This is a genomic window from Candidatus Methanomethylophilus sp. 1R26 (assembly GCF_001481295.1).
Taxonomy (GTDB): domain Archaea; phylum Thermoplasmatota; class Thermoplasmata; order Methanomassiliicoccales; family Methanomethylophilaceae; genus Methanomethylophilus.
Map to the genome: position 1 here is coordinate 53,768 of NZ_LOPS01000017.1, position 54,171 is coordinate 107,938.

Genomic DNA, 54,171 nt, shown 5'->3' on the forward strand with positions numbered 1-54,171 from the left:
ACCCCTGATGACGAGGGCAAGCCCGTCAAGAGGCCTCAGATCAACATGGGCCGCTGCTCGTTCTGCGCCTACTGCGCCGAGTACTGCCCGGTCGATGCCATGACCGTCAGCCCCATCGTCGAGCTCGCCGAGTTCACCAGGTCCGACCTCATCTACGGACCCAGGAGGCTCGCCTACGACAAGACGACCGAGGGAATGAAGGTCAAGCTCGAGGAGACGCTCATCTCCGACTTCAAGAACGGGAACGGCGAGAGGAGGATCGACCCCCTCAGGACCGACCGCCCCGAGCTGGAGTCCTCCAAGTGCATCAGCTGCAGGAAATGCTCCAAGGTCTGCCCCGTCGGCGCCATCACCATGGTGGAGCACGGGAAGAACGCCAAGGGGCGCCCCATCCTATGGCCTGAGGTGGACGACGCCAAGTGCGTCTGCTGCCGCAACTGTGTGGACGACTGTCCTAAGGACGCTCTGCACATCAAGGAGGTGCTGTGATGGGAATATTAACTGAGATTTGGGACTGGCTCGTCGATTTCGGCGTGTTCATCTGGGGGAACGCGGACCTTGTGGCCTTCGTCTGCCTGGCTGCCATCGCCATCGCCGCGGCCGTCGCCGTTGTCACCAGCAGGATACCGGTGCACAGCGCGTTCTATCTCGCGCTCGTGTTCTTCTGCGTCGGTGTGGCCTACTTCTTCCTGGAAGCGGAGTTCATCGGCGTGATCCAGATACTGGTCTACGTAGGCGCAATCACTGTCCTGTTCGCGTTCAGCATCATGCTGACCCGCAGGTACATCATGGAGGATGATTCCGATGAATAAGCGGACCGCTGCAGCCGTAGGGCTGGCCGCCGCCCTTCTGATCGTCCTCGGGCTCGCCATCGTCGTCAACGAGTGGGACGACAGCCCCCTCGGGTTCGATGATGAGCCTCAGTCCATCCCGTACGACGACGTCGTCATCGACAATGGCGGAACCGACACTGTCGACGACAGCTCGCTCAACTACGGTGTGCTCGAGACCTACGGGCCTCTGCTGCTCGTGCTCGGCGCGCTCATGTTCGCCGCTATGATCGGCGGCATATGCATCGCAAGGGAGGAGGTGGAGAAAGATGATTCCAATTGAGTTCTTCCTCTTCTTCGGAGCGATCCTCTTCGTCATCGGAGCCTACGGCATCATGACCAAGAGCAGCACCATCGTCGTCCTGATGTGCATCGAGCTCATGCTCAACGCCGCCAACATCAACTTCGTCGCGTTCTCCGCATACTCCGGAGATGCGCTCGGACAGGTCTTCGTGATCTTCTCGATCTCGGTGGCCGCCGCCGAAGTCGCTGTCGGCATCGCCATTATGCTCAATGCCTACAAGATGAGAAAGACCGTCAGCACCGACGATCTCAACCAGCTGAGGTGGTAAGATGGAGTTCATAGACTTTGTTTGGCTTGTTCCCCTTGTCCCGATGCTGTGCTTCCTGATCGTCGGGTTCTTCGGCAGGTACATGGGCCCTAAGCAGCACTACGGAGGATACCTCACCATCTTCGGTGCGGCCTTCGCCTTCGTCTACGCGGCCCTCGTCTCTGCGGAATACTGGCTGGGAGACAGCTATCCCCACGCTGTGGAGAGCAGCATGCACTGGTTCTCCATCGGGAGCCTGGACATCAACCTCGGTTACTACATCGACTCGCTGTCCTGCCTGATGATGCTCTTCGCATCGTTCATCTCGATGCTGATCTTCATCTACTCGCTCGGATACATGGGCGACCAGGGCGAGAGGAAGAGGAGGTACTTCGCTGAAGTCTCCCTGTTCCTCACCGGAATGCTCGGCCTCGCCGTCTCCGGCAGCCTGCTCACCATGTTCATCTTCTGGGAGGTCATGGGACTCTGCTCCTACCTGCTCATCGGCTTCTGGGGATTCAACCACCCCGAAGCGCCCCAGAAGGCATCCGCCGCTAAGAAGGCGTTCCTCGTCACCAGGGCCGGAGATGTCTGCCTCATGGGAGGCCTGTTCGTCCTCGCCTACGCTATGGGAAGCCTCGACTACTCGGTCGTCTTCAACATGGACAACCTCGAGGCCGCGGACCAGAGCCTGCTCACCCTCGCTTCCTTCCTCATCTTCGGAGGTGCGATCGGCAAGTCCGCTCAGTTCCCGCTGCTCGACTGGCTGCCCGATGCGATGGCCGGCCCCACCACTGTCTCCGCCCTTATCCATGCCGCAACCATGGTCAAGGCCGGTGTCTACCTCGTGGCCCGCTGCTTCCCGCTGTTCGCAATGAACAGCGAGGTCATGCTCTTCGTGGCCATCATCGGAGGCGTCACCGCCTTCTTCACCGCCACCATGGCGATGAACAACATGAACATCAAGAAGGTCCTGGCCTACTCGACCCTGTCCCAGCTCGGATACATGTTCCTCTCGCTCGGTGCGGGAGGCTACCTCTTCGCGCTCGGGATCGAGTCCGGGGACACGGCCATGATGGCCGCAGGCGCCCTCGGATACACCGCGGGAACGCTCCACATGGCCAACCACGCCTTCTTCAAGGCCCTGCTCTTCCTCTGCTCCGGTGCCGTCATCCACGAGACCGGGACCGAGGACATGCGCCTCATGGGAGGCCTGCAGCAGAAGATGCCCTACACCTCCACCACCATGCTCATCGGTGCCCTGTCCATCGCCGGATTCCCGTTCTTCGCGGGATTCTGGTCCAAGGACCTCGTGCTCGATGTCGCCTTCGACGCGTTCAACGACACTGCAGACATCACCAGCTGGTGCTTCCTGCTCCTCTGGTTCCTCGGAGTCGTCACCGCGTTCATGACCGCCTTCTACATGTTCAGGCTCTGGTTCATGACCTTCAGGGGCGAGCCCAGGGAGAACGCTAAGGCCGTCGAGCACGACGCGCCCCGCTGCATGACCATGCCTCTGCTGGTCCTGTCCCTCTTCGCATTCGCCTTCGGTTACACCCTCCTGTTCGGATGGGACGGCGTGTTCACCATCTCCCTCGGATCCTCCGGCTGGAAGGTCGGCGGCGGGGAGGCCGACATGGGATTCCACTGGGTCGAAGAGCTCTTCACCAACTGGAAGACCTACCTGACCATCATCCTGGTCCTCTGCGCCATCGCGCTCGCTTACTGCATGTACGACAAGCGCAGCATCGACCCCGGGAAGTTCAGCAAGAACGGCACCTCCAGGCTCTACAGGGTCCTGCAGAACAGGTGGTACCTGCCCGAGATCTACGACCAGGTCGCCTGGAAGCTCGGATACGATGTCGCTCTGGGAGTCGACTACTTCGACAGGAACGTCATCGACGGCACCGTCAACGGGCTCTCCAACGCTGTCATCAGCGGAGGAGACCTCATGTCTAAGGCCCAGAACGGGAACGTCCACACCTACACCGGTGTGGTCATCGGCGGAGTGGTCGCGCTTGCGCTGTTCACTCTTGCATGATCTACGTCTTCGGAGGCATGTGAGATGGACGGTTCCTTCATACTACCCGCAATGATACTGATCCCCCTCGTGGGCGCGATAATAGTGCTCGCCATGGGCGGGGAGAAGCTCCAGAAGAAGGCGGGATACGCCGCCTTCGTTGTCGCCCTGATCGACCTCGTCCTGGCCCTGTACCTGATGACCGAGGCTGACGATCTCGGGCAGTTCGATTTCAGCGCCAACTGGATCGACTCCGCCGGCCTGACGATGAACCTCATGTTCACCGTCGACGGGCTGAGCATCCTCATGGTCTTCCTCACGGCGTTCCTCGTAGCTGTGGTGATCCCCTTCTCCCACAAGGAGGAGGACAGGCCTCACTACTTCTACGCGCTGTTGCTGATGATGGAGGTCGGCCTGATGGGCGTCTACACCGCAGAGGATTACTTCCTCTTCTACATCATGTGGGAGATCACCCTGCTCCCGATGTACTTCCTCATCTCCTGGTACGGAGGCGCGAGGAGGCACTACGCGGCCATCAAGTTCCTGATCTACACCCACGTGGCATCCCTTGTGATGCTCATCGGTATCTTCGCGCTCGCCTTCGAGGCCGCGGCGATCAACGGTGGCGGGATCAACTTCTCGTTCGAGTACATCTCTCAGGCGTGCGGCCGCTTCGGCGAGACCTTCCAGACTCTGGTCTTCGGACTCCTGTTCTTCGGGTTCGCCGTCAAGATGCCTACCGTTCCGTTCCATACCTGGCTGCCTGATGCGCATACCGAGGCGCCCACCGCAGGCTCCGTGCTCCTGGCCGGAGTCATGCTGAAGATGGGTTCCTACGGTATCATCAGGGTCTGCATCGAGAACCTTCAGCTCGGAGCCGAGAACTGGCAGGAGGTCATGATCTTCATGGGTCTCCTCTCCATGGTCTACGGCGCCTACGCATGCATCGCTCAGAGGGACCTCAAGAAGATGGTCGCATACTCCTCCATCTCCCACATGGGTCTTGTCATGGTCTCCATGGCCTGCCTCTCCAAGGGAGGTATCGACTTCGCCGTGTTCCAGATGTTCGCCCACGGTCTCATCTCCGCTATGCTCTTCATGGTCTGCGGAATGGCCGGGCACAACTTCGGAACCAGGCAGATCGCGCTGCTCGGCGGAATGGCCCAGAAGGTGCCTGTCTACGCGACGTTCATGATGTTCGCGTTCATGGCATCCCTCGGCCTCCCCGGCCTCATGGGCTTCTGGGGAGAGTTCGGCATCATCTACTCGTTCTACGAGTACCTCGAGGCTAACGACCTGATCTGGGTCCTCGTGTTCTGCCTCCTGAACCTCCTGCTGACCGCAGGTTACTACCTGTTCGCCATGCAGAGGGTCCTCTTCGGGCACCTCACCACCCGCATAGACACTGAGAAGTGCCATGATGTCGACAAGATCGAGGGCATCGCGATGGGGGCTGTGGCCCTCCTCGTGGTGCTCTACGGTATCTGGCCCGACCTCGCGCTCGATATGATCGGATACTTCGCGTATCCTGCATGGATGTGATCAAATGGATGCTACAGTAATCACTGACATATTCGGGGAGTACTCCCCGATCATCCCGATGGTCACACTGATCATCGGTGCCCTGATCATGCCGGCGCTCTACTTCGGATTCAAGAAGAAAGCGCCCGTCTCCGCGATCGCCCTGATCGTAATGATCATCAGCATCGCGATCAACCTGATCATGCTCCTCGGGGACAACTACCCCTCGGAGTACGCGACCTACGCCAATCTGTTCACGTACAATGACTTCAGCGGCCTGATGATCCTGCTGTTCCAGATCGTCGCGCTCATCGTGCTGTTCGTGTCCGTATCCAGCAAAGAGACCACTACCCTCCACTTCGGAGCGTACAACGCCCTCCTGCTGATCGCCACCAGCGGCATGATGTTCGTCGCCTGCGCGGATGACCTGGTGGCGATCTTCGTCGGTGTCGAGACCGTCTCGATCCCCTCCTACGCGCTTGTCGCCATGAAGAGGAACGACGCCCGCGCCGCCGAGGCCGCCGTCAAGTACGTCATCATCGGAGGAATGTCCACTGCGCTGACCGTCTACGGTATCTCGATGATCTACGGCGCCCTCGGAACGCTCACCCTCAGCGAGCTGGGCACCGAGCTCGCCGCCACCGGGTACTCCTGGGCCTTCGTCATCGGCTTCATCTGCATGCTTGCCGGTTACGGGTTCAAGATCGCCGCCGTTCCGTTCCACATGTGGGCGCCCGACGTGTACGAGGGAGCATCGACCCCTGTCTCCATCTTCCTGGCCACCGGCTCGAAGAAGATGGGACTGGTCGTGTTCTTCAAGATCTTCCTGGTGATGTTCGTCGCCGCCCACGTGGCCTCCGGACTCGGCATCGAGGAGATCCAGTACATCTTCGCGATCATCGCCGCCTTCAGCATGACCGTCGGCAACGTCGTCGCTATCTCCCAGAGCAACATCAAGAGGATGCTCGCCTACTCGTCCATCGCGCAGGCCGGATACATCCTGATCGCCATGGCCGTCATGAGCGAGTACGCCCTGACCGGCGGTCTGTTCCACATGTTCACCCACGTGTTCATGAAGGGCGGTGCCTTCCTGGTCGTCGGCGCGCTCATCTGCGCCGGCATCGGCGAGAAGATCTCGGACTACAACGGACTGGCCAAGAGGGCTCCTCTGACCGCGTTCGCCATGCTCCTCTTCCTGTTCTCGCTCGCGGGAATACCTCCCCTGGCAGGATTCACCTCCAAGTTCGTCCTGTTCTCCGGAGCCATCTACGCGGAAGACGGGAGCGGTGTCATAACCCAGTGGATCTGGCTGGCATTCGTCGCCATCATCAACTCCGCGATCTCCCTGTACTATTACGTCAGGGTCGTGAAGGCCATGTATGTCGAGAAGCCCGCTGCCGGGTCCGAGGGCAAGATCAAGATCCCCAGGACCTTCCAGTTCGCGATCCTCTGCTGCGCCGTCGCGGTCGTCGTGCTCGGTGTCTACCCCGACATCATCCTCGACCTCTGCAGCGATGCGGCATCTGCGCTGCTCGGCTGATCGGACAGCGAAACCTTTTCCCGGCCTCCGGGCCGGCCTTTTCCTCAGGATCGTCTGTTTCGGATCCGGTTCGGTTCCGATTCCAAAGGGGGCACGGGCATGCATTGTAACGGATGTCCCAGTTCATCTTCCCGAACAATCGGCTTTAATACGATGCATAAGGATGCATGCATATGTCCGTCAAGGATGATGTTCTGAAGGCCATGAAAGAAGCAGGAAAGCCGCTCTCCGCAGGCGAGGTCGCCAAGATCCTCGGTGCTGACAGGAAGGAGGTCGACGCCGCCTTCAAGGAGCTCAAGGCCGAGAAGGCGATAACCTCGCCTGTCCGCTGCAAGTGGGAGCCTGCCTGAAACCGGAACCGGTCTCCGCTCCGACGGTGTCCAGCGGGAGCAGAGCCGGGCATTTTTCATGTCTATTTTTCGACCCAGTTACTGCGTTCTGCAATTTCGAGATCACATGACTGGGAGATTTTCGAGGTACGATGATGAATCTATGAGTTTTACAGGAAGACGAAATGCCAGGAAATACTGCCATTACAGTATTTTGAGTTTAAAAGAATACAGGGCGTCACAGTACAATCTGTCGGATGACGTTTTATAATGCAGACTATTAGAAATTCGTCGCTATTTGTTCTATTATAATCGAATCTTCATCACATCTGGTAACTATTTTGCAAGTGCTTTACTGTGGTCGAATCTCTAACTCGAGTGATGAAGACGATACTTTTGATGCCAGTGTTTTCGACCGTAAATTTAACTTGTTGCTTCCAGTGGCAGTCTTGTCGATTTTGATGCACTCGCACTCAATATATGCATATGGTTCAGATGCTCTTTGTCGCATACTCACAATCCTGACTGAGACCTACAATTACGCGAGCATAGTCTTGGCCATGAGCGTGACTGGTTTTGCGACTGTCGAATTACTCTGGTTCCTCTTCAGATGTTTATATGTGCGTCGAATACTGCACCCAAAAACCACCTCGGCGAGCGCCTGGTCCCATGATATGATTGCATTCATGTTGGGCGTCACATCTCAGCCATGGCCTGTCTTCTTCTGCCTTTCAGGAACAGTTCTACTTCTGCCGAACGCACAGGTCGAAGATCGCAATCTCAATGGCTTGAATTTTCAATCGGAAAATCGATACTTCGACCTGTTTATATTTAGCAATTGACGAATGAGAGCCTCATAATTCTATTGTTGGCATCCTCTTCAGCAATCTCGATTCTGCCCCACATGTCAAACTCGGGGGTCAATCATTCTGCACCCAGGTGATATTGTTCGTCTGTCCTTTGTTCGCAGTACTGTCATAATTCGCGCCTGTGAAAGGTGAATAGGGAGGCGCGTAGATGTCTAGCGATTTTATCACAGTTCCATCGAACATATTATTCATGTTGATGTTTCCCAAACCGACAATCTCGCCAATAAGGCCCTTTGCCTTAGGGATATAAGGACAAGCATATCCTAATCCGCCCCTGTCTCCATCTCCACTGTCGTGTAGGCTGAAAGCACATAGCACATTTGCTGAACAGTTATTGTTTTTTACTGTGCCAGAACTGTATCCGGCAATCCCGCCGGCAAAGATCAAAGCGTTGTTATCATCATCGCTGTTGTAGTTGAAATTGATAATCTTTCCCTCAATTGAACTGTCGGCATCCACTGTGCATCCTCTGATGACTCCTGAATTGGTGCCGGCTATTGTTCCGATGCAGATTTTAGCTGCTTTATTCGCTTCCCATTCGTTGCAGTACTTACCTGTGAATGACAATGTTGCGTATTTTACCCATCTAGATCCAGAGGACTGCGCTGGAACGTCCCCTTCTGAATCGATCCACGATTTTTCAATGTTCGTGGAATGTGCTGAGATGTGAGAATTCGTTATTTTGCAGTTGACGATTGTCCCATTATTTAATCCCGATATAAATCCCACGTTTTCCGTAACGGATGCACCCCAATTGTTGGGATAAATGCCTATGGTCATGGAATTCACAGTGAGATCGTGTATAGTACCGCTGTTTTTCGAGAACAACCCAGAACTTATTGTAGTTTTTGCAGAAGTCACCTTTACCTTCAAGTTATATATAGTGTGATTGGCTCCATCCAACGTTCCTGAGAAATCAAAGGGGATCCATGTTCCGGTCATCTTGATGTCGGAAATCAAAAGAAATGATTTCGAAGGCATGCTGGAAATAGTCCTGAGGTCTCTCTCTGTGGCGATTCTGTATGGGTTGTCGTCTGTTCCGAAGGTGCCATCCACTGGTAAATCACCTCTGTGTTCAGATACAATTTTAAATGTCTCAGGAAGAGAGTAATTTTCTGTGTTTGATTTTTGAAGAGCGATACGATTTTCTCCATCATACGATACAGCATATTCGTACGTTTTTGTGTCGTCAACAATGTCTTTTACAATGTATTCGTATACATGGACCTCACTGCAAACATACGCTGCGCGATATGTGCAATCCGGGGCAGGGTTTGCTATAATGTATTTTGCACCCCATTCTTTGGATTTAGAAAGCGAATCAGATATTGTTTTTGAATATGAATTAGTGTCTGTGGTTGATTCCGTCCACGAAAACTCTCCTTCGATCGTCGTCTTCGTTTTACTACCGAATTCTACTCCAATCTTTACAGATTTTGAAGAACCATTCGTAATCGAAAACGCTTCGCTTACTGATTTTTCAATGGTCTCGGATGATACCTCACTGGCACCTATAGATAATTCGAACTGATCACCGTTCGTTGCATTACTGAACGTAGGTGTCAATGGTGTGATTGTGAAATTATTAATTGTGGCGATTTTGTATATATAGACATAGGTGTCAGGAGTTCCATATGAGCAAATTAACTCGTCATTCGGTTCTACTGTTGTTCCTGTATAGTATAACGGAATGTCTTTTCCATCGATTGTGCTCACGTTTTCAGAGTTATGGGTGTCATTGAGAACTGTATAGCCAACAATCCCGCATGTTGCTACAACGATAACCAACAGCACTGCCAATTTATTCATTCGATACCTCTTTAAGAAAATGGTAGGACCGAAAAATTAAGGTGTAGGCTAACCTACACCAATGTTTTGTTCAACTCTGGGTTGCTTTGATAGCGTTTCCGTAGGGATCGCTATTTACCAGAGAATCATTGAATTCGATATCCAAATCCGTACCGCTGACTGTCATGGATTTGATACCTACGCCGTTGGGCAATTCAAACATAATTTCAGTGAACTTATCCTGATCGCCGGGCTTAACATTAATGCTTGATGTGTGCGCGTACCTATACTTCAATTCATAGGTATTGTCGTCAGTACCTATGACTTTGAACCAGTCATCACTGAATGAGGTGCCCCGATGCAAGAGATCATCCTCGTCATAGTCATCATGAAGGTTCTTCACAACAATGTTTGTTCTTATAAGTTGCATTCCTTCTGCGCTGTGTGAGTGATCCTGTCACTATCAGTCCAAGATTCATCGACATCTATGAACTGATAGTCACATTCTGCATCCGCTGATGATGATGAGTCAGAGCCCATCATCACAAATGCTGTTGCACCGATGGCAATAATCGCAACAACAGCAACGATTCCGATAATGATCTTTTTATCGACCATAATTCCGACAGGGGGGGGTTAAGTATTTTTTGGCATTAATATATATAGTATATATAACACATCGATTTCTTTTCTGCTATATCATAATCTTTCAAATCTTGTAATCATCCATATGGACACTTGGAATATTGATCTATAACAAGAAGTATTGAAATATTAATTTATGAACATATAATATAATCATACATATTATAATAGGAAATATAATCAATTAGTTCAATAATGGACTGGCTGTTACGAGACATACACCAATATGGCACATTTCCGGATACTAGTCAGATTTCCTTGATCATAGGTGGCGTGTACAGGTTTACAGCTCGCTTCTGGATGAACACCAGGCTGATTGACAACAGATGCAGCGCAAGGGGCGAGGTGGACAGGCTTCGACGTGGAATCTCGCACAATAAAGAAGTTCAGTTTATCGAATGTTATTCTGGTAGAAGATTGAGATGGATTTCAGAGATTCTAGTAGATGTTTACAGAGACTGTCTCGGCGGTCACAGACACAGCCTCGGCAGACGAGATTAATGGCAGGTCTATATATTCAATCGGTTTAAGCGCGAGATGTGCGATAATAAATATCGCCACTCAGGAATTATCGATAATGGTACGACCCAGCATCATGTTTAAGTAGGGTCCTAGTATTGGTCAATGAATGGCAGGGAACTGGCACGATTGCATTTCCTCGGACCTCGACCGTGTCGACTCCGTTATCCGGGAGGTCACACTTTCTGAGAACCCCGAACTCACGGAGATGTGCGATTATGTTCTCTCCAACCATGGTAAGAGGATCAGGCCCGCTATCTGCGTCCTGTCCTACCATGCCTGCGGCGGGGATGACGGGAACCTCCACAGGTCCATCGATGTCGCGGCCGCCATCGAGATCATCCACAACGCTACCCTGATCCACGACGATATCAACGACCAGGGAGAGCTCCGCCGGGGCGCCAAAGCGCTCTACAGGGAGTACACCATCGGGAAGTCCATCGTCGTCGGCGATTACCTTTTCGCTCTCGGGTTCAGGCTCCTCGGCTCCACTTCGAACGAGGTCGTGGACTACGTCATCGATGCCGCCTCCGGCCTGGCCGCCGGCGAGTTCGACCAGAAGCAGTACGAGCGCAACGAATCGGTCGGCGAGAGCGAGTACATGAAGATCATCGGCGGGAAGACCGCCCGCCTCATAGAGTGCGCCGCGAAATGCGGCGCCTTCATCGCTTCCGCCGATGCTGAGACCATCGACTGCGTCGGGGATTTCGCCTACAAGGCAGGCATGGCGTTCCAGATCATCGACGATGTCCTGGATGTCGCCGGGGATGTCGGAAGCACCGGCAAGAAGGTCGGGAACGACATCGTCGAGGGCAAGCCCACCCTGCCGATCATCATGGGCATGCAGGACCCGGAGGCGGGTCCCCGCATAGCCGAGATCTTCGAGGACCCGTCCTCCGATTACGCCGAGGCCGCCGAGGCCATCGCCCTGATCAAGAGCACAGATTCCATCAGCAGGTGCCGCGCTGTCGCCGAGAGCATCGCCGATGAGGCCAAGCACCATCTCGACCCCCTGCCGGACTCCGAGTACAAGACGGCGATGTGCCAGCTGGTCGATTTCTTCGTTTCCCGCGATAGGTGATCTCCGTGGATTCCGTCGATGTTCTGGTGATCGGCTCCGGTCCTGCCGGGGCCCAGGCCGCCCGCGCCGCCGCCGAGCAGGGGCTCTCCGCCCTCGTCCTGGAGAGGCGCTCCGCGGTCGGAGTGCCCGTCCGCTGCGGCGAGATGATGCCCTCTGTCAGCGAGATCAAGGATATGTTCCCCGCCTATTCCGGCTCTGACGAGCTCTTCTCCGTCCCGGACGGCCTCGTGGTCAGGAAAGTGAACTCGATCAGGCTCGTCGACCCGAAGCAGAAGGTCAGGGAGTTCCCGTTCACCGGCTACACCACCGACAGGGACCGCTTCGACAGGTACCACATGGACATGGCCGTCGAGGCCGGCGCCGAACTGAAGCTGGGCACTGCTTTCGAAGGCTACATCGGGCGCACGGCGCGGACCTCGGCGGGTGAGATCGGCTTCAAGGTGCTGATCGGAGCGGACGGCCCCGGTTCTGCCGTGGCCAAGGCCGCCGGGCTTCCCGCGAATGCCAATCCTTACCCTGCGGTCTCTGCGCAGGCCAAAGGCGATTTCGGCGACGCCATCCAGATGTTCTTCGGGCGCATCGCGCCCGGGGCGTACGGCTGGATCATGCCCAAGAACGGCACGGCGAACGTCGGCGTCGGGTTCTCGCCCGCATTCTCGCACGGTCCCTGAAAGAGTACATGGACAGGTTCTGCGAGATGCACGGGCTCGAGCTGCTGACCCCGATGAAAGGAAAATATGTTCCTTCTGAGGGCCCGATATCGAAGACCGTCGCCGACGGCGTGCTCCTCGCAGGGGATGCGGCGGGCATGGTCATGCCGGTCAACGGCGGAGGCATCCCCGAGGCCATGATGACCGGGCGCATGGCCGGCCTGGCCGCCGCCCGCAATGTGAAGGAAGGGAAGGCCCTGGAGCTTTACGAGGAGGAGTGGAGGTCGGTGCTCTGGAAGCCCCTCCATATCGCGGCCAACAACAAGAAGCTCGCCGATACCTTCGCTTTCCGCAGCGACAGGAGCACTGCCCTCTGCATGAGCATACTCGGGACCCGCAGGATGGGCAAGCTCATCCGCTGCAAGCATCTCCTGCCTTGATCGCCTTTTGCGGTATGCGCGCATCTGGGACCCGCAGATGGGGCACTCGTCCATCTTTTCCTTGTACCATTTGCCGCAGCCGATGCACCGGTAGTTCCATTTCTCCTTCCGGACGATGCCGGCCTGGCCGACGCCCCTGTAGGGGATGCCCATGGCGCGGGCCGTATTCTGGATAGAATAGTCGTCCGACCATACCGTCCCGCCCACATCCGCCGCCAGTGCCAGCACGTCGATGTCCACGGGAGAGAGCCTGCCGATGTCCCCGGTCTTTGTTGCGGCCTCCCTGACGCGTCTGAGCGAATCCTCGCTGGGGTCCTGGACGCGGAGGAGTCCCTCCCAGAGGTCGGGCCTGTCGTCCCCGTACTTCCTCAGCTCCCTGATGACCCCCGGCGGGCAGCAGGACTCCCCTTCGGGGAGCTGGGACATGGAAAAGAGCGCAGAACTGTCGAGGACCTGCATGCCCTCATGATGAGCGGGGCACGTTATCAATCTATCCCGCCGATGATGTGTGCCAGCATCCCCTTCTCGCGGAGCGCCTGGATCTCCGAGATCACCGATGTGGTGCCCAGGATCACAACCGGATGTCCGTCGGCGGCGGCAGATGCGAGCGCCGCGGCCGACCCCGGGATGCGTTCGGATTCTATGCCGGCGGCCGCCAGTGCGGAGGTCTGCATATCGGTGAAACGGTAGTGCGGATTATCGGATGATGTCAGCACTATCCTCCGGCATACCGGCGCCATCTCCTGAGCCACGCCCAGGAAGTCCTTGTCGTCCGGTATGCCGATGACCGCCGTTGCCCCGGAGATGCCGAGCTCGCGGAGGACCGACCTGACCTCTGAGCAGCTGGCACGGTTGATGCAGTTGTCCATGATGATGGCCGGGTCCCGGGAGATCAGGTCCATGCGGCCCGGCCACGATACGGACGATAGGATGCTTTCGATCCTGTCCCTGTCGAAATGCCTGAGTATGTCGTGCGCGGCCGCCAGTGCCAGAGCGCAGTTCCTGGCCTGGAAGGCCCCCAGGAGCGGGACCCTGAAGCGGCCGAGGCCCTCGCCTCCCACGGTCACGGAGAACTCGGTGCCGGACTCCGACACCTTGGCATCCTCTGAGGAGAAGTCCTCCCCCCAGATCTTGAGCTCCGCGCCCATCCTGTCCGCTCTTTCCGCCAGGATCCCGAGGACCTTCTCCGTCTGGGGCGCCGTCCAGGCCGTGCGAGTGTCCGCGGTTATCACGTGGCACTTGTCCATGGCGATCTCCTCCGCGTCGGCCCCGAGCTCGCGGGTATGCTCGGCGAACACGGTGTTGATGACCGCGCGGGTGTGAATTGCGTTGTTGACGTCGTCGTATTGGGCGCCTTTGCCGCATTCCAGGACGTTGAAATCCGTCCCGCGTTCGCGGAACCACATGAGCGCGGCGGCCGTCTGAATCCCCATGGGGCTGATGTAGCGGCCTCCGTCCAGCCCTGCCTGGATCCTATCGAACGCCGGTTTCAGGGTTTCGACGCAGTGTGCCAGATCGTCTCCGGGGATCTCGGCGCCGTCCGCCCTGATCCTCTCCGTGAAGCGGACCAGGTGCGGGCTGGTCATCAGCCCGACGGACATCTCCGAGCGCAGCGCTTCGCTGATCATCACGGACACCGATCCCTTCCCCTTGCTGCCGGTCACGCAGAGGGCGGGGGTCCCGGAGAGGCTGCGTATGATACCTTCCGTGAGCTCGGGATGCCTCTTCGAGGAATCCCTCCCGCTGTACTTCAGGCCGGCCGCGGCCTCGGCGTACGATGAATAGATGTAATCCTCTGCTTCACGCGCGTCCATGCCGCATATCCTCCGAAGCCATCAGCAGGCAGGCGCGGGCGATGTTGATGCCCGTGCACGATTCTATGCCTTTGATCCCCGGCATGACGTTGACCTCGCAGAAGACATGCCCATCCTTCCCGTCGAGGAGGTCGATGCCGGCTATGTCGAGGCCGGTGGAGCGCCAGACGTCCTCGGCTATGTCCTTCATCTCCGGGGTGACCGGCACCGCCGATACGGATGCTCCCTGCGCGTAATTTGCTCTGAAATCATACGGATTGGTCCTGCGCATGCAGGCGACGGCCTCTCCCCTCAGGGAGAACAGCCGGAGGTCGGTCCCGCGGCTTCCCGGGTAGTACTCCTCGAAGAGCCATTCCTTCTCGGGCCCGAACCTTCCGGAGAGCTTCATGAAATCGTCCTCGGACTCGATCAGGAATATCTCATCCCCGCGGGAACCTTCCAGGCCCTTGGCGACCAGCGGCAGTCCCAGCTTTTCTGCGGCGCGGCGGAAGCACTCCTCCCCGCTCCCGACCGTGTAGCGGGGGACCTCCATATTGGACGTCTTCAGGTCGGCCAGCTGGGCGGCCTTGCTGATGTACCTGTCGAACCTGTCGCGGCTGTTGTATATCCTTCCGGCCAGGGCGCACACCGTGTCGCGCACGGCCCCGCGCCGGCGCCTCAGGAAGGCGATGTCGGCGCGGCCGAGCTCCGCCCCTCCGGAGATGAGCGTTCCGTCCTCTACCAGGCAGTCGAGCGTGCCGACGATGTGCATGTCCATCCCCAGCTTCCGGCCCTCCTCGGCCAGGCGCCTGCAGGCATATCCCCCGGACATATCGGAATAGCGCTCGATGATGTAGCCGACCGTCATTGGACCCCGCCGCGTTCGTTTTTGACGGAAGCGCGATTCCCAGAGCGCATTAATATAATTGCGCGCGCAGGGGCGTTCCGTGCGCGGGATACCGCGCGGGATTGCCCGATATACGGAGGCGTTCCGAAAGCCTTTAAGGGGAAATGGGGATGCGTTCCGCATGGACGCCGTAGAGTTCCTGAAGATCATCTTCGTAGGCCTGTGGGTTTTCCTGCCGGCGATGCTCCCCAACTCGGCGGCGGTCGTCTTCGGCAAGCACGGCAAGACGAAGATGGACTTCGGGAAGACCTGGCGCGGGAAGCGCATCTTCGGCGACGGCAAATCCTGGGCCGGCTTCTTCGGCGGGGCCTTCTCCGGCATCGTCCTCGGCCTGATCCAGATCGGCATCGCCTCCATTTTCGACGATTCCGGGGATTACTGGGGGTTCGGGGACTTCTGGGGCAACGTCGGGGTTCTGGCGACCCTGTCCTTCGGGGCCGTCCTGGGCGATCTGTGCGGCGCCTTCATCAAGAGGCGCCTCGGGCTCGAGAGGGGAGCGAAGGCGCCCGGCCTCGACCAGTACGATTTCGTGGTCGGCGCGCTGTGCGTGACCGCCCTGTTCTTCCCGGGATGGGTATACGACACGTACATCGAAGGCTGGCACATCTGCGCCCTGCTCTTCCTGCTCCTGATAATGTTCGGTATCCACCGCATGGTGAACATCATCGGGTACAGGATGGGGCTGAAGAAAGAACCGTGGTGATCAATTATGGCAGACATTAAGAAAGCGCTCGAGGAATGCGGAGCGCTGCAGTTCGGAGATTTCACCCTCGCATCGGGGGCCAAGAGCAACTACTACATCGACATCAAGAAGGCCAGCACCAAGCCGGCCGTCCTGGCCCTGATCGCCGACGAGATGGCCGCCAGGATGAAGGAGCTGGGCATCGAGCCGGACGAGGTCGCAGGCGTCGTCCTGGGATCGATACCCCTGGCCACTGCGCTCTCCCTCAAGACCGGCATCAACCTGCTGATGGTCCGCAAGGAGAGGAAGGACCACGGGACCGGGAAGCTCGTCGAGGGCGACCTGAAGGAAGGCGATCGCGTCCTCGTCATCGAGGATGTCATCACCACCGCCGCTCGTCCATGAAGGCCATCGCCGCCCTCCGCTCGGAGGGGGTGAAGGTCGACAAGGTCTTCTCCGTCATCGACCGCGAGGGCGGCGGCAGGGAGAACCTCGCCAGCATCGGAGTCACCCTTTACTCCCTCGTGAAGGGCTCCGAGCTCCTCAGGGACGCCGAGAGATGATAATCCCTCCCGGGAAGGACTGCCAGAGGTGCGACCTCTGCAGGCACCGCACGAAGATCGTCGTGCCGTGCGGGGACCCGGCATCCCCCGTGGCGTTCGTCGGGGAAGGCCCCGGCGAGAACGAGGACCTGCAGGGCGTCCCCTTCGTCGGCCGTGCCGGCAAGATCCTCGACGGGATACTGGAGGAGATGGGGCTTCCCAGGGAGAAGGTCTTCATCACCAACACGGTCAAATGCAGGCCTCCGGAGAACCGCGAGCCTACGCCCGAGGAGATGCAGGCCTGCCGCCCGTACCTGGTGAGCGAGCTTCAGGGGAGGAAGGCCATCGTCGGCCTGGGGAAATCCTCGATAAGGGACCTGCTCGGGTACGAGGGGTCCATGAAGGACATCGTCAACACGCGCCAGTACATCGACGTCGGCGGGGAGAAGATACTGTTCATCCCCACCTACCACCCGATGGCATGCATCTACCAGCCGGCGGCCCGCGAACAGCTCAGGCTCACCATAGCCATGGTCAGGGAGGAGTTCTTCTGATCGCCTTCGCCCTCGATATGGACGGCACCCTCTACCACGGGGAGCGCCCCATACCGGGAGCGGCGGAGTTCGTATCGGAACTGAGGGCCAGAGGCATCCCGTTCCGTTTCCTCACCAACAATTCCTCGCATCCGCGCGCGTCTACCGCGACCGCCTGGTCCGCATAGGGTTCAGGGCCGAGACCGAGGAGGTCCTCACCAGCACGCTCGCGACCGTGCGCTACATGAAGCGCGCTCACAATGGGGAGAATGCGTTCGTCATCGCCACTCCCGAGGTGAAAGAGGAGATAAGGGAAGCGGGGATCCAGACGGACTTCCACGGAACTCCTGACAACGTTCTTTTGACATTCGATACGACCATCGATTATCAGAAGATCAACAGAGGGTACCATTATATCCTCGAGGGTGCCGGCCTCATCGCCACCCATCCGGACGATGTCTGCCCGACGGAGAGCTCGTACGATGTGGATATCGGGCCGTTCATCAGCTCTTCGAATCGCTTACCGGGAAGAAGGCCGAGGTGGTCGGGAAGCCCAACCGGCTGATGCTGGAGATGGCCGCCGACGAGATGGGGGTGTCCCCCTCGGACGTGGTCATGGTCGGCGACCGCCTCTCCACGGATATCCGCATGGGAGCGGATGCGGGCACCAGGACGGTGCTGGTCCTTTCGGGGGAGACCGATGCCGATATGATGGCGCGTTCTCCCGTGAAGCCCACTTTCGCGGTCGGTTCCGTGGCCGATATAGCATCCGAGCTCCTGGACACCGGCAGGCTGAGGCGATCTCCATGAAACTGCTAGACATCAAATGGATCAATTGGCTCATAATCATCGGGATAGTAGCTTCCCTCGTGGTAGCTTTCTGCGGGATCAACGGCGGTTCCCCGAACCCGATCGGCCGCGAGATGAGGTACATAGTGTCGGGGTCCATGGAAGGGAACCCCCAGGACCAGTACGATATCCCCGAGATCCCCGTGTATTCCGTGGTCGTGATAAACACCGGCGAGGACTCCCTCGATGATTTCGAGGTCGGCGACATCGTGGCGTTCGAATATCTCGGGTCCACCGTGGTGCACCGCGTGATAAGCATCCAGTACGACGATTCAGGGAACGCTGTGTCGCTGACGGCCCACGGAGATTCCCGTCCGTCGGGTGACACGCAGACCGTCACCTCGGGGATGATCGACGGCAAGGTCGTAGGGGTCTCGGAGACGCTGGGCGCGATAACCCATTTCGCCAAATCCTCGTCGGTCCTCATCCTGGTGCTTATCCTGGTCCTCATTGTCGCAGCGTACTCCCTGCGCGATATCCTGGCCATCCTCAGGGAAGGCAAGTGAGCCTTCCCGGGCCCGGCGGCGCTGTCCCCGCATGACCCAGAGGGGACTTGTATCCGGCCAATCGCACCCTTTTTTAAATACAGAAAGAACGTACGGTGGGACGAGGTTGGAGCGCCTGCGCCGCTGACGGACGGACGCCCTGCCGCATCAGGGATGCACTGCGGCTATGCCGTACGTTCCGAAAGGATGGTTCGGGATGTATCTAAAACAGATAGAACTGGAGAACTTCAAGTCGTTCGGCGGTAAGGTGACCGTTCCGCTGATGGATGGCTACATGGCGGTCACGGGCCCGAACGGGTCCGGAAAGTCGAACATCGGGGATGCGATCCTCTTCGTCCTGGGCCCCAGGTCTCCCAAGGCGGTCCGCGCGGGCAGGATCACGGACCTCATATTCAACGGAGGGTCCAGCAGGTCCAGGGCCAGCTACATGAAGGTGTCGCTGGTCTTCGACAACAAGGACCGCATCATGCCCTGGGACGACGATACCGTCACCCTGACGAGGTACGTCAAGCTGAACGACAACGGCGTCGATTACTCGTCCTATTTCTTCATCAACGACCAGAAATCCACGCTGACCGAGTTCGACCGCCTGCTCACGAAGGCGAGGATCAGCGCGGACGGCTACAACATCGTCCAGCAGGGCGATGTCACCAGCATCGTCGAGATAGGGGCCGTCGAGCGCAGGAAGATCCTCGACGGGATATCCGGCATAGCCAGTTTCGATGCCGACCTCCAGGCCGCCGGCGCCGAGAGGGTCGAGGTCAACTCGAATCTCGAGAGGGTGGAGTTCATCCGCTCAGAGAAGGAGAAGACGGTCAGGCAGCTGGAGAAGGACCGCGCCGAGGCCATGAAGTACAAGGAGGTCAAGGACAGGCTCGACACCGCCACGGCCCAGCTGACCGTGAGGCAGAGGGACAACCAGAAGGCGACCTACGAGAGCATCGTGTCCTCCCTGGACGGGACCGAGAAGGAGCTCGAGGAGCTCTCCCGGAAGAAGGCCGAGGCGATCGAGCAGCGCGACAGCAACGAGAAGGCCGTCAGCGAGAAGGACGCCGAGATCGAGGCCAGGCTCGGCTCGGAGTATACCAAGGTCAAGCAGGACGTGGAGGAGGCCAAGATCAAGGTCGCTTCCGAGAAGAGCAGGGCGGATGCCGCGTCCGAGGACATCGAGAAGCAGAAAGCGTTCCGCGAGGGGTTCGTGCAGGACAACGAGGAGAACCGCAGCCAGCGCCAGACGCTCACCGACAACCTGTCGGACCTGGAGATAAAGAAGAAGGACGCCGACACCGAGCTCTCGACCGCCCTCGCCGAGGAGAAGTCCATCCGCGAGGAGACCGCCAGCCACGGGGGCGAGATGACCGATCTCCAGAAGAAGCTGGAGGCCGTCGAGAAGCAGATCGACGCCGCCGCCCGCAGCGAGCAGGAGGCGAGCTCCAGGCAGGCGGCCGTCGGGTCCGTCCTGGAGAACGCTAAGAACGCCAAGGACCAGGCAGAGCAGGCGGTGGAGTCGGCCAGGTTCGAGGTCAAGGATGCCGACTGGAACCTCCAGGAGATCAAGAGGCAGGCCGGCCCGCAGAACGAGGCCGAGGAGCTCGGGAACAAGATCCTCGCCCTGAAGAAGCAGGAGAGCGAGCTCGAGAAGCAGGAAGATGAGCTCAGGTCGATCGCGGACAAGAAGACCGCCGAGTACAACCGCCTGTCGACGGAGAAGAGGGTCACCGAATCGCTCAACAGCGGCAGCGAGGCTCTCTCCCGCATCCTCACCCTGAAGGAGAGCGGCGAGATCAAGGGGATCCGCGGGACCGTGGCCCAGCTGGCCACCGTCGATCCCGGCTACGAGACCGCCGCGGCCGTCGCCGCCGGCGGCAAGATGACGCGGTCGTCGTCGACAATAGACGTCGGCGCCGAATGCATCAACTACCTCAAGAGGAACGGGCTCGGGAGGCTGACCTTCCTGCCCATGGACGAGATGATGCCCGGGAAGCCCCGCGCGAAGGCCATCATGGTCCTCAAGAGGACGGACGGCTACATCTCCGGGTTCGTGGAGTACAAGCCGGAGTACGAGAACGTCTTCTGGTACGTCTTCGGCGACACCCTCGTGGTCGGCGATCTCGACAAGGCCAAGGACGTCATGGGCGGGGTCAGGGTCGTCACCCGCGCCGGCGAGCTGATCGAGGCGTCCGGAGCCATGACCGGAGGGAACCTCGACAAGCGCAGGATCGGCAAGTTCGGGCCCTCCGGGCAGTCCGCGCTGGAAGCGGCCGCCGCCGAGATGAAGAAGGCCCAGGACCAGTTGGACGAGATCCGCTCCGACCTGAGGGCGCTCCGCGACAAGATAAGGGAGACCGACTCCCAGATGACCCAGGCGGGCTCCCGCGGCATAGGGATGAAAGGGAAGATCGCGGCGGCCGACGCCACCCTGCTCAGGCGAAGAAGGGATTGGCCGCCGCCGAGGCGGACCTCGCTAAGAAGGCCCAGGCCGTCTCGGACGCGGAGGCCCAGCTGTCCTCGGCGGATGCCGCCCTGGAGGAAGCGAGGGCAGGGCTGCAGTCCCTGAGGGACTCCCAGGCGAAGATGCGCGAGCGCCTCAGCGTCATAGCGCCCGCAGGCCTGCAGGAGAGGATCCAGAAGGCCGGCGACAGGGTGTTCGCGGCCAGGAACGCCGTGTCCGACCTTGAGTCCCAGATCAACTCCGTGAAGGCCGAGGCCGCAGGGCTGGACAGGCAGAAGGAGGCCACGGACGAGCAGATATCCCATGTCGACGGCATCATCGCCCAGGACGAGGAGGCGGTGCGCGTGCATACTGCCAACTCCGAGAAGCTCAAGGTCGACCTGGAGGCCGTCAAATCGATCATGGAGAAGATGGAGTCCGCCATCGAGGGGCTGAAGGCCGAGCGCGATGCGCTCATCGAGAAGGGCTACTCCCTCAGGAACAGGGCCGAGGCCGCCCAGAAGGACATCGAGGTCAAGGAAGGGTTCCTGACCAGCCAGAGGGCCCAGGCCGAGATATGCAGGAAGGAGCTGGAGCAGCTTGAGGAGGCCGTGCGCGCCATAACGGTGGAGGTCGCCGAGCCGGTCCCCTCGGAGGCCGCGCTCAAGGCCGAGATCAAGCAGTGCAACGAGGCCATATCCGCTCTAGGCAACGTCAACCTCCGCGCCATCGAGGATTACGATGCCGCCGTGGCGGAATACGGGCAGCTGGTGGAGCAGACCAAGGTGCTCACCGGGAGGATAACCGAGCTCGACAGGCTCGCTGAGGAGCTGTCGCAGAAGAAGAAAGGGCTCTTCATGGAGGCGTACGACGCCGTGGACGCCAACTTCAAGGAGATCTACGCCAAGCTCTCCGGCGGAGGCGAGGCCTACATGGCCCTGGACGACCCGGAGGACCCCTTCGCGGGAGGCCTGCAGATAAACGCCAAGCCGAGGAACGGGAAGATGACCCGCCTGGCGGCCCTGTCCGGAGGGGAGAAGTCGCTCACTGCGCTGTCGTTCATCTTCGCCATCCAGGAGTATCAGCCCTCGCCGTTCTACGTGCTCGACGAGGTCGACATGTTCCTGGATTCGGTCAACGCGGAGACGGTGGCCGCCAGGGTGAAGGAGTCCTCCGCCACGGCGCAGTTCATACAGGTCTCCCTGAGGCAGGTCGCCCTGCGGCATGCGGACCACCTCATAGGGGTCACGAGGCCGCCCAACGGCATCAGCAGGATCATCATGCAGCCCGATATCGCGGAAGTATCAAAATATGAGGAAGAAGCATTAAGGAATATGAAGAAGGAGGAGGAAGGCTCCTCCGGAACTCAATGAGGGATGAGAAATGGATGGGAAGGATGGGAACGCGGCCACCGAGCAGATCGAGCAGCATCTGCTCTACTACAAGGCGATGGCCGACAGCGATGCCGACATAGAGAGGTTCGACGGGTATCTGAGGACCCTCAGGGAGACCGGGGACAACGCCAAGCTCGACGACCCGGTGGACGAATCGATAAGGGCGGTGTTCAGCGCGGTGCTGGACAACGGGTTCGACCCCTGGGCCATCGACCTGGACGAGTTCGTCAGGGTGTACAGCGCCAAGGTCGCCGGCGGAAGGTTCGACATGGTGGTCGCCGGGAGCCTCCTGCTGATGGCATGGAAGGTCCTTAACGCACAGTCCGACAGGCTCCGCCTGATCGCCGAGCCCCCCGAGCCCGAGGTCCTGGAGGAGGATTTCGCCTTCGAGGACGAGGACCCGATGGTGGTGCCCGACATAGTCCTGAGGGCCTCGTACGCCAGGGACGTGCCCCGCAGTCACCATGAAGGACATCCTCGATGCCTTCGAGGGGGCCAGGGAAGAGGCCGAGATCGCCCGCGCCAGGGAGATCAGCAGGGAGAAGCTGAAGAACAGGGAGCCCCTGAAGTTCGACAACAAGGCGCACCGCGAGGACGACGAGAGGACCGTCGAGAAGGTCTACGAGAGGATCAAGAGCATGGGCGCAGGGCCGATGCCGATCACCGAGTTCTACAGCGGGGACGTCGAGCAGAACATCACCGTCTTCGTCTCCGTGCTGCACCTGGTGAGGAACGGCCTGCTGGATGTTTCCCAGACCGAGCTCCCCTACGGGGAGATCACCGTCCAGATAAAGGCCCCCGAGGCCAGGGTGCCCGTGGCAGAGGCCGCGGTGAACTGATATGGACGAGAGGACCATCGTGGAGGCCGCCCTATTCGCGGCCACCGAGTCTCTCAGGGTGGACGACATCGTCGCCAGGACCGGCCTCAGCGAGCCGGACGTCCGCTACGCCCTCAAGGACCTCAAGATGGAGTACGATATGCGCAATTCCGCGATCGTCATCTCCGAGGCGGCCGGGAACTACCGCATGGTGCTCAGACAGGAATATCAAAATATATTGACGATTTCGCCAGGCCGGCCATCCCCGGCGGCGTCATGCGCACGCTGGTGACCATCGCCTACAACCAGCCCGTCCTCCAGTCGAAGCTGGTCAAGGTGCGCGGGCCCCGCGCCTATGAGGACGTGAAGGTCCTCAGGAGCATGGGCCTGGTATCCGCCAGCAGCAACGGCCAGACCAAGGAGCTCAGCACCACGGCCAAGTTCGCCGAGCAGTTCGGCATCGGCACCAACTCGAAGGCGGCCATCCGCAAGTGGATCGAGGAGAACTCCTCCAAGAGCAGCTCCGCAGGGGATGCGGAGGAAGAGGACACGGCCCCCGAGGACAAGAACGACGCGTCCTGACCCCGTCTTGCTCCGGATCCGCACATCTATAGAGGCTATAGCGGGATATATCGCGCGCACGAAGTTATATAATCGCGCGGCAATCCGAAGGAGGCAATGTATGGGACCGGCGATCCTATCGCCAGGTCCCCGCAGGACGTCCTCCGATGAGTTTTCTAGACAGGGTGAACAAGGCCTCGGAAAAGGAGAGCACGCGCAGAGCGTGGTTCTCGCTGGCGCTCGCCGTCTTCATCATAATCATCCTGATACCGTCCGTATACGTCGTAACCAAGATCCTCACCCAATGGGACAGCGTCTCCGACGTCTGGAACGACACGTCGGAGATGGGCCAGATCTGGGAGGCCGTCGGCAACTCCTTCGGGCTCGCGTTCGCCGTCACCATATTCGACATCATCGTCGGGCTCCCGATGGCCTGGATCATGGTGAGGAAGGAGTTCCGGGGCAAAGGGCTCCTGGATTCCCTCCTGGACATGCCGCTGGCCTTCCCCACTGCTGTCCTGGGCCTCAGCGTCCTCATGTTCTGGGGATGCCCCGACGGCGTGGACATCCCCGGGCTGGGGCTCCATCTCTCCCCCTTCTGCGCCCTGTTCCTCCTGCACGTGATCTTCACATACCCTTACATCGTCCGCTCCCTCTCCGGGATCCTGGAGCAGATCGATACCAGTTACGAGACGGCCGCCATGACCCTGGGCGCCAGCCGCTGGACCGCCGTGCGCACCATAACCCTGCCCCTTTTCCGCGCCGGGCTCGTCACCGGGTTCATCCTCTGCTTCGCGCGTTCCCTCTCCGAGACCGGCGGCACCTACATCACCCTCATGATCCTGGGACATCAGACCGACTTCTTCACCGGCCCGACGTACATCATGACCCACAAGCACGGGAACGAGGCCACCCCGGAGATGATCCTCATCAGCGTGATCATGATCCTCATCGCGCTGGCCCTCCTGGTGGCCGCGAGGTACATAATCACGAGGGTCGGGATCCCGGGGGAGAAGGTCTTCCCGGAGCTGGGGAGGAAGCTCAGCCACGGCGCGGTCCCCAAGATCAAGGACGGCCTGGCCGTGCTGGTGCTGTTCGTGATGGTCCTCATACCGTCGTTCTACATCTTCATGTACCTGACGGAGCCCGGCGACATAGACGGGGGCAGGCTGGCCGGGTCGATAGCCAATTCCTTCCTGATAGCCGGGGCGGCGGTGGCCTTCGACGTGGTCTTCGGGATACCGTTGGCCATGTACATAGCCAGGCACAGGGGGGAGAAGCTGGCCGGGACCCTGGACAACCTGATGAACGTCCCGCTCATAGTCCCGACCACCGCCCTGGGAGTATCGCTTTACCTGTTCTGGACTGACATCGGGGACGGGGTGCCGGAGATGCTCCTGGTCATCCTGGGGCATATATCGTTCACCTATCCGCTGGTCGTGAGGAACATCGCCGGCGCCGTGGAGGAGGTCGACCCCTCCTACGAGGAGACGGCCATGACCCTGGGTGCCAAGCCCTTCCAGACCTTCAGCAGGGTCCTCCTGCCGATGATAAAGAACTCCGTCATAGCCGGGGCCATAATGGCGTTCACCCGTTCCCTCGGGGAGACCGGCGCCACCTACGCCATCGCGCCGGACGTGGATTCCGTGCCGATCTACATCGTCAACCTGGTCCAGAAGGGAGTGGAGACCGGCGACCCGTCATGCTATGCCGATGCGGCCATAGCGTCCATCGTGCTGATCGCGATATGCTTCCTGCTGATGCTGGCTGTCAGGCGCCTCAGCCGCCGCGAGGAGGCGCGCCATGACTGAGATCGTGCTCGATCACATCCGCAAATCGTTCGGCGACGTCTCCGCATCGGACGACCTCTGCCTCACGGTGAGGGACGGGGAGTACCTGTGCCTCCTCGGCCCGACCGGCGCGGGGAAGACCACCGCGCTCAGGATGATCTGCGGCCTCGCCAAGCCCGATTCCGGGCGCGTGCTCTTCGACGGGAAGGACATGTCCGAGGTACCGATCAGCGAACGCAAGGCGACGATGCTGTCCCAGACATATGCCCTGTTCCCGAACATGAACGTCTACGACAACGTGACCTTCTCCCCGAGGATCCGCGGATGGCCCGATGAGGACACCCGGAAGCTCGCCACGTCCATGATCGATATGGTGCACATGAGCAAGAAGGCGGGGAACATGCCGGGCGAGCTCTCGGGAGGGCAGCAGCAGAGGGCGGCCCTGGCACGTGCGCTCGCCTCGGATTCGAAGGTGCTCCTCCTCGACGAGCCACTCCGCGCTCTGGACGCCAGGCTCAGGATCGAGCTCAGGAAGGAGCTGAAATCGATGGTCAAGGACATGGGGCTGACCGCGGTCCATGTCACCCACGACCAGGACGAGGCGATGGAGGTGGCCGACCGCATCGCCATCATACGCAAGGGGAGGATTCTGCAGGTGGGGACGCCGATGGACATCTTCCAGAACCCGGCATCGCCGTTCGTCGCCAATTTCCTGGGCAGGTCGAACGTGTTCAGCGGCAGGCTGCTCCGCTCCGGCCCGGAGGGCTCGGAGGTCGAACTGATGCCCGGGACGGTCATCCGCGCGAGGAGCACGGACCTGGAGCCCGGGTCGCAGGCGGTCGTGGCGGTCAAGGTCGGGACCACGGTCCCGGAGGTCGTCGGGGCCAAGGCCGACGTCCAGGACAAGCACCTGCCTGATTTCCTGCCCGACGGCTACCTCAGGGGGAAGGTTGCCAGGGTGCTTTACGAAGGGGCGACTATCACGGTGGAGACGGAAGTGGAGGGCCTAGGCATCGTCTCGAGCCAAAGGTCCAGCAGGAGGTACGAGATGTACTCGCCGGGGATGGAGGTCACAATCACATGGCAGCCTGAGAAGGCCTCGGTGTTCCCGATGCCCGAGGGAGGCCTGGAGGAGGAGATGCGCCTTGACTGACGAGAAGGTTCAGGCAGCGCCGGCCCCGGAACAGGAGGCCCCGGTCCCAAAGATCCGCCTGGAGCACGTCTCCATGAGGTTCGGCAGCTTCTACGCCGTGCGCGACATCTGCCTGGACGTAGCCGAGGGGGAGTACGTCACGATCCTGGGTCCCAGCGGATGCGGGAAGACCTCCCTGATCAAGGTCATATCCGGGATATGGAGGCCCACCGAGGGGAGGGTGCTCATCGACGGCCGCGACGTCACGGACGTCCCCTTGGAGGACAGGGACGTCGGCTACGTGTTCCAGAACATCGCGCTCTTCCCCAACATGACCAACAGGAAGAACGCCGAGTACGGGCCCAGGGTGCGCGGCGAGGACCCGGAAAAGAGAAAGGAGACGGCGGAGAAGTACCTGAAGCTGGTCGGCATGCTCGACCGCGCCGGCATGTTCCCGCAGGAGCTGTCCGGAGGTGAGAAGCAGAAGGTCGCGATAGCCCGCGCCCTCTCGTCCGGATCGAAGATAATCATGCTTGACGAGCCCCTCTCCGCCCTCGACGCCAGGGTCAGGATGGAGCTCAGGTACGAGATCCGCAGGATCGTCAAGGAACTGGGCATCACCATCCTCCATGTCACCCACGACCAGGAGGAGGCCATGTCGGTCTCCGACCGCATCGTGCTTATGAAGAGGGGCACGGTGCATGAGACGGGCAGCCCCCTGGAGATCTACAGGAACCCCAAGACGGTATTCGCCGCCTATTTCATCGGCGAGATAAACCTGCTCACGGGGGTCATCGAGAGCCGCACCATGAAAGGCTGGACGAAGGTCCGCCTGAGGGGCGGGAAAACTGTCAAAGCAGGACCCAGCAGCCTGCAGGAGGGCGAGGCCGCGGTTGTCGCGGTCCGCCCGGAGAACGTCTACACCACGGATGACGGGATCCGCGCCAAGGTGCAGGGGTCGGTGTTCATGGGGACCTACTGGAGGGTCAGGGTCAGGACCGAGACCGACGACAACGTCGAGTACAACCTGTCCGACAACCTGGACCCGCCGGCGGACGGGAGCATCGTGCGCGTCAGCTTCAACAAGGAGATGACCCAGGTGTTCCAGGTCCCGGAAGAGGGATTATCGGAGGCGATCAGCCTTGAGTGAAAGCAACAAAGCTCTATTGGATTGGTTCGGGAAGAGGAAGGAGAGCTCGGTCACGGAGGATGCCCGCGGCCATGCTCTCTCGATATGCGACTGCGCTTCGGACCTGAGGAACGTGCTCGACTGCATGGCCCGCGGGGACAGAAGGGGCAAGGAAAGGGATAGAGAGACTGATCCTCGCCGAGGATGAGTCCGTCCGCGTGAGCGAGCGCCTCTGCGTCCGCATCAGCCGCGGGGAGATCGATCCCCGCGCCAGGATGGACCTGATAAGGTACGTGAGGAAGACCCAGACGATTGCGGGGCTCACCAAGGAAGGCGCCATCCGCGTGCAGCTGGCCCTGGAAACGGCCGCCGCGGTGCCGCAGGAGGTCTGGAAGGAGATCTCCGCCACAGTGTCCGAGCTCGCCGAGGAGGTGAGGTTCATCGCGGCCGCCATCGAAGCGGTCGACTCCGACCCCAAGGAGGCCAACCGCCAGGCCGAGGCCGTCAGCGACCAGGAAAGAGTGATAGACGGGATGTATTATTCATCCCTGAAGCACATATACCTGTCAGAGATGGACACGAGGGCGCTGCTCATCGTTTCCGGGCTCATCGAGTGCATCGAAGATGCTGCCGATGCCGGCAAGGACTGCGTCGACATCATACAGATTATGCTGGCTGCGAAAGGGATCTGAAATGGGGAAGATGTTCGGGACCAACGGGATACGCGGTATCGTCAACGAGGACATGAACGCGGCGCTTGCGCTGCAGATAGGCAAGGCCGTCGGCAAAGAGTTCCCGGGAAGGGTGGCCGTCGGCACCGATACCCGTCTCTCCGCCGACATGCTCACCGCGGCGGTCGCCTCCGGCCTGATGTCGGTCGGATGCGACGTGGACCTCCTCGGCATGCTCCCGACCCCGGCCATCCAATACTATGTGAAGAGCCATCAGGACATCAGCGCGGCGGTCATTGTCACCGCATCCCACAATCCCCCGGAGTTCAACGGGCTCAAGGTCATAGCCGGCGACGGGACCGAGGCATCGAAGGATGCCGAGAACGCCATAGAGGACCTCTACGGCACGGAGATCGAGACCGTCCCCTGGGACGCCGTGGGCAAGACCAGGGAGGTGCCCGGAGCGGCCGAGGAGTACGTGGACGCCATCCTGTCCAGGGCCGACGTCAAGGCGATCCAGGATGCCAAGCTGACCGTCGTCATCGACTGCGCCAACGGGGCGTCCTGCTTCACATCCCCCCTGCTCCTCAGGAAACTTGGCGTCAGGGCGGTCATGCTCAATGCCTCTCCCGACGGGACCTTCCCCGGGCATCCCTCTGAGCCCACCGCGGACAACCTGAAGGACCTCTGCAGGATGGTCCCGGAGGTCAAGGCGGACCTTGGCATAGCCCATGACGGCGATGCGGACAGGTGCGTCTTCGTGGACGGGAGCGGGAACTACGTTCCCGGGGACAAGACCCTGGCCGTGCTGTCCAAATCAATGTGCCAGAGGAAGGAAGGCTCGGTCGTCGTGACCCCTGTGGCCACTTCCTCCGTCATCGAGGATGCCGTCGCTTCCGTCGGCGGCCGGGTCATCAGGACCGCCGTCGGATCGCCTGTCGTCGCCCGCAAGATGATGGAGGTCGGAGGGGTCATGGGCGGGGAGGAGAACGGAGGGCTGATCTTCCCGGACAACCAGTACTGCAGGGACGGCGCCATGGCCATAGTCCGCATGCTCGAGTGCATAATCAGGAACGGGCCGCTCAGCGGGCAGGTCGCTTCCCTGCCCACCTATTACACCGTCAAGGACAAGATCTCCTGCCCCAACCAGATGAAGAAGAAGCTCCTGAAGCACATGGCCGAGTACTCCCAGGACGAGCGCATCGACAAGACCGATGGAATCAAAGTGCTCTTCAGGGACGGCTGGGTCCTCATGAGCCGTCCGGCACGGAGCCTATCTTCAGGATCTACGCCGAATCCAGGGACGAGGCCAAGGCCGCCGCCTATGCGGACAGGTACATGAAGGAAGCGGAGAAGTTCCTGTCGGAATCCGCGCCTGCCGGCCAGTCCCGCAGGAAGTGAAAAAGGTCCCAGGCTCAGCGTTTCAGGGATTTTCCGAGGACAGCGAGGCCTTCGTTGATGAGCCTCGCGCCGAGGATCGAGGTGATCCCGGACGGATCTGCAGGGGGGCAGATCTCCATGACGTCCATCCCGGCGAGCCTGTCGCCGATGATGTTTATGACCTTCCGCACGTCGTTGGGGGTGAGGCCGAACGGTTCCGGGGTGCCGGTCCCGGGAGCGTAGGCCGGGTCTATGCCGTCTATGTCTATCGAGAGGTAGACCTTGTCCGCCTTGAAGCCGTCCAGTGCTTTCTTGACGGCCCATTCGATGCCGTGGTCGAAGACGTCGAAGGAGGTGATGTAAGGGACGACATCGTCCCTTTCGAGCTCCTCCCTCCCGATCGACCTGACGCCGACCGCGCAGCAGTTCTCGATGCCCAGGTGCTCGGAGGCCCTCCGGGTCACGCAGGCGTGGCTGTTCGGAGTGCCCATGTACTCGTCCCTGGAATCAAGGTGAGCGTCTATGGTCATCAGGGCGATGCTGTTCTTCTCGAACGACTGTATGACCGGCACAGTGGCGGAATGTTCTCCGCCGATGACTATCGGGAACTTTCCGTCCCTGATGACGGGCCCGGCAGCGAACTTTACCTCCTCGAACATGTCCTCGGGGAGGATGAAGTCGTCGCAGTTCCCGTAGTCGTTCACCTTCGGCTTCTCGTCGTTAAGGTGATAGAAAATCGTCTCCTCGAAATTGTAGGAGGCGCGCCTTACGGCAGTGGGGGCCTCGCGGGCCCCTGCTTTGAAAGATGCGGTATGATCGTAGGGCACACCTATGATGACTGCATCGGCCTCGTTGTACTCGGCGTCCGAATCGGCATAAGTGAGCCCGTACGGCATGCCGGCCCCTCACATCAGCTTCATCCTGTCCATCGCTACGATGTACAGGATCTCAGCACCGTCCGTGAGGACCGACTCATGGTCGGGGGTTGATGGGCATGCTGAAGGTCTCGAAGGTCTCGAGATCCATGATCTGGACTTCGTTGTTGGCCTCATCGATGGAGATGACCTGTCCCTTTCTCTTGTCGATGACAGGGACCTGCACCTTCGCGGAAACAGGCGCGTTGATGGACCTCTTCTGGCCGGTGAAGATATCGGTCGCCTCGATGCTTGCTTTGGCGGATCCGTGCTTTCCGGGCTTGGAGGTGGTGATGCTGATAATCTTGCAGGGGCAGTCATCGATGTTAACGTACCTTCCGATCTTGAGCTCACGGAGCTCTTTCATTTCCCACTCGGCCATAATCAAACCTTCTTATGATTCATGTTTGCCTGATGCTCACTGTATTCTCTTGTTCTTCTCGCGCATGTATTGCGGTTCTGGAACGATATCGATATGGAACACGGCAATCGGGTCGTGGTAAGGCCTGAAAATATATAATGCGAACGGATGCGCGCGGGCTGTCCAGACGTCAGCCGATCAGTGCCTGAGGGACCAGACGGCATCGGCGAGCTCGCCTATCTGCCGGGGGCTGAGGCGCTCGATCCTCTCATCCGCGAAGGGGATGCCCTCCGAAGACGGGATCATGCCGGCGGCCTTCAGCGAGGTGCCGATCTTCTTCCTCCTGTGCTCGAAGCAGACATCGACGACCCTGAAGAACGTCTTCTCGTCCCTGATCTCGAAATCCGCCTTCCTGGGTCTTATCGAGACTATGCAGGAGTCCACTTTGGGGCGGGGGTTGAAGCGGCTGCTGGGGACGTTCTCAAGCATCCTGCATTCGGCGCGGTAGGCGAGGTTCACGGTGAGACGGGAATAATCTACGGACCCCGTCTCGGCCACCATGCGCTCCGCGAACTCCTTCTGCACCATCACCACGGCGATCCTGAAGTCATATTCCAGGAGCTTGAAGATGATGGGGGTGGAGACGCTGTACGGGAGGTTGCTGACGAAAACATCGAACTCCGGGAAAGGCACTTTGACGGCATCTCCGCGGATGAGGGTTATCCTGTCCCCGTAGGTCTTCTCAATATAATCTGCGAGGGTATCATCCAGTTCGATGCATGTGAGGCTGTCCGTCGCCTCTGCGAGGCGCTGGGTCAGTATGCCGAGGCCCGGGCCGACCTCCAGGACCCTGTCGTGGGGCCCGATGCAGGCATAGCCTACATGCCTGTCGGCAATCCTCCCGTCGGTCAGGAAGTTCTGACCGCGGGACCTGCTCGGCCTTACACCGGTCTCCCTGATGAGGCGCCCAGTATCGGTCATTTCTGCGAGTTCTGCACGAAAAGATAGCGGCGCCTCTCAGGGTCCTCGATCTCGAGCACGATCCTGGCGGCGACAGGCTTCTCAGGCTTGAAGGACTGGATCTTCTGGTACTCGGCGAGCCTGGAGGAGAGGTCCTCGTATCCCTTGAAGCCGCCCCTGGGGCTCTCGCGCTCGGCAAGGATGGCGTTCATGGTCTTCTTGCCGAGACCGGGAAGCTCCTCGAGGAGGTGCTTCTTGAGCGAAATGGGTCCGGCCTCGTTGTAGAAGCGGATGAACCTGGCCTCGTTGTTCTTCACGATGTCCGCGACAGCGTACTCTATCTCGGAAGCAGCCATGTTGGGCAGCTCGCTGAAGGAGATCCTCCTCTTCACATGGTCGATGGAATCTCTCTTCGAGCTTCTTTGCCGATGTACACACGGTCGCCGATGTTGATGGCCGCATTGTCCTTCGGGACGAGTTCGAAAAGCTTGAAATCGGTGTCGCCGAGAGCGAAGGCCACGCGCTGCTCGCGCCTGTCCCTGCCTCCGGTTATCGTTCCGATATCCAATATATACGCGTAATCTTCCATTGAAGCACCCCCTGAGAAGCTCAGTAGTAGGGTTCGACGGTCTTCAGGACCTGGTCGATCATTTCCGCGTCGAGAGGGCGGGGGAGGCGCTCTTTCGAGCACAGCGCCCTGACATCGGACGGGTACTTCGGGAGGATGTCGACGATCTTCATGGCAAGGGCTTCGTTGCCCTTGATGAAGTCGAGCTCCAGGAGCTTGCCGAAGAGCTCGTCGGCCTGATCCTTGGAGATGTGGCAGAGCTCGGCCTGGGCGAGGGCGTTCTTCTGCATGGGGAGGAGTTCCCTCTTCTCATTCTCAGCAGTGAGCATGTCCCTTACTTCAGCAAGCGAAACGATCTTTCCGTCCATCCACATCACCTGTAATCAAAGGAGAAAATGTTTATGCGGGTCAGTCAGCAGATTTACTGAACGGCCCTGACGAGGTGCTCCGGCCTGGAGACGACGGTCTTGGTTTTGCCGCCGACATTCACGGAGACTTCGTACGCGGATCCCCTGGAGCCGATGACGACTCCGGTGAGCCCCTGGAACCTGGAGTGGGGCATGCCCTTGTGGATGGAGGGGTCGATGACGATGTTGACCTTCTCTCCGTTCTCGAAAGTCTGGAATCCCCTGGTGATGGGGGAGAGTCCCCTGGACCTGGGCTTCTTCTGGAGAAGCTGGCGGGTCTTGGACCTGAATCCTCTGGATCTCTGCATGTGATCTGCCTCTGATATTTTTCGGATCTGCGCCGATGGATTGACCTAATCCTATCTGAGCAACCCTAGATAGGACTGCGCTATCGGCTCCCTGTTTATTAACCTTTCTTCATTTATTCTTAATAAAAGGAAAGGCGGCGGGAGCAGGGCGCTCAATAATCTATATCGGTGACGTCCAGGAGGTCCACTGTCAGCTTCGCGCCGACCAGTTCCGACAGGTTGGGGTCGGTTCTCCCTCCGTCTCCGGAGACGAACTCCTTCACGTACGTTCCGGACTGCGTCTTCAGCAGCAGGTCGAAGCCCTCGTCGGTGAAGCTGTCGGCTTTCAGCCAGTATATCCTGCGGTTCCTCACCAGGTCGGCGCGGCGGTGCTCGACCCTGACCGGAGTGCGCTGTGCCAGGTCGACGTCTTTGAACGAGGAGACCACCTGCATGACCTTCTCCCTGTCGTAGGGGCCGTCGGAGACCACCTTGGCGCGGTAGGTCTTGTCGGGGTCCGACCCTTTGTACTCGGCCACCTCCGCCCTGGGGACGAAATGCAGGCCGTGGTATTGTGCCAGTATGCTTTCGTTGGCCCTTCTCTCCAGTTCGTCCAGGTCGATGTCCCTGCGCTTCGGCTGGGAGATCTCGAGGACGAACGGCCTCCCGGTCCCGAGCATGCGGGCATCGATGTCCTCCCTGCCCATTCCGTGGAAGAAGTCCTCTTTGCCGCCGGCCATCTCCAGGCTATGCGCCCGATCTCCTCCTGAACGGAGGTCTGGTACATCTTGCCGGAGCCGTGGCAGCGGGGGCAGCCCTTCCCGTGGCAGACGCGGCAGGGCCATCTCGTCTGGGGGATCTCGCGGCTGTACTTGTTGTAGCGCCCGGCGATGAACAGCGGGGCGCAGTCGAGGGTGACGTCTGCGAAACGGGTGTCGATGCAGGCGACGACCTCCGGCTCCTTGAACTCCACGCGGCGGTTGATCATCGGGAGCGCAACTTTGCCGATCTCCCTGTTGAGCTCGGTCTTGAGGGGCTCGGCGGTCTCGGAGAGGCCCAGTTTCTCCGTCAGCTCCCTCTCGCGCTTGACCTGCTCCGGGTCGACCCTGCAGCCGACCAGGAAGTTCTCGGACTGGACGGTGTTGACCTTCTCGGCCACTGCCTCGGCGAACCTGGGCACCATATCGAAGATGTCCTCGCACAGGGGGCAGATGTCCGCTTCGGCATAATGCTCGCCTTTCTCTTCCAGCGCGGCGCGGAGCATGCGGCCGCGCTCCTCATCGGTGAGCCTCTCGCCCAGCTTGGCGAACTGCCTCCCGATGCAGTGGTCGCAGAGGCCCATGCGGGCGAGCTCGCGCGCTTTATCGATGTTCTCCTCCACCCATTCCTCTGCCAAGCTTACCGCCTCAGATTTCGAAGCCCATCTCGGCTATGCGGAGCCTGGGGCGCTGCGATTCGAGATAGTGGTAGACGGTCGAGTGCTCGCTGCCGTGCAGGAGCATCTCGATCGCGGTCTTGGCGACCGGGAGCGATATGGAGTTTCCGATCAGCGATACGGTGTTGCCGTAGACGCTCATGTAGACGTCGGCCAGCTCCTCGATCAGCTCCCTGGTGCGTCCGTTGCGCCCGATGAGCCTGCCGCGGGCGCGCTCGACCTGGGACTGTCTGTCCCCGACGGCCTCCTTGATGTCGATGGTCTGAAGGAACATGTCGTCGTCATCGAGGATCTTCGCGGCCTTCTCCGGGTTGAATCCCCTGGCCACGGCGCGGATGACGTCGAGGATCTTCAGGGCGTTGATGGGCTCCACGCCCTCGGCCTCGTCGTGGATGATGACCTCTCCCTCGGTGTCCACGTCTATCTTTATGCCGGTCCTCTCCTCAAGCATCTTCTTCGATGCTCCTCCTTTCCCCACGAGCGCGCCGACGCGTTCCGCAGGTATCCTGATCTCCCTCATTCGTCTTCCTCCTCGTCCCCGCCGTCCTCCTCCGATCCGGCGGCATCCTCGCATTCCTTCTCGATCTCTTCGGCAGGCAGGACATCCGCCCCTCTGGAGGCGAAGAACCTGTTGATGTTGGCGATATCGCGGCGCAGGAGGTCCTTCGCGTTGAACCAGTCGGCGGTCATCGCCTGCCCGACATCGATGATCACCGGCTCGCCGTCCCTCATCAGTATGTTGTACTCGCTCAGGTCCCCGTGGACCAGGCCGGCGTCCGCCCATCCGCTCACTATGAATTCCACCACGTCCCCGTAGGTTCTGTCGGGGTCGTCGAGCTCGGCGTTCCTGAGCTGCGGGCAGGCGCCCGTCTCGTCGCCGATGTACTCCATGAGGAGGCAGTTCTGCTGGCATGTGATCGGTTCCGGTACGGGGAGCTCCGCTTCCCAGTACCTCTCGAGGTTCTTGAACTCCTTGGACGCCCATGCGTAGATGAACTTCCAGCGGTTCCCCGTGGTCCCCCTGAACCTGGGGTCGCCCTCGATGTACTTGGATACCTTCTTGAACGTGGATGTGGAGGTCCTGTAGATCTTCAGGGCGACCGGGGAGCCCTCGGCATCGGTGGAGTAGAAAACGTTCCCCTCCTTGCCGGTGGATATGGGGTAGTGGACTTTGTCCAGCAGCCCCTTCTTCATGAAGCCGTAGATCGTCATCAGGGTCTTCCTGTCGAAGACTCGGCCTCGGTCTGGCGTTCATCGCCGGTGCGGTCGGTCTTGAGGGCGTCTATGCGCTTCTCGAGGTAGGCGTACTCCTCTTCGTAGGATTCCTTCATCCGGTAACCTCCTCCACGCCGGCCCGCGTTCGCGGGCTCAGAATATGTCCAGGTTCTTCGGGATCTTGTTCCTCTTGCTGAGATTGACCGCCTGGGTCTTGGTGTACCTGAACCTGACGTCGCATTTGGTGGGCTCGAAATCCCAGACGGAGACGATCAGCAGGTCGCCCTCGCGGATCCACATCCTCTTCTTGATCTTGCCGGGGATGCGGCCGACGCGGGACTGGCCGTCCTCGCACATGACCTTGATCTTGCTTGCCCCGAGGAGCTGGTCGGCGATGCCGAACATTTCCCCCTCTTTGATATTGGGGAGGCGGACGCGGGTTACGTCCTCTTCCGTTGATTCGAAGGGTCCTTCTGCCATTTTTATCATCCAGCCATGAGAAGCCCTGCTTATTAAGTGTTGCCTTTGATGTTTATAGAATAATAAGAAAGGAAAGGGACGGGCGCGGAGGCGGCCGCCGGACCGGGAATCCCCAAATATTTTTAAATCGAGTCCATCATTGGACCGGCACTGCTCCAGTAGTGTAGCGGCCAATCATCCGGCCCTTTCGAGGCCGGGACTCGGGTTCGAATCCCGCCTGGAGCACCATAATTCTGCATCATGCTGCTTCGATCGCGGCCTATTCTGTCGCGGTCGGTCCGCGCCTCCCGGTTCCGCGGGAGCGTTCCCGTAATCGGTCCGGGATGATATCCAGAGGGCCGTCCCCGTCATGAGCAGGCCTCCGAATATGTAGACCGCCACACAGGCTATTATCAGCGCATGGAACGAGACGGTGCATGCTGCGGCGTACGCTGCGAGCTTCGCGACTCCCCAGAGCAGGGTGAGCCTGGAGGACATCTTGGAGCGTCTCAGGACCTGCAGCATGCAGGAGCCAAGCTTCCTCAGCCCGTTGAACGGGATGAAGATGCAGAACACCCTGAGGACCCACACCATCTCATCCCTGTGCTCGGCCATCGACGGTTCCGTCGTGAACACTCCGATCAGTGGATCCGCCAGGATGAACACGGCTGCGGACAGGGCGACCGTGATGGCCATCGAGGTCCTGGCCGAATATGAGATGCCCAGCTTCATCTTGGGGATGTCGCCCTGGCCGAGCGCCGCCGAGCATACGGGGATCATCGCCGCGCCGATCGCTTCCGATACGGCCGCTATGAGGGTGCAGTACCTGAACGGGACGTTGTACATCATGACGGCAACGGTCCCGCCCGCGATGATGATGAAGACCCTCTGGATTATGTTGGTGATGCTGATGACGGTCGCCTCGGTCGTCCTCGGCCCGGCGATCCCCATGAGCTCGGACATCGCCGCCCTGTCCGGACGGTATCCCCTGAAGGACATCCTGACGTTCATCGACCCGCCCATGTACCAGTACAGGCCGATCAGGGTAGAGGCGAGGGCCCCTATCGATGTCGCCCATCCGGCCCCGGAGATGCCCATCCCAGCCCAGTAGATGAGCGCCGGGTCCAGGACCATGTTGAGCCCGGCCGACACCGTCAGGATGATTATCGACCTCTTCCCGGCGCCCTCCGAACGGAGCAGCCCGGACACCACGCCGTTCATGATGATGGCGCCGGCGAGGGCGATGAATGGGAAGGCATATTCCCTGCACCCGTCGCGGACATCGTCCGCGCCCATGAACGAGATGATCGGGTCCAGGATGACCCAGACGACCGCTGTCGTTGCCGCCGAGGCTATCAGCCCCAGGATGACGGCGTTCTCGGCGAGCTCGGAGGCGCGGCGCATATCGTCCTTCCCGATGCGGAAGGAGATGCATGCCGAAGCTCCTACTCCGAGGCCCACGCCTATCCCGGCGATGAGCCAGTACACGGGGGCCATCATCGAGAGCGCGGACAGGTCCTCATCTCCGAGCCCGGAGGCCCAGGCGGTATCGACGAAGAGGTTCACCTGGATGACCAGATAGGAGAACAGGAGCGCCCAGGCGAGCGAGCGTATCGCCTTCTTCGGTTCACCCAGCATCCTCCTCAGTTCTGCCCCGTCCATGTTAACGCCTATCTGATTTATTTTAAATATATTGGCCGCGGAAAGCGTTCCCTGCAGGCGCTTTCTGTGGTCCGGGCCCGTCCGATACGTACAATCAAAGATTAAATAACAAAGCCTATTGACTGCTTTTTCATGTCAGAGAACAGGGGCGCGAAGGAATTCACGCCCAATGTCTGGTCGAGGTATGCTATCCTCACCGCCTCCATGCTCATCATCATGGGGGCGGCGGTGGCCCCCGCGCTGAACGGGATCGAGGAGGAGTTCGGGGCAGGCAAACTGCTCACATCCTTCGTCGTGACGCTCCCCGCGCTGGCCGTCGCCTGCTTCGGGTTCCCCATGGGGACCATGGCCGATAAGCTGGGTATGAGGTTCACCCTCATCCTCTCGCTTATTATCTTCACCGTGTTCGGCATCGCGGGTTATTTCGCAACGTCGATCGGCATGCTCCTGGCCATGAGGTTCATGGTCGGAGTGGGGATCGCCGGAATAGCCACGGCCGATAACGCCCTCATCGGAATGTACTATTCAGGCCCGGAGAGGGCGAAGGTGATAACCCAGCAGGCCGTCTTCATGGGCCTGGGGGTCATCGTCCTCGAGATGCTGGGAGGGTTCCTGGCGGACATAGACTGGAAATCGCCGTTCCTCGTCTACGCGATCGGCGTTCCGATCCTGCTCTTCGCGTTCCTCGGCATCTAAAACATCGCCGGCAGCGGCAGGACAGGGCCGTCGGATGCGCCCGAGAGGAACATACCCAGGAGGAAGGCGAGGATCATCCTCTGCTACATATCGATATTCTCCGCCATGTTCTGCCTCTACGTGGTCACCGTCAACATGTCGGACTACCTAGTCGACATGGGCGAGAGCATGGCCCTGTGCGGCACCATACTGGCCCTTCTCGGGGCCATGAACTCCGTCGTGCCGATGGTGTTCAACAGGGCAGGCATCAGGCTCCCCCTGTGGAAGGCGGCGGCCGTTGCCTTCGCCTCCTACGCTGCCGGGATGTTCCTGCTGATCCCGTCCGAACTGGTCCTTGCAATCATCGCTGTGGTGCTCGTCGGCATAGGCATGGGCACCATAGTGCCGTGCCTCGTGGGGACCATATCCTCCCTCGCCGTCCGCGGGAAGGAGGGGAAGGTCCTCGGCGCTTATTCTGTCTTCATGAACCTGGGACAGTTCGTCTCCGCTATCATCGTAGGCACTATGATCGATGCGGCAGGGTTCGGAGATGCCTTCCTGGCAGTAGGAATAGCGATGGCCGTTCTCGCGGCCGTCATTTCAGCTGCTGCCAGGGCGGCCTTCTCGGACAGGCCTCAGCGTGCTACCGAGTGAAAAATAAACAGGTTTCGGAGGGCCGGGAATCCCGGCCTTCCGGTTTATTGGTTCCCGAAGCTGCTCATTATGGCCTTGCGGCAGGCGCTGCTCTCGGATGCGATCTCCGAGACGTTGTCCTGGGTGATCCTGCGGACTATGGGCAGGTCCGGCTCTCTGAGCATGGCATCCATGAGCCCGGGGTCTGGGTATTTGGTGTAGTTCTTCAGGCCGTCCCTGCTCCAATGGTCCACGAGATCGTAGACCCCTTCTATCCCGGTGTCGTAGAACTGCTCGACGAGGACCGCCCCGGCGAGGCTGCTCTCCGAGATGACCGATACGTTCGCGCCGTGAACGGCGAACTCCGATCCGTTATAGGCGACGGCCAGGCCCCCGCCGTCCTTCACCAGGTCGAGCGCCTGGTAGTCTATGGTCTCCCCTCCGATGTACGCGGTGCCGTCCATGTCGATCTGGGTCGTTTTCCTGATGTCGAGAAGAGCGTACGCCTTCTCATTGGCCCCGACGGCCGGCATCTCGCTTATCATGTCGTATGCCGAGGTCCCCTGGAGACGCCTCACGAACACGTCGTCCAGTGCCTTCACCATGTCTACCTCGTCCTTCGAGAGCGCCATCGGGACATTGAGTTTGTACCTGGTGGTCGGAATGGGCAGGTCGGCGAGCTCTGCGGCGATCTTCCTGAGCATGCTCCTCTCATCCCAGGACATGTCCGATGCGGCATTGTCCAGTTCCAGCTGGGTGCAGCCCACGGATTCCCTGGCCAGGCCTGTGAGGCTGCAGAGGGCGTCTGCAGCATGGTCGTACATGCACGAGTCGTAGAACGACGGCAGGATGTCGCGGAAATAGCCGACGACATGCGGGGCGTCCGCCATGAGCTTCATGTTCTCCGAGAAGAACTTCTCGGCCTGGTAATCGGAGACGCCGAAGGCCACCAGGAACGGGGCGACCATCCTGATGGCGTCGCCGCTGTGCCCGATGTCCGTCCTGTTGAGGACATAGGACGTGATGTTGTCGTACCTGTCGATCAGGTCGTACAGCCTCTCCCCTTTGGGTATGAAGTGCCCGCACAGCATCCTGGCACAGTCGTTCCTGATCAGGAACCCCTGGGGCTCGCATATCAGCTGCTTGTCATGCGTCAGCCCCATGTCCTGCATAGGGTTGATCTCGTCAGGCATCTCCGGCCGCCCCGTTGACCTCTTCGGTTAGGTCGTAAGGCCCGTCCAGGACCTTTCCGTCCCTGACCAGCTTCTTGTCCTTCATCTTCACGGTGCCGTCGGCGAAGAGCTTTATCGTCTCGGTTATCAGCGGCAGCTCGCGCTTCGCCCCGTGCTCGCGTATCCTGCGGAAGAGCGGTTCGTCAGTTCCCTCTTCGGCGCGGATCTGCTCCAGCGTCCTGTCCTTCAGCTTCTCATGCAGGCCGTCCCAGAGGCAGTCCCAGCCCTCTCCCCTGATGGGGAAGCGGCAGTAGGTTATGGCCGCCCCGCGGTCGTGCTCGCTGGTGCAGATGTGCATCATGGCGCCCTGCTCCCGCGCCTCGGAAGCGATGAGCTGCCAGATAACGTCCTGCCAGGTCCCCTTGGGGCCGTCTGGCAGGGCAGGATGCAGGTTGAGCATGTCGTACGCATCGCAGGTGGCGTCGTCCATCCACAGCATGTACCCGGCGAGGATGCCGAGGTCCATCCCGTACCTGCCGGTGCTCTCCCTCAGCACCTTCCCGTACTCGTTCCCCCAGGCCTTCTCGTCCCGTTCCCTGAGCTCGGGCATGAACTTCTTCCAGGAGGCGGTGACCAGGGGGATCCCGTAAGATCTGACCTCTTCGAAGAACAGCTCCCTCTGGTCTTTCTTGGGATTATCCTCCTCGGTGTTGTCCCAGTTGCAGAATACGAACGAGATCTCCGCATCGAGGTAGCCGCTTCCGATAGCCTGCTCCACCGATCTCAGGAGATTGCGGGACCCGGGGCCCCGGCCGGTGGAGAACCATCCCAGTTTCAACATCGCCACCCAATCTCCCCGCGGGTATATAGAAAGGCGCGCCCGGAAAGGCCTCGCCCGTCACACATCGAAGAGGACCGTGGCCTCGCAGGCGCTGGAATCGATGGCCATCATATGGAACGTCACGGCCTTGATCTCGGTGCGAATATGCATGCGGGACCGGTCGAGGGGCTCGCCCGAGCAGTCGCAGGTGATGCTGAGGCCGTCTCCGCTGACGCTCACCGAGAAACTGCACAGTATCAGGCCGTCGCAGTCCTCCAGGAACAGCAGCTCCGACAGGAGGAGTACAGCGCATCTTCCGGGTCCTCGCCCGAGACCTCCACATGCCTGGCCTCCAGCCGCCTGACGCCGGAGAGGTCGACCATCTGGTCGAACATCCCGTAGGCGAGGTTCGCATAGCATTCCCCCATGTCATTCCCGCGGGCGCGTATCATGAGGTCGGCCGTGTGATCGAGGACCTCGTACCTCTGCATGCCGTACGCATCGCCCAGGAGATAGATATCTGTGTCCATCGGTGCGGAATACGTGGTATCGGCAGTGCAAAACCGCTGTAAAGCGCAATTCGGTCTCTGCATTCCGCAGCGGAATCCCTGGAATCCAGGTAATATTTAATAAGAAGTCCCGTCAATCGCGGTAGCATGAGAATAACAATCGTCGGATGCGGCTCCATCGGCTCCAGGCTGGCCAAGGCCGCTGACGAAATGGAAGAGGTCAAGAGGATCTACCTCGTCGACATCAGGAAGGACATCGCCGATAATCTGGCGGCAGGGCTGAAGAAGGCAATCGTGGTAGATTCCGTTGAGGATGAGCTCTACCACTGCGACCTGGTCATTGAGGCATCGTCCCAGAGCGCTGCCAGGCAGATCGCCCCGGTCGTGGCCGCAAGGGGAGTGGACATCATGATCATGTCCGTCGGGTCTCTCGTCGACGATGAGTACAGGGCCGCGCTGTTCCAGAACGCCAGGGAGCACGAGGCGAAGATCTTCATTCCCACCGGCGCCCTCTGCGGCGTCGACGGGCTGAGGTCCGCCAGCCAGGACGACCTCGACTCCGTGGAGCTGATCACCACCAAGGGCCCCAAGTCCCTGGAGAACGTCCAGTACCTTCTCGACAAGGGCATCGTAGTCGATAAGATCAAGGAGAAGACCGTTGTTTACTCCGGCCCCGCCAGGGACGCCGTCAAGTACTTCCCCAAGAACATCAACGTCGCGGCCACGGTATCCCTCCTCGGCATCGGCTTCGACAGGACCAAGGTCACCATCGTCTGCGACCCCGAGGCTACCTCCAACTCCCACGAGCTGAAGTATGAAGGGAAGTTCGGCAAGGCTGTTGCGCACACCTACAACATCCCTGAGACCGACAACCCCAAAACCTCGCACCTCGCCGCCCTCGCCGCCATCGCGGCGCTGAAGAGGATCTGCCGCAACGAATGGTTCGGGATCTGAAACCAGGCAGGCCCGGCTGATGCGATTCATGGGATAGGCCCCCCCGTCCAGTCGAATTCTGTTCCAAGCGGGGGGGGCGATTCAGATTATGCCGCGCCGAAGGAACAAGGCAACATCGCATGCATGCCCGGACCATTTCAGAAGAGCCGCAGTCGGAAAAACAGGACCCCCACAGTCCCGGCATCACAGGTCGATGTCCGAGACTGATGTCAGTTAGAAACGGCCGCGGGCCTGCTGATTCATCAAAAAGGCTATACAGTATACACAGAGCATACTGATGGCAGAATCATTGGTCATAAACAATGCTGCGATGTCCAATATCTATTAGGAGTATGACCAGCACATCATCATGAATTTCGGCCAAGATCCTGTAATCCCCTACTCTGTATCTCCAAGATCCTTTGTATTGACCAGTCAGTGCCTTTCCTGTTCTGCGCGGATCATCGCAATTTTCAAGATTCTTTCCAATCCAATTATAGATCCTGAGTGCTTCTATCGGATCCTTTTTCTTCATCTTCAACAGTGATTTCTTGGCATCGCTGCTGTATTCGACGCGATAGCTCAAAGGAATCCCAATTCCTTTCCGACATTATCGTGGGAGTAAGTGACGGGATTCTTCTCGAATCTTTCCTTCGCCTCTTTGAAGGCCTGTATATCCATCTCGTCCTCGATCATCTGCATAGTTGCTTTCCTGATGACCTCAGATATCTTCATTCCGTACAGCATTGCATACTGTTCTATGGCTGCCTGTTCATCTTCAGAGAATCTGATCGAGTAGACCATATTTATTGTATGACAATTGTAATACTTAAAGATTGTTTGAAACAGGTAATGGAATTTGCAATCAGGCAGTCAGTAACTTCATCAAAGGTACTTAAAATCAAAATTGGAACCTAACTTGGTTTGCTGGGGATCAAGAAGAAGAGGGGCAGGAAACTGAGGGTTTTCGGGTTCTCTTCATGAACTTATGCCTAACATTACCGAAAATGCGGGCAGTTGCAATTCTGTTTATACGCTGTGGTAATCATCTGATTATGGCAACAAGAGCGGAGAGGCTGATGGCGAACGCGCCCGAGGACATGGACGCGATCGTGATCGCCAACGGCGGCGAGAACTTCATCGACTCGATGTACAAGTACCTCCTGAACCCCAAGGGGGGGGTCTTCGAAGACTGTTACATGGTCGTCAGGAAGGATGGGACGCAGGATGTAATCGTCAATATCCTGGAGGAAGAGGCCGCCCGCTCCGGGACCGGGAACGTCCGCGTGTTCCATGACCGCGCCGAGCTCGAGGCGATCTTCAAAGACTGCCTTGGGGACTGCAGGAAGGTCGGCTTCAATGTCGACTCCGTCCCTTACAGCACCGTCACGGGGATCAAGAAGCTCTCGGGGAACGATTTCGAGGTGGCGGACGCCAGGAAGGCCATCGCCGATACCGTGGCCGTCAAGGATGCCGACGAGATCGCCGCCATACAGAAGGCCTGCGACATCTCCTCGCAGGTGGCCAGGGAGATCCCGGAGTACCTGTCCGAGGGAGTCTCCGAGACCGAGGTCGCCACCAGGATGGAGATCAGGATGCAGGAGCTCGGCGGGAGGGGGCTGGCCTTCGACACCATCGCCGCCTTCGGCCCCAATTCGAGCATGCCACATTACATGCCTGCGGACTACCGGCTGAGGAAGGGCGATGCCGCTCTCTTTGACTTCGGATGCAAGTGGGGAGGCTACTGCTCCGACATGACCCGCACCGTCTTCCTGGGGGAGCCGCCGGACATCATGAAGAGGGCGTACGAGGTCGTGAGGGAGGCCCAGCAGGCCGGCATCGATACCTACCGCGACGGCGCTCCCGCCAAGGACGCCGACCTCGCGGCCAGGAAGATCATCGATGCTTCCGAGTTCAAAGGGAAGTTCATCCACTCCTTCGGCCACGGCATCGGAATGGACGTCCACCAGCCCATCTATGTCAGCTATCGCTCGGAGCAGGTCCTGAAAGCGGGGAACGTGGTCTCGGCGGAGCCCGGCGTGTACATCCCCGGAGTCGGCGGGGTCAGGATCGAGGATACCGTGCTGATTGAGAAGGACGGATGCCGCCGTCTCTCCGACTTCCCCAAGGAGCTCACGATCGTCGGATGAACAGCGGGCGGACGGCTTTTTATCCTCGTTCGGCATCTCTAGAACGGAGACCTCTCAATTGGTAAGGTTCTACAAGTGCAGCAGTTGCGCCAACACGTTCATCAGCGACGAATGGCACTCGTACTGCCCTCACTGCGGCGCCCACGGCTGGAGCACCGACAAGGTGTTCTTCTTCAAATGCTCGGGGTGCGGCAGGATCTTCATGGGCGACGATGTCGACCAGACATGCCCGTTCTGCGGCGGTTCCGGCTGGAAGGCCGAGGATTTCGCGTTCTTCAGGTGCGGACGGTGCGGGAAGTATTTCGTCGGCGACGGGCTCAACGAGAAGTGCTCGTTCTGCGGCGGGTCGGGCTGGAGACAGTGAGGCCTGCCGTCGAGTGGGATGCTCTCATCGAGAGGAAAGGCGGCTATCGTTCCGTGTGCAGGGCCCGCCCGCTGCGCGGAGCGAATGTCCTCATCGATCCCGATGACTACGTATGCATCGATATCGAAACCACCGGGCTCTCGCCTGCCCGCGAATCGATCATCGAGATCGCGGCGTACCGCATGAGAGAGGGGGCCATGGATGATGCGTTCGTCTCGTTCGTGAGGCTGATAAACATGTAAGTTCCTTCATCACGTCGCTCACCGGCATAACCGACGCCGATGTCGAAGATGCGCCCCTGCCGTCCGAGGTCCTCCCCGATCTGAAGGATTTCGTCGGCGGCGATCCCATCCTGGGGCACAACGTCAGTTTCGACATGAATTTCATCCACGATGCCTGCCTGCGGGAAGGGATCGAGCCCATCGGGAACGATTTCTTCGATACCAAGAACATCGCCAAGTGGGGGCTGCCCGGGCTGGAGAACGGAAGGCTGGAGACCGTTGCCGAATATCTCAGCATACCGCTCGGGGTCCATCACCGCGCAGGCGCCGATGTGGAGACCACCGTCAGATGCTATGAGGCAATGGTTAAGGGCAGGGAGCCCATATTCAGGCGAAAATAATCAAAAAGTTTTTACTTATCTTCACTGAGCGGTCTCAAAACAGATCGCGGCGCCCCAGGCTCAGATCTGCTGTATGAGGGTGATGTTCTGCCTGTCGCCGGAATTCTCCAGTCCCGAGCAGTCACCTTGGATGTGGCCGAACTTCACAAGCGGATATTTCCATACAGGCCTGCCGTCGTCCCCGCTGAGGGGCGTGGGCCCGTAGAAGATGACCATGGCATTGACCCTCGGCCACCAGCAAATGTCGCCTGCATCGAAAACAGTGGCCGCCTCGCCTTTGATCTCAGGATCCGCAGGCAACTCGAAATAGTACAGGCCGGAGACCTGATTGGCCTCCGCCTTGTACTCAGGAGATGAAAGGAACCAGACCGAGCTGCCTATGTCGCTCTCGTCGAGCAGGGCGGGGTAATCCCCGCACTTTGTCCTTATGAGCAGTTTCAGCACGGGCCGGCCCCCGAAGGCCATCAGTTCTTCGCAGCCTTGCGCTGGAAGAGAGACCTGACCATGGCGCCGGTCTTCTCGATGTCCTTCTTGGACTCGGCGTCCATCATCTTGTGGAGGTTGACGAGGCCGTTGGCCCACTCCTGCCTCCACTCGGTCTTGAACTCGCCGGCGTCGATCTCGCGGTAGATCTCCTTCATGCCCTCGATGGACTTGTCGTTGATGACCCTGTCCCTGCGGGTGAGGCCGCCGTACTTGGCGGTGTTGGAGCAGACGTTCCACATGTAGGTGAATCCGCCGGAGGTGATGAGGTCGATGATGAGCTTGCACTCATGGTCGCACTCGAAGTAAGCGACGATGGGCGGGAAGCCGTTGTCGACAAGGGTCTGGTATCCGGACTGGATCAGCTTGGAGAGGCCGCCGCACTCGACAGCCTGCTCGCCGAAGAGGTCGGATTTGGTCTCGTAGTCGAAGTTGTCGACCTCGAAAGTCCCTGCGCGGGTGGCTCCGAGCCCTTTCGCGAGAGCGAGCGCGATCTTCTTCGCGTTGCCGGTGAAGTCCTGGTGGACGACGATGAGGGCGGGGACACCGAATCCCTCGACGAACTGCTGCCTCTCGGCGTCTCCGGGGGCCTTGGGCGCCATCATGATGACGTCGACGTTCTTCGGGGGGACGATCAGCTTGTAGGTGATGGCGAAACCGTGGGCAAAGTCGAGAGCTGCGCCCTCTTTCAGGTTGGGTTCGACGTACTGCTTGTAAACGTCGGGCTGGGTCTCGTCAGGGGTGAGGATAAGGACAACATCGGCGTCCTTGACGGCCTTGTCCATGGTGGTGACGGTCATTCCGCCGTCTTCCTTGGCCTTCTTCCAGGAAGGTCCGTTCTCCCTGACACCGACGGTGACATCGAGGCCGGAGTCTCTGAAGCAGAGGGCCTGCGCGCGGCCCTGGGCACCGTATCCGATAACGGCGATCTTCTTTCCTTTGAGGACGTTAAGGTCTGCGTCCTCATCATGGTAGATTTTTGTTTCCATGAATGATTCCTCTGAATGTCCCTTTATACTTCGCTTTATAAGTATGTTTGTGGGGCTTATTATTGCCTGGTATCAGCAGGGATTTGCGTGGACAGGAAAACTGCTGACCCAGCCTTATATCATTATTACATAATGCTCTGAATGTTATTAAATTGAGAGAATGCAATCCGCAAAATCACAGTTCTTCAAATACAGGTCAGAACACAATCCCGATATAGCCGATGCAGCCCGATATGTCAGGCGAGAAAAATACCTGGAACAGATGGAACACTATCGCGGTCGATCTCCGGTCAAGGTCATCACAGGGTCAGAAGATGCGGGAAAACTGTCCTTCTCAAGATGTTCATCAGCGGCCTCATCGAAGACGGAGCTGATGAAAAGGACATAGTGTACCTGAATTTCGGCACAGAATTGGGGCTGTTGGCGGGATCGGCATCGGAACTTCTGAAGATCGTATGCGGTAAAACCGCGCCGGGGCCCGGGTAATACATATTCCTAGATGAAGTCCGGAATGTCAGCGGCTGGGCGGATGCGGTCGAGGCGCTGCGTCTGAGCGGTGCGGACATATACGTCACAGGTTCCGATGCGCATATGCTTTCCGCGGACCTCGCCGGCAGGCTGTCGGGGAGAGCCGTAGAAATCCGCGTGAGGCCGCTTGTCTTCAGAGAGTACCTGGAATTCCGCAGAGCTTACTGTCCGGGCGAAGATGAGAGCGGGATGCTGAACGACTTCATCCGCTGGGGAGGGATGCCTTTCATCGCCGCTCATATGGGGAACAGGAAGGGCCTTCCCGACATCCTCTCGGGGATCTGCAATACCGTTTATGTGAAGGACATCATCGAGAGGAACAAGATCAGGAACCCTCTGGCACTCTAGAACATATCTCAGTACATGATGAGGATGATAGGGAAACGGCTGTCGGTAAGGGAAGTCTGCGGATTCCTGGCAGGCAGGGGCTGCAGGACGGATCCGTCAGCGGCAGAGTCGTACGCAGGATACCTGGAGGATTCGCTTCTGTTCGAGAAGGCCGGGGGCGGAGGCTGATGTCGCAGAGCAGACGGGGCTCAGCGGCAAACTCTACGTATGCGATCTGGGCCTCGGAAGGTCCCAGGTCCCGTTCCCGGAGGAAGATGTCCTCAGCATGATCCGGAACATCGTCTTCAATGAGCTCCTTTACAGGTACGGCAGCGCATCGGCCGTGGCTGTCGGCAGGGAGAGGCGGGAGATTGATTTCGTGTGCGAGAAGGACGGAGGCCGCCTGTACTTCCGGGTGATTGGCGACATCTTCGATACAATCGTCCGCGAACGCAGGATGAAGCCTCTGGATACGGTGAAGGACAGCTGTCCGAAGACCGTGATCTCCCCCAGCAGGTATCTGTCCGACAACATCCGCGGGATCAGGATTGTGACCCTTCTGGACTTCCTCACCGAGGATCAGCGAGAGCAAGTCGGCCTTCCGGCCCGTATGGGTATCAGAACCTGCAGCGCCCTTTGACCGGCGGCAGGTCGGGGTTCGGGGGAAGCATCGGGAGAGCATCTTCCTCTGGGTCGCAATGTATGTCGACCACGCAGGTCTCTCCGCATCCGAAGGCCTCCTTGAGGGCGTCGCGCACCTCGCCCGCACGTTCGACGGTTATCCCTTTGGCGCGGTACGCTTTGGCGATCATCGCGAAGTCCGGGTCGTCCCCCAGCTCGGTCTCGGAGTAGCGCTTGTCCCAGAAGAGCTTCTGCCACTGCCTGACCATGCCCAGCCATCCGTTGTTGAGCAGGACGACCACCACCGGGAGCTTCTCCGCGACCGAGGTCGCCAGCTCCTGGATGACCATCTGCAGCCCCCCGTCGCCTACGACGGCCGCCACTTTGCAGTCGGGACGGGCGGCCTTGGCGCCTATGGCCGCCGGCAGTCCGAACCCCATGGTCCCGAACGATCCGGAGGACAGCAGCTGGCGCGGCCTCTTGATGTCCAGGAAATGCATCGCCCACATCTGGTTCTGCCCGACGTCGGTGGTGATGATGGTATCGCTGTCGATGAAAGCGTTGAGCTCCTTCATGACCTTCTGCGGGACTATGGGGGAAGTGAAGTAGTCGTAGTCGCAGGTGCACCGCTTCTTCCATTCGCTGTTCATCCTCCTCCACTGCTCCCGGTCCGCAGGGGCCTCTCCCAGAGCATCGAGGATCAGTCCGAGGGCCTTCTTCGCATCGGCCTTGATGTTGACGGCCTCCCTGTTCGCCTTCCCGAACTGGGTGGCGTCGATATCGATCTGGATGACCTTGCAGGCCTTCGACGGGGCGGTGTGGGGCGAATACGTCCTGTCCGAGAACTTGGTGCCGACGGCTATGACGAGATCGGCGCTGCTGAACGATTCCTGGGCGCACATCTTTCCATGCATGCCGAGCGCCCCCATGCAGTAAGGGTCCGAACTGGGTATGATGCCGATCCCCATCAGCGGGGTGACGACGGGCGCGGAGATGGCGCGCGACAGGCGGGCGACCTCATCCGAGGCGCCGGCACCTATCGCTCCGCCGCCTGCCATTATAACAGGGCGCTTGGACTCCCTGATGAACCTGACGGCATCAGGTATGCCGGAGAGGTCCTCTGTCGGTTCTTTGATGCCGTAATGCTGCTCGGTGAGCGACTCATCGATATCAGCGTTGATCTGGTCGACCGGCAGGTCGATATGGACCGGCCCGGGCCTTCCGGAGCGGGCGATCTGCCATGCCTCATCGATAGCATGCGGCAGCCTGTTGACGTCCGTGACCCTGAAATTGTGCTTGGTGACGGGCATCATGAGCGAATAGGCATCGACCTCCTGGAATGCCTCGGATCCCAGGACCTTCGAGCCCACCTGGCCAGTGAGGGCGATCATCGGAACGGAGTCTGCATAGGCTGTGGCGATCCCGGTGAGCATGTTGGTGGCTCCCGGCCCGGAGGTGGAGAGGCATACGCCCGTCTCCCCGGATGCACGGGCATAGCCGTCGGCGGCGTGGCCGGCGCACTGCTCGTGCCTGACCAGGATATGCCTGATCGAAGATTCCCTTATCTCGTCGTAAATGGGGATGACGGAACCTCCCGGATATCCGAACATCGTCCCGACGCCTCTGTCCTCCAGCATTTTGAGCAGAGCTCTGGAGCCTTTCATGCGAATCGGTCTGTAATCGCATTGGATTATAAATAAGGGGAAGAACCCGCTGGGTGCGGGCCGGGAAGATCTCTGTCAGGTTGGCGGCCGCGGCCGAATTTTTCAGTCCGCGATAGTGATGGTGCTCGCCACCTATAGGTAACCATATATGCAGCGTCCTTGACAGAACTCTGCATGCCGATTTGACCTTCGCGCTCGATTATTACTGTTTGTTTTTTTGAAGTTTATGTTCATCCCATATTATGATTGTAAAATATGATGTAATGGATATCGCAGTTATGAGCGAGGCGCCTCCTGACGGCATTATTTCCCATCTCTGAAGCAAATACCCCGTTATACATACAGTCAATACTATGATAAAAAAATAACTCTTATTTTGAACGTCATAAATTTTATTGAGGATATATATTTTTATAGTTGGTGTAGTAGGCAATTTGATTTTATATCCAATGACTTTATATGAATTAAATAACTTTATTTCAATGCATATTCCATTGGAAATGTGTAGAAAGTTGGAGTCAATATATCCAATGATGCCTGCACCTATGCCGCTAATTCCTAAAATTATCGCGGCAATCTGACCTATTCCAGGGACCAAAGATAAAGCGCCAAGACCTGATGCGGCAATAAGATAGCAAAGATCAGAGTCTAACCAAATTTTATATCCATAATCAGTGGTCTCGAGTGCGGTACGACCTGCATTTATTGTTTGAGTTAACTTATAATCTACCATTCCGTCTTCATTAAGGTAGAACATAAGGAGATCGTTTGTTCCAAAGAATGATTCAATATCATATTCTGTGAGACTTAGGTTTTCCAAAGGTATTACTTCGTAGCCTTCCAAAGTTAAGAACACGGGTTTTTCATTCGATGATGAACTTTCATCGAACAAAGCCAGTGACAATGAGAAAATAATGAGTATTGACACTACGCCTAGAGCGAAATTTTTCTTATAATTTTGCAGGACATGTTTATTATTTTTCTATTCATTATTAACTCCATTGATTTTTCTCTCCCTATTTAGACATTAATTGTGATTATATTATCATATCTAAATTATGTTTAGAGTATATAAAATCATCATCCTACAAGTTTGTTTTAATTCGGTAATAAACTCCTCCAGATTTCTTAAACCGGTTGAAGCAACAGGCTATTCAGTCTATGAGAGCGGATTTCGTCGTTTCATGAATCAATCTGCTTTACCAAACCATCAAATGTTCTGTTCATAGTCACAAACCTAACTTATTCGGATGATGAAATAAAATTATGTTCCATGGCAGGTGTTAGCGGATTGTGATTTCGAAATCGATAGGGTTCGATTGCATCAACGAACTGTTTTGATCGATGGATGCCGAATCGAAAAAAAAAAAACTGGCAAGGGAAAACGAAAGACCTCGGTTCATCCGTTTTAGATATTCGTTCGCAGAAGCCTGCCGAATCCAAACATCACGGTCCAGACAGGATATAACTGGCAAGAAGCGCGGAACGAGAATGGGGTGGAATCTCTTGAACCGAGGTTCGCAGACGGAAAGCCTGCGAACATGGCTCCCGAACAGAAAGAAAGATTCATGAAGGCCGTGGCCAGGAACATGATGGCTATGCTTGAAGCCGGAGAATATCTTGAACGCATGTTCAACACAAATTTCGCGTCCAAACATGTCCGTGAGATGCTCCGGAAGACGGGTTTCAGATATGCGAAGCCAAACGACGTCGAATACTGCCGTCCCGCGGATGCGGAGGCGGTTTTAAAAAAGACTCGGAGTCGCATTAGGCTCGCGAATTTTGACGGCATTGTATTCGGATTCGCTGACAAATCGGCCCAGAGGATCACTGTTCGCACTGCGAGGCCTGGCTCCACGGCAGACCTGTAAAGAAAGTCAATTAGGACTGCATCAACGCCAACATCTTCGGTCCCTATGCTCTCAGAGGAAGAGCCCCCCCTGTATGTCCCGGTGGATCGAAAGCGAAGGACATGTGCACTTCCTGGACACTGTGCGTGAAGTTAAAGGTACCAAGAATGTAATCATATCGACAACGGTCCGATCCACCATGCGGAGATTGTCGCGGGACATGTCGCAGAGTTGAACATCCAGTTCGTTTTCCTGCCGCGCCGCGACTATCTGATTGCTGCGGTCTGGGAGCTTTCGAGAAGGAATCTGCCAGTCTCAGTTATGCAAAGGCATGGTGCGACAATTCTCTGATCGACCATAATTCTAAAAAGTTAGGTTCATGACTGTAAGAGGAATAGCCCGGCCCGAAGGCGGAGGTTCAGTTCAGCTGTTTCCCCTCGATTCTTTCCTTGTATACGATTATTACAAAGAGGATGGAAAGGGCTACTGCGGCGATGGCATAAATAATCTGGGTTTCATGAACGCCGCATAAGTCCTCCAATACTCCGTGCATCCATGACACAAAGAGACCGATTGCAAGTCCCATAGTTCCAGCAACGAGGTATTTATGTTTCATCAACTCACTGCCTGCCGATGTTCATGATCTTCGGCTCTACGGGCGTCTTGATGGTCACTCCGAGGATATGCCTGTGCTTGTAAAGCTTCACATCGACGGTGATCCCGTTGTTCCAATCGAGACCGTCCATGATTGCTTTGTTTATCTCGTTTGTGATTACGCTTGTTATCCCACCAAAAACCACTGCACCGGCAACCGATGTTATCATTGTTCCGATGAGTGCGGTGAGAGCCCCCGCCCCCCCGCTAATAATGGCATTTACCGCATCGCTGCTCAGATAGATCCTTATGCCGTCATGGATCCTCTCGACACCGGTGCGTCCGTTGTCTATGCTGTCGGATGTTTCCGCATACAGCTCGTCGTTATCATCGGTGAGGATGTATATCGTATCGAAGTCGAGGTTCTGGAATACCGCATCCATCTCGCTGTCTGCGATTCCGAGATTCTCGGCGGTTATGATGAAAAGAGAGTCATCATCGGATCCCCCATCATCCCAATTCACAACGGCGGCCGCCGCACAGACAGACACCATACAGACAGCGGCGATGAAGGCGGCGACCTTCAATTCGTTGCTCCTACTGATGCTGGGAATATCGGTTTCCATGATTAGTCAAGTGACTATCGATTATAAATGTTCTCACATATTATTGGAAGATAAATAGACGACTGATTAAAATAAATGTAATATTTTTATATTACATATTAATAAAATTGATTAAAATGAATAAATGTAAAGATACATCGATTGTTATGTCAGTAATGGCAATCCTGGCCGCCGCCGGTATCGCGTTCATCCTCCTTTCAGATGGGACGGAAAGCGGCGACGGAGATGCATGGTCCTGGGATTATGCGGGTGTATCCTATTCTGTCGAGTTCCGGATATCCGAAGAGGATTGCGGGGCCGCGCACCCGGACGGCGGGGAACGCATACCGCTCGGGGACAGCGGTTCCAAACTGGAGCAGTTCCGCGATGCGGCCGTCCCGGCCGGATCATGCATCGATGCATTGGCCGACACCTTATCGTTGGTCTATGCCGGAACCGATGC

At 58.7% G+C, this 54,171-nt stretch carries 60 protein-coding genes, 1 tRNA gene and 8 pseudogenes (2 of these 69 only partly in view); 39 read left to right on the forward strand and 30 right to left on the reverse strand.

Annotated features, from left to right (window positions below):
* The 8 genes from AUQ37_RS03720 to AUQ37_RS03755 all read left to right on the forward strand — a co-directional run.
* Positions 1-489: the 3' portion of a 4Fe-4S binding protein gene (locus tag AUQ37_RS03720; RefSeq protein ID WP_235584900.1), read on the forward strand. The gene continues 258 nt to the left of window position 1, outside the view; the window shows 489 of its 747 coding nt (coding positions 259-747); the start codon falls outside the window, past its left edge; its stop codon occupies positions 487-489.
* Complete coding sequence (locus tag AUQ37_RS03725) at positions 489-812, forward strand: NADH-quinone oxidoreductase subunit J (protein ID WP_058747450.1); 324 nt, start codon at positions 489-491, stop codon at positions 810-812. Before AUQ37_RS03720 ends, AUQ37_RS03725 begins: the two co-directional genes overlap by 1 nt.
* Positions 805-1,113, forward strand: coding sequence for a hypothetical protein (locus tag AUQ37_RS03730; RefSeq protein ID WP_058747451.1), 309 nt, complete (start codon positions 805-807; stop codon positions 1,111-1,113). The genes AUQ37_RS03725 and AUQ37_RS03730 overlap by 8 nt, the downstream gene beginning before the upstream one ends.
* A complete protein-coding gene (nuoK, locus tag AUQ37_RS03735; protein WP_058747452.1) occupies positions 1,100-1,402 on the forward strand; it encodes an NADH-quinone oxidoreductase subunit NuoK in 303 nt (100 codons plus the stop codon). Before AUQ37_RS03730 ends, nuoK begins: the two co-directional genes overlap by 14 nt.
* A 1-nt stretch (position 1,403) precedes the next feature.
* A complete protein-coding gene (locus tag AUQ37_RS03740) occupies positions 1,404-3,422 on the forward strand; it encodes an NADH-quinone oxidoreductase subunit L (RefSeq protein ID WP_058747453.1) in 2,019 nt (672 codons plus the stop codon).
* 24 nt (positions 3,423-3,446) lie between these two features.
* Positions 3,447-4,943 carry a NuoM family protein gene (locus AUQ37_RS03745; RefSeq protein ID WP_058747454.1) on the forward strand — a complete coding sequence of 499 codons (1,497 nt, stop codon included), beginning with the start codon at positions 3,447-3,449 and terminating at the stop codon, positions 4,941-4,943.
* A 4-nt stretch (positions 4,944-4,947) separates the two neighbouring features.
* Positions 4,948-6,462, forward strand: a complete 1,515-nt coding sequence (locus AUQ37_RS03750; RefSeq protein ID WP_058747455.1) for an NADH-quinone oxidoreductase subunit N — start codon at positions 4,948-4,950, stop codon at positions 6,460-6,462.
* A gap of 173 nt (positions 6,463-6,635) precedes the next feature.
* Positions 6,636-6,812 carry a hypothetical protein gene (locus AUQ37_RS03755; RefSeq protein WP_058747456.1) on the forward strand — a complete coding sequence of 59 codons (177 nt, stop codon included), beginning with the start codon at positions 6,636-6,638 and terminating at the stop codon, positions 6,810-6,812.
* A gap of 899 nt (positions 6,813-7,711) precedes the next feature.
* Here the strand turns inward: AUQ37_RS03755 and AUQ37_RS09895 are convergent.
* The 3 genes from AUQ37_RS09895 to AUQ37_RS03775 all read right to left on the reverse strand — a co-directional run bounded on the left by AUQ37_RS09895 (position 7,712) and on the right by AUQ37_RS03775 (position 10,066).
* Positions 7,712-9,460 carry a hypothetical protein gene (locus tag AUQ37_RS09895; RefSeq protein WP_157844269.1) on the reverse strand — a complete coding sequence of 583 codons (1,749 nt, stop codon included), beginning with the start codon at positions 9,458-9,460 and terminating at the stop codon, positions 7,712-7,714.
* Positions 9,461-9,539: 79 nt separating this feature from the next.
* Positions 9,540-9,851, reverse strand: a complete 312-nt coding sequence (locus tag AUQ37_RS03770; protein WP_058747459.1) for a hypothetical protein — start codon at positions 9,849-9,851, stop codon at positions 9,540-9,542.
* Between the two features lie 14 nt (positions 9,852-9,865).
* Positions 9,866-10,066, reverse strand: a complete 201-nt coding sequence (locus AUQ37_RS03775; protein ID WP_058747460.1) for a hypothetical protein — start codon at positions 10,064-10,066, stop codon at positions 9,866-9,868.
* A 655-nt stretch (positions 10,067-10,721) separates the two neighbouring features.
* Here AUQ37_RS03775 and AUQ37_RS03780 point away from each other — a divergent pair.
* Genes AUQ37_RS03780 through AUQ37_RS10835 form a run of 3 tightly spaced genes read left to right on the forward strand, consistent with a single transcriptional unit; the run spans position 10,722 to position 12,783 of the window.
* Positions 10,722-11,693 (forward strand): polyprenyl synthetase family protein, encoded by a 972-nt coding sequence (locus tag AUQ37_RS03780; RefSeq protein WP_058747461.1) that lies wholly within the window; start codon positions 10,722-10,724, stop codon positions 11,691-11,693.
* Between the two features lie 5 nt (positions 11,694-11,698).
* The gene (locus tag AUQ37_RS10830) at positions 11,699-12,364 is read left to right on the forward strand and encodes an NAD(P)/FAD-dependent oxidoreductase (RefSeq protein WP_201013720.1); all 666 of its coding nucleotides are present in this window, start codon (positions 11,699-11,701) and stop codon (positions 12,362-12,364) included.
* Between the two features lie 8 nt (positions 12,365-12,372).
* Positions 12,373-12,783 carry an NAD(P)/FAD-dependent oxidoreductase gene (locus AUQ37_RS10835; RefSeq protein ID WP_201013733.1) on the forward strand — a complete coding sequence of 137 codons (411 nt, stop codon included), beginning with the start codon at positions 12,373-12,375 and terminating at the stop codon, positions 12,781-12,783.
* Between the two features lie 267 nt (positions 12,784-13,050).
* Here the strand turns inward: AUQ37_RS10835 and AUQ37_RS12180 are convergent.
* The 3 genes and pseudogenes from AUQ37_RS12180 to AUQ37_RS03800 all read right to left on the reverse strand — a co-directional run.
* A pseudogene (locus AUQ37_RS12180) lies at positions 13,051-13,242 on the reverse strand (nucleic acid-binding protein); the annotation flags it as partial.
* Between the two features lie 26 nt (positions 13,243-13,268).
* Positions 13,269-14,597 (reverse strand): folylpolyglutamate synthase/dihydrofolate synthase family protein, encoded by a 1,329-nt coding sequence (locus AUQ37_RS03795; protein ID WP_058747463.1) that lies wholly within the window; start codon positions 14,595-14,597, stop codon positions 13,269-13,271.
* On the reverse strand, positions 14,584-15,444 hold the full coding sequence (locus AUQ37_RS03800) for a RimK family alpha-L-glutamate ligase (protein WP_058747464.1): 861 nt from the start codon (positions 15,442-15,444) through the stop codon (positions 14,584-14,586). The genes AUQ37_RS03795 and AUQ37_RS03800 overlap by 14 nt, the downstream gene beginning before the upstream one ends.
* Positions 15,445-15,604: 160 nt before the next feature.
* Between AUQ37_RS03800 and AUQ37_RS03805 the strand changes: the two genes are divergently transcribed.
* The 9 genes and pseudogenes from AUQ37_RS03805 (at position 15,605) to AUQ37_RS10860 (ending at position 22,399) form a co-directional block, all read left to right on the forward strand.
* On the forward strand, positions 15,605-16,186 hold the full coding sequence (locus tag AUQ37_RS03805) for a CDP-2,3-bis-(O-geranylgeranyl)-sn-glycerol synthase (protein WP_058747465.1): 582 nt from the start codon (positions 15,605-15,607) through the stop codon (positions 16,184-16,186).
* A 6-nt stretch (positions 16,187-16,192) separates the two neighbouring features.
* Positions 16,193-16,570, forward strand: coding sequence for an orotate phosphoribosyltransferase (gene pyrE, locus AUQ37_RS03810; RefSeq protein WP_235584901.1), 378 nt, complete (start codon positions 16,193-16,195; stop codon positions 16,568-16,570).
* On the forward strand, positions 16,567-16,728 hold the full coding sequence (locus AUQ37_RS12185) for a hypothetical protein (RefSeq protein WP_235584902.1): 162 nt from the start codon (positions 16,567-16,569) through the stop codon (positions 16,726-16,728). Before pyrE ends, AUQ37_RS12185 begins: the two co-directional genes overlap by 4 nt.
* Positions 16,725-17,261, forward strand: coding sequence for a uracil-DNA glycosylase family protein (locus AUQ37_RS03815; RefSeq protein ID WP_058747466.1), 537 nt, complete (start codon positions 16,725-16,727; stop codon positions 17,259-17,261). The genes AUQ37_RS12185 and AUQ37_RS03815 overlap by 4 nt, the downstream gene beginning before the upstream one ends.
* 17 nt (positions 17,262-17,278) lie before the next feature.
* Positions 17,279-17,805, forward strand: a pseudogene (locus tag AUQ37_RS12190) (HAD-IIA family hydrolase).
* Positions 17,781-18,050: an HAD hydrolase-like protein gene (locus AUQ37_RS10850; protein ID WP_058747468.1), complete on the forward strand. Its 270-nt coding sequence runs from the start codon at positions 17,781-17,783 to the stop codon at positions 18,048-18,050. Before AUQ37_RS12190 ends, AUQ37_RS10850 begins: the two are co-directional and overlap by 25 nt.
* Positions 18,047-18,595: a S26 family signal peptidase gene (locus AUQ37_RS03830; RefSeq protein ID WP_058747469.1), complete on the forward strand. Its 549-nt coding sequence runs from the start codon at positions 18,047-18,049 to the stop codon at positions 18,593-18,595. Before AUQ37_RS10850 ends, AUQ37_RS03830 begins: the two co-directional genes overlap by 4 nt.
* A gap of 166 nt (positions 18,596-18,761) precedes the next feature.
* Complete coding sequence (locus AUQ37_RS10855) at positions 18,762-21,152, forward strand: AAA family ATPase (RefSeq protein ID WP_201013722.1); 2,391 nt, start codon at positions 18,762-18,764, stop codon at positions 21,150-21,152.
* Positions 21,035-22,399, forward strand: a complete 1,365-nt coding sequence (locus AUQ37_RS10860; protein ID WP_201013723.1) for a hypothetical protein — start codon at positions 21,035-21,037, stop codon at positions 22,397-22,399. The genes AUQ37_RS10855 and AUQ37_RS10860 overlap by 118 nt, the downstream gene beginning before the upstream one ends.
* A 66-nt stretch (positions 22,400-22,465) precedes the next feature.
* Here AUQ37_RS10860 and AUQ37_RS10865 read toward each other — a convergent pair whose 3' ends face one another.
* Positions 22,466-22,840 carry a hypothetical protein gene (locus AUQ37_RS10865; RefSeq protein WP_201013724.1) on the reverse strand — a complete coding sequence of 125 codons (375 nt, stop codon included), beginning with the start codon at positions 22,838-22,840 and terminating at the stop codon, positions 22,466-22,468.
* 44 nt (positions 22,841-22,884) lie between these two features.
* Between AUQ37_RS10865 and AUQ37_RS10870 the strand changes: the two genes are divergently transcribed.
* The 8 genes and pseudogenes from AUQ37_RS10870 to glmM all read left to right on the forward strand — a co-directional run bounded on the left by AUQ37_RS10870 (position 22,885) and on the right by glmM (position 29,863).
* A complete protein-coding gene (locus AUQ37_RS10870; protein ID WP_201013725.1) occupies positions 22,885-23,259 on the forward strand; it encodes a hypothetical protein in 375 nt (124 codons plus the stop codon).
* Position 23,260: 1 nt separating this feature from the next.
* Positions 23,261-23,820 (forward strand): annotated as a pseudogene (locus AUQ37_RS12195) (SMC-Scp complex subunit ScpB).
* Between the two features lie 146 nt (positions 23,821-23,966).
* Complete coding sequence (locus AUQ37_RS03855; RefSeq protein WP_058747472.1) at positions 23,967-25,610, forward strand: iron ABC transporter permease; 1,644 nt, start codon at positions 23,967-23,969, stop codon at positions 25,608-25,610.
* Entirely contained in the window at positions 25,603-26,742 is a 1,140-nt protein-coding gene (locus tag AUQ37_RS03860; protein WP_058747473.1) for an ABC transporter ATP-binding protein, read from the forward strand. The genes AUQ37_RS03855 and AUQ37_RS03860 overlap by 8 nt, the downstream gene beginning before the upstream one ends.
* Entirely contained in the window at positions 26,735-27,871 is a 1,137-nt protein-coding gene (locus AUQ37_RS03865) for an ABC transporter ATP-binding protein (RefSeq protein WP_235584903.1), read from the forward strand. Before AUQ37_RS03860 ends, AUQ37_RS03865 begins: the two co-directional genes overlap by 8 nt.
* On the forward strand, positions 27,864-28,058 hold the full coding sequence (locus AUQ37_RS09900) for a hypothetical protein (protein ID WP_157844270.1): 195 nt from the start codon (positions 27,864-27,866) through the stop codon (positions 28,056-28,058). The genes AUQ37_RS03865 and AUQ37_RS09900 overlap by 8 nt, the downstream gene beginning before the upstream one ends.
* 10 nt (positions 28,059-28,068) lie before the next feature.
* On the forward strand, positions 28,069-28,542 hold the full coding sequence (locus tag AUQ37_RS03870) for a DUF47 family protein (RefSeq protein WP_058747474.1): 474 nt from the start codon (positions 28,069-28,071) through the stop codon (positions 28,540-28,542).
* A gap of 1 nt (position 28,543) precedes the next feature.
* Positions 28,544-29,863 carry a phosphoglucosamine mutase gene (glmM, locus tag AUQ37_RS03875; protein WP_235584904.1) on the forward strand — a complete coding sequence of 440 codons (1,320 nt, stop codon included), beginning with the start codon at positions 28,544-28,546 and terminating at the stop codon, positions 29,861-29,863.
* Between the two features lie 73 nt (positions 29,864-29,936).
* On the opposite strand, the gene speB is transcribed toward glmM, so the two are convergent.
* The 11 genes and pseudogenes from speB to eif1A form a co-directional block, all read right to left on the reverse strand.
* Positions 29,937-30,797 (reverse strand): agmatinase, encoded by an 861-nt coding sequence (gene speB, locus AUQ37_RS03880; protein WP_058747475.1) that lies wholly within the window; start codon positions 30,795-30,797, stop codon positions 29,937-29,939.
* 76 nt (positions 30,798-30,873) lie between these two features.
* On the reverse strand, positions 30,874-31,197 hold the full coding sequence (locus tag AUQ37_RS03885) for a translation initiation factor IF-5A (RefSeq protein ID WP_235584905.1): 324 nt from the start codon (positions 31,195-31,197) through the stop codon (positions 30,874-30,876).
* 177 nt (positions 31,198-31,374) lie between these two features.
* Positions 31,375-32,157, reverse strand: a complete 783-nt coding sequence (gene rsmA / locus AUQ37_RS03890) for a 16S rRNA (adenine(1518)-N(6)/adenine(1519)-N(6))-dimethyltransferase RsmA (protein WP_058747476.1) — start codon at positions 32,155-32,157, stop codon at positions 31,375-31,377.
* On the reverse strand, positions 32,154-32,528 hold the full coding sequence (locus AUQ37_RS03895; protein ID WP_058747477.1) for a DUF655 domain-containing protein: 375 nt from the start codon (positions 32,526-32,528) through the stop codon (positions 32,154-32,156). Before AUQ37_RS03895 ends, rsmA begins: the two co-directional genes overlap by 4 nt.
* Positions 32,525-32,725 (reverse strand): DUF655 domain-containing protein, encoded by a 201-nt coding sequence (locus tag AUQ37_RS12200; RefSeq protein WP_058747478.1) that lies wholly within the window; start codon positions 32,723-32,725, stop codon positions 32,525-32,527. Before AUQ37_RS12200 ends, AUQ37_RS03895 begins: the two co-directional genes overlap by 4 nt.
* A 20-nt stretch (positions 32,726-32,745) precedes the next feature.
* Entirely contained in the window at positions 32,746-33,072 is a 327-nt protein-coding gene (locus tag AUQ37_RS03905) for an RNA polymerase (RefSeq protein ID WP_157844271.1), read from the reverse strand.
* Positions 33,073-33,125: 53 nt separating this feature from the next.
* On the reverse strand, positions 33,126-33,419 hold the full coding sequence (locus AUQ37_RS03910) for a 50S ribosomal protein L21e (RefSeq protein ID WP_058747480.1): 294 nt from the start codon (positions 33,417-33,419) through the stop codon (positions 33,126-33,128).
* 152 nt (positions 33,420-33,571) lie between these two features.
* Positions 33,572-34,740 (reverse strand): annotated as a pseudogene (locus tag AUQ37_RS13530) (tRNA pseudouridine(54/55) synthase Pus10).
* 64 nt (positions 34,741-34,804) lie between these two features.
* The gene (locus tag AUQ37_RS03925; RefSeq protein ID WP_058747483.1) at positions 34,805-35,353 is read right to left on the reverse strand and encodes a pre-rRNA-processing protein PNO1; all 549 of its coding nucleotides are present in this window, start codon (positions 35,351-35,353) and stop codon (positions 34,805-34,807) included.
* A complete protein-coding gene (locus tag AUQ37_RS03930) occupies positions 35,350-36,045 on the reverse strand; it encodes a serine protein kinase RIO (protein ID WP_235584907.1) in 696 nt (231 codons plus the stop codon). The genes AUQ37_RS03925 and AUQ37_RS03930 overlap by 4 nt, the downstream gene beginning before the upstream one ends.
* 156 nt (positions 36,046-36,201) lie before the next feature.
* Entirely contained in the window at positions 36,202-36,528 is a 327-nt protein-coding gene (gene eif1A / locus AUQ37_RS03935; protein ID WP_058747484.1) for a translation initiation factor eIF-1A, read from the reverse strand.
* A gap of 152 nt (positions 36,529-36,680) precedes the next feature.
* Here eif1A and AUQ37_RS03940 point away from each other — a divergent pair.
* A tRNA-Glu gene (locus tag AUQ37_RS03940) sits at positions 36,681-36,756 on the forward strand.
* A gap of 291 nt (positions 36,757-37,047) precedes the next feature.
* Here AUQ37_RS03940 and AUQ37_RS13535 read toward each other — a convergent pair.
* Positions 37,048-38,169, reverse strand: a pseudogene (locus AUQ37_RS13535) (MATE family efflux transporter); the annotation flags it as partial.
* 204 nt (positions 38,170-38,373) lie between these two features.
* Here AUQ37_RS13535 and AUQ37_RS12225 point away from each other — a divergent pair.
* A pseudogene (locus AUQ37_RS12225) lies at positions 38,374-39,498 on the forward strand (MFS transporter).
* 44 nt (positions 39,499-39,542) lie between these two features.
* On the opposite strand, the gene AUQ37_RS03965 reads toward AUQ37_RS12225, so the two are convergent.
* From AUQ37_RS03965 to AUQ37_RS13540, 3 genes and pseudogenes are all read right to left on the reverse strand, one after another.
* Positions 39,543-40,670, reverse strand: coding sequence for a hypothetical protein (locus AUQ37_RS03965; protein WP_058747489.1), 1,128 nt, complete (start codon positions 40,668-40,670; stop codon positions 39,543-39,545).
* Positions 40,663-41,490: a phosphoribosylglycinamide formyltransferase gene (locus AUQ37_RS03970; protein WP_058747490.1), complete on the reverse strand. Its 828-nt coding sequence runs from the start codon at positions 41,488-41,490 to the stop codon at positions 40,663-40,665. The genes AUQ37_RS03965 and AUQ37_RS03970 overlap by 8 nt, the downstream gene beginning before the upstream one ends.
* 57 nt (positions 41,491-41,547) lie before the next feature.
* Positions 41,548-42,062 (reverse strand): annotated as a pseudogene (locus AUQ37_RS13540) (archease).
* A gap of 63 nt (positions 42,063-42,125) precedes the next feature.
* Here AUQ37_RS13540 and AUQ37_RS03980 point away from each other — a divergent pair.
* Entirely contained in the window at positions 42,126-42,932 is an 807-nt protein-coding gene (locus tag AUQ37_RS03980) for an aspartate dehydrogenase (protein WP_058747492.1), read from the forward strand.
* 286 nt (positions 42,933-43,218) lie between these two features.
* Here AUQ37_RS03980 and AUQ37_RS09500 read toward each other — a convergent pair whose 3' ends face one another.
* A complete protein-coding gene (locus AUQ37_RS09500) occupies positions 43,219-43,497 on the reverse strand; it encodes a type II toxin-antitoxin system RelE/ParE family toxin (RefSeq protein WP_082662390.1) in 279 nt (92 codons plus the stop codon).
* Positions 43,494-43,715, reverse strand: coding sequence for a type II toxin-antitoxin system RelB family antitoxin (relB, locus tag AUQ37_RS03985; protein ID WP_102134595.1), 222 nt, complete (start codon positions 43,713-43,715; stop codon positions 43,494-43,496). Before relB ends, AUQ37_RS09500 begins: the two co-directional genes overlap by 4 nt.
* A gap of 251 nt (positions 43,716-43,966) precedes the next feature.
* Here relB and AUQ37_RS03990 point away from each other — a divergent pair, with 251 nt between their 5' ends.
* The 3 genes and pseudogenes from AUQ37_RS03990 to AUQ37_RS04005 all read left to right on the forward strand — a co-directional run bounded on the left by AUQ37_RS03990 (position 43,967) and on the right by AUQ37_RS04005 (position 46,047).
* Entirely contained in the window at positions 43,967-45,061 is a 1,095-nt protein-coding gene (locus AUQ37_RS03990) for an aminopeptidase P family protein (protein WP_058747493.1), read from the forward strand.
* 58 nt (positions 45,062-45,119) lie between these two features.
* Positions 45,120-45,425, forward strand: coding sequence for a hypothetical protein (locus AUQ37_RS09905; RefSeq protein WP_058747494.1), 306 nt, complete (start codon positions 45,120-45,122; stop codon positions 45,423-45,425).
* A gap of 53 nt (positions 45,426-45,478) precedes the next feature.
* Positions 45,479-46,047, forward strand: a pseudogene (locus AUQ37_RS04005) (PolC-type DNA polymerase III).
* A 60-nt stretch (positions 46,048-46,107) separates the two neighbouring features.
* Here the strand turns inward: AUQ37_RS04005 and AUQ37_RS04010 are convergent.
* Positions 46,108-46,491: a cyclophilin-like family protein gene (locus AUQ37_RS04010; protein WP_058747514.1), complete on the reverse strand. Its 384-nt coding sequence runs from the start codon at positions 46,489-46,491 to the stop codon at positions 46,108-46,110.
* A gap of 20 nt (positions 46,492-46,511) precedes the next feature.
* Positions 46,512-47,519 carry a ketol-acid reductoisomerase gene (gene ilvC / locus AUQ37_RS04015; protein WP_058747497.1) on the reverse strand — a complete coding sequence of 336 codons (1,008 nt, stop codon included), beginning with the start codon at positions 47,517-47,519 and terminating at the stop codon, positions 46,512-46,514.
* Positions 47,520-48,008: 489 nt separating this feature from the next.
* Here ilvC and AUQ37_RS04020 point away from each other — a divergent pair, with 489 nt between their 5' ends.
* The 3 genes from AUQ37_RS04020 (at position 48,009) to AUQ37_RS04025 (ending at position 49,014) form a co-directional block, all read left to right on the forward strand.
* Positions 48,009-48,395, forward strand: coding sequence for an AAA family ATPase (locus tag AUQ37_RS04020; protein WP_082662393.1), 387 nt, complete (start codon positions 48,009-48,011; stop codon positions 48,393-48,395).
* A gap of 15 nt (positions 48,396-48,410) precedes the next feature.
* Complete coding sequence (locus AUQ37_RS09915) at positions 48,411-48,563, forward strand: hypothetical protein (protein ID WP_157844272.1); 153 nt, start codon at positions 48,411-48,413, stop codon at positions 48,561-48,563.
* A gap of 97 nt (positions 48,564-48,660) precedes the next feature.
* Positions 48,661-49,014: a hypothetical protein gene (locus AUQ37_RS04025; protein WP_058747499.1), complete on the forward strand. Its 354-nt coding sequence runs from the start codon at positions 48,661-48,663 to the stop codon at positions 49,012-49,014.
* Here the strand turns inward: AUQ37_RS04025 and ilvB are convergent.
* On the reverse strand, positions 48,992-50,659 hold the full coding sequence (gene ilvB / locus AUQ37_RS04030) for a biosynthetic-type acetolactate synthase large subunit (protein WP_058747500.1): 1,668 nt from the start codon (positions 50,657-50,659) through the stop codon (positions 48,992-48,994). The two genes, AUQ37_RS04025 and ilvB, sit on opposite strands and share 23 nt — an antisense overlap.
* 202 nt (positions 50,660-50,861) lie before the next feature.
* Entirely contained in the window at positions 50,862-51,587 is a 726-nt protein-coding gene (locus AUQ37_RS04035; RefSeq protein ID WP_058747501.1) for a hypothetical protein, read from the reverse strand.
* Between the two features lie 568 nt (positions 51,588-52,155).
* Between AUQ37_RS04035 and AUQ37_RS04040 the strand changes: the two genes are divergently transcribed.
* Positions 52,156-52,530 (forward strand): hypothetical protein, encoded by a 375-nt coding sequence (locus tag AUQ37_RS04040; RefSeq protein WP_058747502.1) that lies wholly within the window; start codon positions 52,156-52,158, stop codon positions 52,528-52,530.
* A 397-nt stretch (positions 52,531-52,927) separates the two neighbouring features.
* Here the strand turns inward: AUQ37_RS04040 and AUQ37_RS09920 are convergent, their stop codons facing one another.
* Entirely contained in the window at positions 52,928-53,125 is a 198-nt protein-coding gene (locus tag AUQ37_RS09920) for a hypothetical protein (RefSeq protein ID WP_157844273.1), read from the reverse strand.
* 4 nt (positions 53,126-53,129) lie between these two features.
* The gene (locus AUQ37_RS04045; protein WP_058747503.1) at positions 53,130-53,729 is read right to left on the reverse strand and encodes a hypothetical protein; all 600 of its coding nucleotides are present in this window, start codon (positions 53,727-53,729) and stop codon (positions 53,130-53,132) included.
* Between the two features lie 155 nt (positions 53,730-53,884).
* On the opposite strand from AUQ37_RS04045, the gene AUQ37_RS04050 reads away from it, so the two are divergent.
* Positions 53,885-54,171: the 5' portion of a hypothetical protein gene (locus tag AUQ37_RS04050; protein WP_058747504.1), read on the forward strand. 415 nt of this gene lie beyond the right edge of the window; 287 of the gene's 702 nt are visible here — the first part of the coding sequence; the start codon lies at positions 53,885-53,887; its stop codon lies off the right edge, out of view.

What these genes read in the sequence shown, in the direction of transcription:
- AUQ37_RS03725 (WP_058747450.1), top strand. Translation starts at nt 489, where the DNA reads ATGGGAATATTAACTGAGATTTGGGACTGGCTCGTCGATTTCGGCGTG.
- AUQ37_RS03730 (WP_058747451.1), top strand. Translation starts at nt 805, where the DNA reads ATGAATAAGCGGACCGCTGCAGCCGTAGGGCTGGCCGCCGCCCTTCTG.
- nuoK (WP_058747452.1), top strand. Translation starts at nt 1,100, where the DNA reads ATGATTCCAATTGAGTTCTTCCTCTTCTTCGGAGCGATCCTCTTCGTC.
- AUQ37_RS03740 (WP_058747453.1), top strand. Translation starts at nt 1,404, where the DNA reads ATGGAGTTCATAGACTTTGTTTGGCTTGTTCCCCTTGTCCCGATGCTG.
- AUQ37_RS03745 (WP_058747454.1), top strand. Translation starts at nt 3,447, where the DNA reads ATGGACGGTTCCTTCATACTACCCGCAATGATACTGATCCCCCTCGTG.
- AUQ37_RS03750 (WP_058747455.1), top strand. Translation starts at nt 4,948, where the DNA reads ATGGATGCTACAGTAATCACTGACATATTCGGGGAGTACTCCCCGATC.
- AUQ37_RS03755 (WP_058747456.1), top strand. Translation starts at nt 6,636, where the DNA reads ATGTCCGTCAAGGATGATGTTCTGAAGGCCATGAAAGAAGCAGGAAAG.
- AUQ37_RS03775 (WP_058747460.1), bottom strand. Translation starts at nt 10,066, where the DNA reads ATGGTCGATAAAAAGATCATTATCGGAATCGTTGCTGTTGTTGCGATT.
- AUQ37_RS03780 (WP_058747461.1), top strand. Translation starts at nt 10,722, where the DNA reads ATGGCAGGGAACTGGCACGATTGCATTTCCTCGGACCTCGACCGTGTC.
- AUQ37_RS10835 (WP_201013733.1), top strand. Translation starts at nt 12,373, where the DNA reads ATGGACAGGTTCTGCGAGATGCACGGGCTCGAGCTGCTGACCCCGATG.
- AUQ37_RS03795 (WP_058747463.1), bottom strand. Translation starts at nt 14,597, where the DNA reads ATGGACGCGCGTGAAGCAGAGGATTACATCTATTCATCGTACGCCGAG.
- AUQ37_RS03800 (WP_058747464.1), bottom strand. Translation starts at nt 15,444, where the DNA reads ATGACGGTCGGCTACATCATCGAGCGCTATTCCGATATGTCCGGGGGA.
- AUQ37_RS03805 (WP_058747465.1), top strand. Translation starts at nt 15,605, where the DNA reads ATGGACGCCGTAGAGTTCCTGAAGATCATCTTCGTAGGCCTGTGGGTT.
- pyrE (WP_235584901.1), top strand. Translation starts at nt 16,193, where the DNA reads ATGGCAGACATTAAGAAAGCGCTCGAGGAATGCGGAGCGCTGCAGTTC.
- AUQ37_RS12185 (WP_235584902.1), top strand. Translation starts at nt 16,567, where the DNA reads ATGAAGGCCATCGCCGCCCTCCGCTCGGAGGGGGTGAAGGTCGACAAG.
- AUQ37_RS03815 (WP_058747466.1), top strand. Translation starts at nt 16,725, where the DNA reads ATGATAATCCCTCCCGGGAAGGACTGCCAGAGGTGCGACCTCTGCAGG.
- AUQ37_RS03830 (WP_058747469.1), top strand. Translation starts at nt 18,047, where the DNA reads ATGAAACTGCTAGACATCAAATGGATCAATTGGCTCATAATCATCGGG.
- AUQ37_RS10855 (WP_201013722.1), top strand. Translation starts at nt 18,762, where the DNA reads ATGCCGTACGTTCCGAAAGGATGGTTCGGGATGTATCTAAAACAGATA.
- AUQ37_RS10865 (WP_201013724.1), bottom strand. Translation starts at nt 22,840, where the DNA reads ATGTCGGGCACCACCATCGGGTCCTCGTCCTCGAAGGCGAAATCCTCC.
- AUQ37_RS10870 (WP_201013725.1), top strand. Translation starts at nt 22,885, where the DNA reads ATGAAGGACATCCTCGATGCCTTCGAGGGGGCCAGGGAAGAGGCCGAG.
- AUQ37_RS03855 (WP_058747472.1), top strand. Translation starts at nt 23,967, where the DNA reads ATGAGTTTTCTAGACAGGGTGAACAAGGCCTCGGAAAAGGAGAGCACG.
- AUQ37_RS03860 (WP_058747473.1), top strand. Translation starts at nt 25,603, where the DNA reads ATGACTGAGATCGTGCTCGATCACATCCGCAAATCGTTCGGCGACGTC.
- glmM (WP_235584904.1), top strand. Translation starts at nt 28,544, where the DNA reads ATGGGGAAGATGTTCGGGACCAACGGGATACGCGGTATCGTCAACGAG.
- speB (WP_058747475.1), bottom strand. Translation starts at nt 30,797, where the DNA reads ATGCCGTACGGGCTCACTTATGCCGATTCGGACGCCGAGTACAACGAG.
- AUQ37_RS03885 (WP_235584905.1), bottom strand. Translation starts at nt 31,197, where the DNA reads ATGGCCGAGTGGGAAATGAAAGAGCTCCGTGAGCTCAAGATCGGAAGG.
- rsmA (WP_058747476.1), bottom strand. Translation starts at nt 32,157, where the DNA reads ATGACCGATACTGGGCGCCTCATCAGGGAGACCGGTGTAAGGCCGAGC.
- AUQ37_RS12200 (WP_058747478.1), bottom strand. Translation starts at nt 32,725, where the DNA reads ATGGAAGATTACGCGTATATATTGGATATCGGAACGATAACCGGAGGC.
- AUQ37_RS03905 (WP_157844271.1), bottom strand. Translation starts at nt 33,072, where the DNA reads ATGGACGGAAAGATCGTTTCGCTTGCTGAAGTAAGGGACATGCTCACT.
- AUQ37_RS03910 (WP_058747480.1), bottom strand. Translation starts at nt 33,419, where the DNA reads ATGCAGAGATCCAGAGGATTCAGGTCCAAGACCCGCCAGCTTCTCCAG.
- AUQ37_RS03925 (WP_058747483.1), bottom strand. Translation starts at nt 35,353, where the DNA reads ATGAGGGAGATCAGGATACCTGCGGAACGCGTCGGCGCGCTCGTGGGG.
- AUQ37_RS03930 (WP_235584907.1), bottom strand. Translation starts at nt 36,045, where the DNA reads ATGACGATCTACGGCTTCATGAAGAAGGGGCTGCTGGACAAAGTCCAC.
- eif1A (WP_058747484.1), bottom strand. Translation starts at nt 36,528, where the DNA reads ATGGCAGAAGGACCCTTCGAATCAACGGAAGAGGACGTAACCCGCGTC.
- AUQ37_RS03965 (WP_058747489.1), bottom strand. Translation starts at nt 40,670, where the DNA reads ATGCCTGACGAGATCAACCCTATGCAGGACATGGGGCTGACGCATGAC.
- AUQ37_RS03970 (WP_058747490.1), bottom strand. Translation starts at nt 41,490, where the DNA reads ATGTTGAAACTGGGATGGTTCTCCACCGGCCGGGGCCCCGGGTCCCGC.
- AUQ37_RS03980 (WP_058747492.1), top strand. Translation starts at nt 42,126, where the DNA reads ATGAGAATAACAATCGTCGGATGCGGCTCCATCGGCTCCAGGCTGGCC.
- relB (WP_102134595.1), bottom strand. Translation starts at nt 43,715, where the DNA reads ATGGTCTACTCGATCAGATTCTCTGAAGATGAACAGGCAGCCATAGAA.
- AUQ37_RS03990 (WP_058747493.1), top strand. Translation starts at nt 43,967, where the DNA reads ATGGCAACAAGAGCGGAGAGGCTGATGGCGAACGCGCCCGAGGACATG.
- ilvC (WP_058747497.1), bottom strand. Translation starts at nt 47,519, where the DNA reads ATGGAAACAAAAATCTACCATGATGAGGACGCAGACCTTAACGTCCTC.
- AUQ37_RS09915 (WP_157844272.1), top strand. Translation starts at nt 48,411, where the DNA reads ATGATGAGGATGATAGGGAAACGGCTGTCGGTAAGGGAAGTCTGCGGA.
- AUQ37_RS04025 (WP_058747499.1), top strand. Translation starts at nt 48,661, where the DNA reads ATGATCCGGAACATCGTCTTCAATGAGCTCCTTTACAGGTACGGCAGC.
- ilvB (WP_058747500.1), bottom strand. Translation starts at nt 50,659, where the DNA reads ATGAAAGGCTCCAGAGCTCTGCTCAAAATGCTGGAGGACAGAGGCGTC.
- AUQ37_RS09920 (WP_157844273.1), bottom strand. Translation starts at nt 53,125, where the DNA reads ATGAAACATAAATACCTCGTTGCTGGAACTATGGGACTTGCAATCGGT.
- AUQ37_RS04045 (WP_058747503.1), bottom strand. Translation starts at nt 53,729, where the DNA reads ATGGAAACCGATATTCCCAGCATCAGTAGGAGCAACGAATTGAAGGTC.